This window comes from Pseudoalteromonas qingdaonensis (assembly GCF_038739665.1).
GTDB lineage: Bacteria > Pseudomonadota > Gammaproteobacteria > Enterobacterales > Alteromonadaceae > Pseudoalteromonas > Pseudoalteromonas qingdaonensis.
Genome location: NZ_JBCGCU010000018.1, coordinates 1 through 57671 on the forward strand (window position 1 = coordinate 1; position 57671 = coordinate 57671).

Here is a 57671-nt window from a genome sequence, read left to right on the forward strand (position 1 = left end):
CCGACCTTGTATCTCTCAGTATTAGATGATTAGCTATCACCTAATACATCGGAAGTGAGTGAGTTTGTGGCCGACCTTAGCAATAACAATGCTGCGATGTAGATTAGACCCTCACTTCTATCACTCAATAAACTGAATGGTATCCTAGCGCACTTATTGCAAGTTGATGCTGTATGTACAAGGGGAGTCTATCGAGATGATGCAATTTATTGGTTTAGACATTAGCAAAAATAAATGTGATGTATGCTGGTTGAAAGAGAGCGAAACAGGTAAACGAAAAACCAAAGTAATCAAAAATACACAAGCAGGCCATGAGAGTCTGAAAAACTGGTTACAGGCAACAGTCAAAGCAGCCCCTGAGCACATGGTGCTCATATTAGAGCCAACGGGGGTTTATCACGAGTCGATAATGTACTTCTTACACGACCATGGCTTTAATATTCTCCTTGCTAATCCCGGCAAGGCAAAGCAATACGCAGAGTCAATTAACCTGACTCACAAAACAGATAAGTCCGATGCGTTCATGCTCGCCAATTACGGTTGTGCGCAGCAAAGCAATCTCGCGTTATGGCAGCCAGAAGCAAAAGAAATACGTGTACTAAAAGCCTTACTGCGTCGTTTAGACACCCTTGAATCAGACCGCCAACGCGAACTTAACCGCCTGGATTCAAGTGAGTTCAGCCTGTCGTCTGAGCGTGTTGTATTGTCTCTTAAAGACATGATATGCACGCTTGAAAGTGAAATAGAAAAGCTTAAGCAGGACATTAACAACCACATTAATGGCAACCCACAGCTTAAGCGCAACCGAGCGCTTTTAGAAAGCATTCCGGGTATAGGTCCTGTATTGTCTCGGGAGTTAACCTACTTGTTTGCAGCGAAACAGTTTAGCAATGCCAGGCAAGTGGGGGCGTATGCAGGGTTAATCCCCAAATTGCATGAGTCAGGGAAACTCAAAGGCCGCACAACGTTAACTAAAACTGGCCCTGCTAAGTTACGCGCTAAGCTTTATATGGCGGCGATTGTGGCAGGGAGATACAACGTGAGTGTAAGGCTACAAAAAGAAGCACTGCTTAAGCGCGGTAAAACCTCCATGCAAGTCCTTGGCGCGAATATGAGAAAGCTTGTGCAAATATGTTATGGCGTAATCAAGAATCAGCAAGAATATCAGCCTCAAGTCATATAAAAATGCACTTGAGGCTGGTTATGAGAGATGGTATCTACAACTAACCTTCGCGAAATGCCTTCACCACATCGTTGGAATGCTCCAACAACTTACGCCCCGGGCGCGTTGCCTGAGTGAGAGCGATAAAGAGAATATCGATCACAAAGTCCTGCGCCGTGCGCGCCAGAATTGAGCTTAGACGAATCGACTCTACCTCGGCCACAGAGTAGAGGTTCACCGAGGCGCAATCCGCCACCGGGCTGGAGCCAAATTTGGTCACCGCAATCACGGGGCAATTATTCTGTTGAGCCTGATGCGCCGCTTCTGCCACTTCCCGGGTTTTACCCGACTCACTGATGGCGATAACCAGGTCGTCCTTGCCTAGGGTCGACACATAGGCCAGTTGGGCATGACCGTCCGCTTCGGCGATGGCGGCTATGCCTAACTTTTGCAGCTTATAGGCAAAGTCTTTGGCCACCAGAGCCGAACCACCTAGGCCGCAAATGGCAACGCGACGGGCATTTTTAAGCAGGGCCACCGCCTGCTCAACGGACTGGGCTTCATTAAGGTTTTTGGTTTCGGTTAACACCGCCATCTTGCTGCTTAACAGCTTTTCGGCAATCTGCTCTAGGCTATCATTAAGGGTGATCTTACCGTGCAGCTTAGGGGCTGGAGATTCTGAATTCATGGCATCAATAACCGCCAGCTTAAAGGCAGGGAAGCCCTTATACCCGAGCTTTTGGGCAAACTTAACCACGCTCGATTGGCTTACGCCGACCACCTTGGCCAACTCAATGGAGGAGAGGTCGCGAATAGCATTCGCACTGTTTAGCGTAAAATCGGCCAGTTTGGCTTCGCTACTGGAAAAAGACTTACGCAGTGCTTTAATTTTTACAAATGTCGACATAAGAAGTTACTTAGTATTGTTGGTTTCTCAGTTCCCCGGCTCTGGTGCGCTTTGGCTGGCGGGGTAACAAGGACATAATAATCACAGTGTAACCTGATATTCCAAATGAAAGGAATAAAAAATTTACGATTAGGTGCGCTCTTGAGTCGGTGTAAATAAAGGGATGCTTAAGTGGTTACTCATTTTATCTGCGCCATTTGTCTTATCCCTGCGGGGAATATGGAATAATATATAGAATATATATTCCATATATTTTAAATTGAAAGAAATAATATATTACTGTACGCTTGGTGGGTTGTTGTTGCGTTTATAAGTTCAAGACCCTGTGCTTAAGCATAGTTTTTTCGCTATAGGTTGGTATGGATAAAGAATCTTTGCAGATGCGCTGCAAGAGTCTGCTGTCGTTGCCCTTGTTATTTTTACTGAGCAGCTGCAGTTCTGGCTACGATTTCAAGCAGTCACATAATTATTCTAAGCGCATTAAATTTTTGGTGATGCACTACACTGCGATTGATTATGAAAAGTCTGAGCGCGTGCTGGTGGAAAAAGGCGGCTTAAGCGCCCACTACCTGGTGCCTGAAAGCCAGGATCCCAGCTATGGTGAGCGTGAGCTGCAAGTTCTGCAGCTGGTGAAAGAGCAGGACAGGGCCTGGCATGCGGGGAATAGCTATTGGCAGGGGCGCAGTGATCTTAATGACCACTCCATCGGCATTGAGGTGGTGAATGTACCCAGTTGCAGCGACAGGGCGCCGAGTATGGAGCCGGAGATTGCCACCATTGAATATGGTGCTGAGCCGTTTTGTGTATTCCCCGATTATGATCCCAAACAAATCGAATTATTAATCGCCCTTAGTCAGGATATTCTCGCGCGCAATCCGGATATTGGTCCGACCCAGGTTGTCGGGCATGCGGATATAGCACCGGGACGCAAACTCGACCCGGGTCCTCGTTTCCCCTGGTATCAGCTTTATAAGGCGGGCGTAGGCGCCTGGTATCAACAGCAGGATGTGGAATATTACTGGCGCCACTTTAGCGCCGCGCCGCCTTCTGTGGCCGTGATACAGCAAGCGCTGGCGGATTATGGTTATGGGATTGCGGTGACCGCTCGGCTCGATCAGCAAACACTGGATGTACTTAAGGCATTTCAAACACACTTTTTGCCCTGGCAGGTAAATGCCCAGGCGGATGCGAAAACGGCGGCGGTCTTGTTCGCTCTGCTTAAACGTTATAAGTCGAAAAAGGCGGATAAAAACTTTGCACTTTACCAGGAGTTGGCCGAGCAACCACAGGAGTTTGCCGCCTTGGGTCATGAGCAGCTTTATATCGAATATCCCCAGCGCGATGTTAGCTCACGGGTCGATGTAAACAACAAATACCAGTTTAAGTCCTATCGCCGCCGCGGCGAGATCATCATAGATAACATTAATGCCGAGCGCGCCGAGATCCTTATTAATGGCGAAACCATTAATATCGCCCGGCCCTTAAAGACCGGTCACAGCTACCGCTATTCGCTGGCAAGGCGCACCCGAGATGGCGTCAATACCTTGCATATTAAGTCGGTCTTTCCTGAGGATGCCAAGCTGAGTATTCGTATTCCTGCCCCCGAGCTAAAAACGAAGCAGGGCGCCATTGACTTCGCCGCTGTGGATGCGCTTATTCAAAGCGAGGTCGAGCAGGGCTTCCCCGGCGCCGTGCTTGGCGTGGTACACAAGGGCGAATTGGTGAAGCTCAGCGCCTATGGTTATGCCCGTGTTAATCAGGGTGAAGGCTCTCTACCCGCCCAGCCCATGACCGAGGACACCCTGTTTGATATTGCCTCTAATACCAAGATGTTTGCCACCAATTTGGCGCTGATGCATCTGGTGTCGCAAGGGCGTCTCGATATCAATAAACCTATCAGCCATTACTTGGCGGAATATACCGGCCAGGGACGCGAGGTACGGCTGGTGAAAGACCTGCTTACTCACAGCGCAGGTTACCCAGCGGTGGTGGACTTTCATCGCGCCGATAATCACCTCGGCAAGCCATTTTATTCCCTTAATAGCGAGCGCACCAAACAGCTGTTAATCCGTGGTGTGCCCTTTGAAATGATGCGGGAGCAGCGCCACCTTTACAGCGATGTCGACTATATGCTGCTCGGTGTTTTGATTGAACGTATTACCAAGATGCCCCTGGATGCCTATGTGGAAAGCCGCTTGTTTGCGCCCTTGGGGCTCAATACCCTGGTATTTAATCCGCTGCAAAAGGGCTTTATACCTTCGCAGATAGCGGCCACCGAGATTGAAGGCAACACCCGAGGTGGTCGGGTGCATTTCGAGGGCGTACGGGATCATGTGCTCCAAGGCGAGGTGCATGATGAAAAGGCTTTTTATTCCCTGGCCGGGGTGGCTGGACATGCGGGTTTGTTTGCCGATGTGCAAGGCGTGGCAAAACTCACTCAATTGTTGCTAAACCGGGGGAGTTATGGTGAAGTGCAGTTAATCAGGCCCGAGGTGGTCGATCAGTTTATTAAGCCCAGGGCTAGGGATGAAAGCTATGGCCTGGGTTGGCGCCGCGCCGGAAATGGCGCGCGTAAATGGCATTTTGGCCCCTACGCCAGCCCAAGGGCATACGGACACACGGGCTGGACCGGCACAGTAACTGTCATAGATCCGGAATATGATTTAGCTATAGTGCTGTTTACCAATGCCCGGCACAGCCAAGTGACCGGTTCGCAAAGCGACTATAGATTTAAAGGCAAAGAATTTGAAACGGGGAAATACGGTTCGGTGATCACCCGTGTCTATGAAGCCATTTTGGCTCGCTAATTTAGGCTCGAAAATGTAACGACTAACACAGGATACCCCTGCCCGGGTATCACCCAAAACGGCATCTCTTGATGCCGTTTTTTTTGCTTATCATGAGTTCGATTGTCAGCCCAGATATCACAAACACCTGTAGGCGAGGCTTTAGCCTTGTAGGTCGGTGCTTTGCGCCGACATGTCAAAGGGTGTGCATATATGTCAGCCTGCTAGGTAGCTGCTCCAGCATTGTTCTACTACCGCCATTTATGGCACCTTGCATACAGAATTGAAATAAAAAGCGCCCCGAAGGGCGCTGGTCTATCTTAGGTTGTTATCTTGGCTTAGAACGCAAATTTCAATGACAGTTGCACTCGGCGCGGACTGTAATAGTTACGGGGTTCACCAAAGGTACTGTCTACAAAATAAGGGTCGTTGTTATAACCGGTTTGACGGTCGAACAGGTTAAAGATATCGGCGCGGAATTGCAGCGCATAATCGCCATAGACGGTGAAGTCCTGACTGTAGTTTAGATCCAATTGCCAGTGGCTGGCACTGCGGCGGCTACCTGCCGGCTCCGCATAGCGGCTGGTGTGGCTGGAGCTGCTGCCATAGAGATTACCATCCCACCTCTCCCAAGGGCGACCCGACTGGAAGACAAAATAGGCGCCGATATTGGCTTCCCAAGGCGTGGTGTAATAGCCGTAGACCTTGAGCTTATGTGGCTTATCGCCAGAGAGGGTGCCATAGCGGTAATCCCAGGGATAGCGGCCTATGCCGTCACCATACCAGGAGGAGCCGACAAAGGTGTTGGCATCGTTATCGGCCGTGGTGTTGTCCTGGTCGAAGTTGCCATAGTAGTGACTCCATACATAGGAGGCATTTACATAGGTGTTATCGCCCATATACTCGGCCTCAAAGCTGGCTTCCCAGTATTTGGTCTCGCCACCATCTACCTCGGCTATGACATAGGAGGAGCCGCCGATTTCATTACGTATATCCTGCAAGTTCTCTATGTATAAACCTTGGGCGGCAATGTCTGCCGGTACACCCGGGGCATTGATACCATCATAGTTGGTGAGACGGGCATTATTGGGCATATCTTCCCAAAAGTGCAGGCCTTTACGATGACGCACATGGGCCCGCAGCACCAGATCTTCGCCCATATACTTGGTAGTTCCCAGGGTGAATTCATTAATGCGGCGCGGCTTCATACCTTCTTGGAATAGCTTACCGGAAGAAGAAGCACGGGGCTCAGCATAGATAACATTGCCGTTGGCATCAAATTCAACGTCAATGGCACTGCGATTGTTCCTGTCCCAGGAGGCGGCACGAGCCAGGGAGCTGGTTTCCGGGTTATAGATGGCAAAGTTGACAAAGACGTCATCCTCATCGGCATAATTCCATTTCACGCCCAGGCGCGGCTGTATCATATCGCTCCAGTCGGTTTCATACATCTTGTACTTATGTCCCGGGGCCAACTCATAGCCGGAGACGGTGCCGGATTTAGGGCGCAGGCCCTGACCATAATAGGTGTCGCGACTGACTAAAACGCCTATGTTGTAGGTCCAATCGCCATATTCTATGGTGTCGTTAATCTCGAAGTTCAGAGTCTCGGTTTCTGAGGTGATGGCCGGGGCTAAATCGCCGCTGCCTACCAGGCTCATTTGTTGCACCAGGGCGCGATAAATAACCGGGGTGTCATTGCCAGCTTGCTGGCTTAGATCCAAGCCACCAACATAGTCGATTCGTCCCCAGCCATTGGAGAAGCGTGTAAGTACCTCCTTACCCTCTGACCATTGCCCGCCAAAGTGCAGGGTGTGATAAGTATCGCCCCAGCTAAATTCATGATCTAGCTTGAGTTCAAATGAATCGCGGTAAAAGTCCTGGTCGTCGTACTGCAAATAGGCACCGACGCCACCGCCGCCCATTTTCATGCCGTTTTCCGTGTAACCGAACTGCTCGATCAGCGTCGCCGCACCGGCATTATAGGCGGCAATTTGCTCTGGGGTATAGTCGTTACTTGGGCCGCGCAGTTCGGGCACATTAAAGTAGCCCATTTGATCCAGGTTGTTGACATCCAGGGTGCCGCTTAGTGACGGCTGGAAATTAAGCTCGGTATCCGGGCGCGAACTACTTTGTAGATCAAAGGTGCTGTACTGAAACGATAAGGTGGTGTTTGAATCTATCAGCCAGGAGCCGTCGAGGGTGAAAATATCCTGCTCTGTGTCGCCGCCAACGGACACACTGTCGGGTTCGTATTCACCGATTGAGGCACCTTCTTCGGTTTTATCGGAAATACGCTGAGAAATGTTGAATAACAGGTCATCACTGGGCGCCCAGGTGAGCTTGCCGAAGAACTCATCGCGCTCGCTCTTATAGTTTTTCACATCGCCGTAGGCTGTATCCTTGTTGCTGCGCTTTTCTTCGGGACGGTAATAGGAGGTGTAGAAATACAGGGTATCCTCAATCAGCGGGCCGCCTAGGTTAGCGGTTATCCAACTCTTATCCGTTTCATAACTTTCCTGACCAACGGGAGAGGCAACCAGGCTTTTGGGCTGCACCTTATATTCCACCGAGCCGGTAAACTCGTCTGTGCCGGACTTGGATACTGTGTTGATGGCAAAGCCGCCGGAGCGGTTAAAGTCAACGGCCTTGGCGCCGCCTCTGTCCATGGTGACATAGGCCACATCGTGGGTGGAAGGCTCGGATGCCAGGTTACCAAACATGGGCAAGGACACATTAACGCCATCAAAACCATAGGAGTTATCCACCCCTGAGCCACCGGCCGACGGGCCGAGGACAGAGTTTTCAGACAGCTCGACGCCGGGCACCAGTTTAAGCAGGTCGCGATAGTCCTGGCCTATGGGCACTCCTTCAATAGCTTTCTCTCCCAGGGAGTTGGTGAGCGAGGAATTACCCTGGCGATATAAGCGACTGCCAGTAATGGTGATCACCTCTGTCTTGTCGCCGGTCAGGCTCAGCTCCACATCAACCTTAGAGGTCTGCTCTAACAATACCTGCACAGTCAGGGTTTGACTGGCGCCGTCTTTATTGGTGAAGGTGAGCTCGTAGGTGCCGGGCTTTAATTGGGGTAGATCGAAGCTACCATCGGCACCTGTGACCACGGTACGGGCTTTGGGCATAACGCTGGAGCGCGCGGTGACCGTTACCCCAGCCATGGACTGTTCGGTTTGCTCGGCGATAACCGTGCCCTTGATGCCGCCGGTCAAGGCCGCCAGTGCCGGAGCACTGATAAAGGCCGCAGCAATCAGGGTGGAAGTGATCGCTGTTTTTGGTGCGCGCATGGCGCGATAGCTCGCCTGCGCCAATGCACTGAGGTGGAAGTGATTTAGTTTCATTGTATCCCCATCCTTATAATAATTTATTTATCTTTTGGACTGTGAACCTGTTGTTTACCCTGTTAGTGATGGCGCGACCTATCCATTTGTTGCATATATATTAAACAAGTGTTACTGGGATTAATCAAGAATATTTATTTCTAAATGTTTTTTATTTTGAAAATAAAGTATGAAAATAGTGGTGTGAAAAAGCGCCTCAAAGGAGTCGCCGTGCTGCCTTGGAGTTTGTTATCTATATAAAAAGAAGGTAAAGATTGGCCAAAATTAATTGGCCAATTTTAATAAGCTAGGGCTTAAAGCCAGGCTGGCAGGGTGTCCATGGCAAGCAGGGTATCAAAGCTGATGCGCTCGCGAATAATACTGTATTGCTTGCCGCTCACCAGTACCTCAGGGGCATTAAGGCGGGAGTTATAGTGTGATGCCATCACCGCGCCATAGGCTCCGGCGCCCATAATGGCAACCAGATCGCCTTGTTCACATTCGCCGAGGGCACGGCTTTTGGCGAAGGTGTCGCCGGTTTCGCACACCGGGCCGACTATGTCATAAACCGCTTGGTTGGGCTTTTGCTCCACGGTAGCAATATGGTGATAGGCGTCGTACATGCTCGGGCGGATCAAGTCATTCATGGCCGCATCTAGGATCAAGAAGGTGCGCTCTTGCCCTGTTTTTACATATTCCACCTTTGATACCAGGACACCGGCATTGCCGACCATGGAGCGTCCCGGCTCGACTATGATTTTGCAGCCAAGATGACCTAAGTGTTGTTTGGCATGCTCGGCATAGGTGCGGATATCCGGCTCATCGCTGTGCTCGCCATAATTAATGCCTAAACCACCACCTATATCTATGATTTTAATGGTAATACCTTGCGCTTTTAGGCTGCTTACTAGCTCCGCAACCTTGGCAAAAGCGGCGGCAAAGGGCTCCAGGTTAATCAGCTGGGAGCCGATATGCACATCTACACCCGTCACTTCTATGCCTGGCAAAGACGCCGCCTTAATATAAAGCTGGGGCGCCAAGTCGATATTAATGCCGAACTTATTCTCCGCCAGACCCGTGGTGATCTTGGCATGGGTTTTGGCCTCAACGTCCGGATTTACGCGAATAGAGATACGTGCCGTGGTATTCATTTGCACCGCCAGGGCACTGATGCGCTCTAATTCCGGCTCGGACTCAACATTAAATTGTAAGATGCCTTGGGACAGGGCATAGCGGATTTCCTGCTCGCTTTTACCCACGCCGGCGAAGACAATTTTCTCCGCCTTAATGCCAGCGGCTAGCGCGCGGCGGATCTCGCCTTCGGAAACCGTGTCGGCACCGGCGCCCAATTGCGCCAAAGTGGCTAAAATTGCCTGATTGGAGTTGGCTTTTACGGCATAACAAATTAAGCTATCCAGTCCTGCAAACGCATCGCTGTAGCGCTGATAATTACTGGCAATAGCCGCAGCCGAGTAACAGTAAAATGGGGTGGGGATGTGTTTGGCAAGCTCGCCGATGGTGACATCTTCAACCTGCATGTGCTGATCCACATAAGGAAAGTAGGGAAGTGGCTGCATAACTAAAAAATTACAGTTAAATGAAAACTAATTGAATAATCTATGCTCATTTGCAAGACTATTCAAGCTTTATAATAACAAGGATAACACCATGTCTTGGTATTCCATTTTGCCGCCGCTGGTAGCAATTGCAATCGTCTTTTGGCGTAAAGAAGTGATCATGGCCCTGTTGTTGGCCGTGGCAACATCCGAGTTCTTACTGGCGATAAGTGGCGAGGGTAATACCTTATTCTATACCTTTATCAATACCATAGAGCGTGTGGTAGCGACGGCATCCTCGCCGGGTAACAGCCGCGTCATTCTCTTTAGTGTGCTTATTGGTGCGCTGCTTGCCTATATTCGCGAGTCCGGCGGCGTGGCCGCAACCGTGAACATGTTAATCGGCAAGGGCGTGGCCAAGTCAAAGCGCCAGGTGGGTTTTTTAACCATGTTTTCCGGCATTGCCGTGTTTATCGAGTCTAACCTCAGTGTCTTGACCGCGGGTATTCTGTCGCGCGGTCTATTCGATAAGTTTAAAATGAGCCGTGCCCGTCTGGCCTATATTATCGACAGTACCAGCGCCCCTGTATGTATCCTTATTTTGCTTAATGGTTGGGGCGCCTATGTGCTCGGGCTGTTGAGCAACTATGAGTTGGAGCAATCGGCGGTCAGTATTTTATGGGGCAGTGTTGCCTATAACTTTTATGCCATTATCGCCTTGTTGATAGTCGCCTACACCATCGCCTTTGATAAGGTTCATGGTCCTATGAAGGAAGCGGAGCAAAAGCTTGAGCGCTTGGAAGTGAATGTGCCTACCGAGGCTGACAAGGGCACCAAGGCTCGCTTTATGCTGGTGCCTTTATTGACCCTGGTGCTGTCCATGGTCGGCTTTATGTTCTGGACCGGCAATGGCGATATTGCCTCTGGCAGTGGCTCTAAGTCGGTGCTTTACGCCACCATCTTATCCTGTGTTGTGGCCTATTTCCTGCTCAGTGCCAGCAAGCTTTTCAGCCATCATCAACTGGTTGAAATGGGCTTTAAAGGCATGGGTGAGTTATTGCCTCTGGTGGCCATAGTCTTATTATCCATGACCTTGGGCGCCAGCCTTAAAGAGCTGGGAACCGGCGTTTTCGTGGCCTCCCTGGTGGGTGATTACCTGCCTATCACCTTGGTGGTGCCCATGCTGTTTTTAACCGGTGCGGTGATCTCCTTTACCACGGGCACCTCCTGGGGCACCTTCGCCATTCTTATTCCCATTGGTGTGCCGCTGATCCAAACCCTGGGTCTGCCACCATCGCTGGTGCTTGGCGCCATTTTAGGCGGCGGTGTATTTGGCGATCACTGCTCGCCAATCTCAGATACCAGTGCGGTGTCGGCCATTGCCTCCGGCTGTGACTTGCTTACCCATGTGAAAACCCAGATGCCTTATGCTCTGGTGGGTGGTGCTTTAACCTTGGTTGCCTACTTCCTGGTGAGCCTGGCAATACTTTAAGAAACAGGCTAAGTCGGCGTTAACATAGCGCTATTTATTGCCAACAGGCGGGGGTATAATGCCCCCGCTTTTTATTTTCATTAGGGTGCCCAGCATGACCTTGGAACAGATAGATAAAACCCGCTACCGCAAACATCTTAATATAGTGATAGTTGCCTGTATCGCTGCCTTAGTAGTGGGTAGTTTGGGTATCGCCCGGGTGCTGATCCTTGCCCTGCCAAGCGACAGTGGCAGTCATTTTCATTGGAATCTGCTGGGTGTTGTAGTCAGTTGTATCGCCATAGGTTTTGCTCTTAAACGTGTCGAGCATCATCCCTTTATGACCGAGGTGGTGTATGTGTGGCGATTGAAGCAGGCGCTTAATCAGATCACCCGCAAGCTGCGCAAGATTAAGGCGGCGGCGGAGCAGGGCGATGTGCAGGCCATGCATGCACTGCAATTTAATTATGCCGGCTCAAGACAGTTATGGCAGCTGGATGATAACACCATCACCATGGATGAATTGGCCATCTCCCAGGCTCAGCTCGACACCCTGGCCGAGCGTTATAATGTTGAAGCCGACGCCAGCCGTTACCAGAGCGAATACCTGAAACAGTTGTAGCCCTCTATCTTATAGTGCGCCTGTACAGACGGGCGCCTTGCCTGCGGCGCGCAATAAGGCGGTTGAAAACACTCACCATCTCCCCTAGTCTGGGACTCAATATAAAAATTATAAAGAGTGTTCCAGTGCAGTATTGGCAGTATATCAAGGCCTTAGGGCCAGGCATTTTAATGGCGACCGCAGCAATTGGCGGTTCGCATCTGGTGGCTTCAACTCAGGCCGGGGCCTTATTCGGCTGGCAAATGATAGGGCTTATCCTGGTCGTCAACCTGTTGAAGTATCCGTTTTTCCGTTTCGGTGTTGAATACACATTAGTTACCGGCAATAACCTGGTGTCCGGCTATAAAAGTCAGGGCCCTTGGTATTTTTACTGCTTTTTTGCCCTCAATATTCTCGCTGCCATAGTTAATACCGCCGGGGTGCTGCTGTTGACCGCGGCGCTGCTGCATTATGTGGTCGGCGGCGCCCTTAGTATGACGGTGCTCTGTATTGTAATTCTGCTATTTTGCCTAACCCTCTTGCTGCTTGGGCATTATCAGGCCCTCGACAGTGCCGCTAAATGGATAATGGCGGTGCTTGCCATCAGTACCATAGCCGCGCTAGTGATAGCCCTGCTGAAAAGCGGCGGTGTACCTATGAATGCAGCCGCTGACTTTACCCCGCCGGATCTGCTGTCGCTGACGGCCTTAAGCTTTATTGTGGTCTTGATGGGCTGGATGCCGGCGCCGATTGAAATATCCGTGGCCAGCTCTTTGTGGTTGCAGGCAAAGCGACAACAAACCCAGGTGCCACTCAAGGCTGGGCTATTCGATTTTAACTTCGGCTTTATCGTCACCGCTTTACTGGCACTGGTATTTTGCTCTTTGGGAGTGCTTATTCAATATGGTGGTAATACCCAAATTGCCCTGGCGGGTGTGGCCTTTGCCCAGCAGTTGATAGATATGTACACCCATACCATGGGCGAGTGGTCGCGTTGGCTTATCGCCACCGTGGCCTTTTTATGTATGTTGGGAACGACCTTAACGGTACTCGATGGCTATGCGCGAACCTTGTACACAGGCAGTAAGTTGATGCCAAACTGGCCCTTGCCTAAGCATTTAAATACCTGGCTAGTGATGCAGGCGGTGGCGGGGATGGCGGTTATTCTGTTTTTCAAAAGTAATTTAAAAGAGATGCTAACCTTCGCCATGACCCTGGCATTTTTAACCACACCGGTATTTGCCTGGTTGAATATGCGCCTGGTGCGCCAAACCAAGATTAAACAAGCGCTGTGGTTGCGACTGTTAACCTGGTTGGGATTGGCTTATTTGGTTGGCTTTAGTCTAGGCTTTATCGGCCTGCAGATTTGGCAGCGCTGGGGATAAATCTAGGTCAGCATTTTTATTGCTGCGCTGATGCCGTCCAAGGTCAGGGGAAACATACGGCTTTGTTCGCCCTTGGCCATTAACTGGTCGATCATCTCGATGGAATGATAGTAGCGCCAATGCGTCTGCGGCTGTGGATTCAGCCACACCACCTTGTCGAAATGCTGGGTGATGCGCTGCAGCCAGGCGGCGCCGGGCTCTTCATTCCAATGCTCTACACTGCCGCCGGGGGAGGCGATTTCGTAAGGCCCCATGGTGGCATCGCCGACAAAGATAATCTTGTAATCGCGGCCAAAACGCTGCATCAGACTGTGGGTGTCTATCTTCTTGTCATAGCGGCGAGCATTATCCTGCCACACCTGCTCGTAAACACAGTTATGGAAATAGAAAAACTCCAGGTGTTTAAACTCGCCATGGGCGGCGCTAAATAACTGCTCGCACAGTTGAATATGGTCGTCCATGGAGCCGCCGATATCGAACAACATAATCACATTAACGGCATTATGGCGCTCCGGTGCCATCTTCACATCCAGCATGCCCCCTTGTTTGGCAGTGGCGGCAATGGTGGCGCCTAAGTCCAAGGTATCGCTGGCTCCGGTGCGGGCAAAGCGGCGCAGCTTTTTTAGTGCCAGTTTCATGGTCCGCGAGCTGATATCGGCCTCACTGTCGAGGTTGCGGTACTGGCGTTTATCCCACACCTTAACGGCGCGGCGCTGGCGCGAGCCGGGTTGACCTATGCGTACTCCTTCAGGGTTATAGCCATAGGCGCCAAAGGGCGAGGTGCCGCCTGTGCCTATCCATTTATTGCCGCCGGCATGGCGTTTTTGTTGCTCTTCAAAACGCTTTTTCAGCTCTTCCATTAGTTTTTCAAGGCCACCCATGGCCTCAAGCTGGCGCTTCTCTTCGGCGCTTAGCTGTTTTTCAAACTCCTTGCGCAGCCAGTCCTCGGGGATCTGGTATTGCGCCTTTAAGGCCTCAAGCAGATCGATATCTTCAATGCCAGAAAAGTAATCGGCGAAGGCCTTGTCGAAGCGGTCAAAGTGGGTTTCATCCTTCACCATAATAGTGCGAGCGAGATGATAAAAGGCTTCGCTGTCGGCAAACACTACCCCGGCCTGTAATGCACCAATGAGGTCGAGTAATTCTCGCAGGCTGACCGGCAGGCGGTACTTTCTTAAGGTGAAGAAAAACTCGATAAGCATTAGCGGCGACTCATAAAGGCCAGTTTTTCAATTAAGGAGACGTCCTGCTCGTTTTTCAATAGAGCACCAAAGAGCGGCATAAGCCCACCCTTGGCGGCGCTGCCATGTAAAACCTCGGGCGCTATATCTTCGGCCATCAAAAGCTTAAGCCAGTCCAACAGCTCGCTGGTGGAAGGCTTTTTCTTCAGCCCATCCACCTGACGTAAACCAAAGAAGACCTCTAAGGCCTCACGCAACAGCTTTTGTTTGATATCCGGGTAGTGCACAGCGACTATCTTGTGCATTTCCTCGGTGTTGGGAAAATCGATGTAATGGAAAAAACAACGGCGCAAAAAGGCATCCGGCAATTCTTTTTCGTTGTTTGAGGTGATGATCACAATCGGGCGTTGCTCGGCGCGGACGCGCTCACCGGTTTCATAAACGAAGAACTCCATTTTATCGAGCTCCAACAACAGATCGTTGGGGAATTCGATATCGGCCTTGTCTATTTCGTCTATCAGCAGCACCGGACGAGGCTCATTCTCCTTGGCGCCAAAGGCCTGCCACAGTTTGCCTTTAACTATGTAATTGCCGATATCATGCACGCGCTCATCGCCCAGTTGCGAGTCGCGCAGGCGCGATACCGCATCGTACTCATACAGGCCTTGCTGGGCTTTGGTGGTGGACTTGATATGCCATTGGATCAATTCGCTACCGATACTTTTCGCCAGCTCCTCCGCTAACAGGGTTTTCCCCGTGCCCGGCTCACCTTTTATCAAAAGCGGTTTTTCTAAAGCGATAGCGGCATTGACCGCCTGTTTCAAGGCGCTGCTGGCAATATAATGGTCGGTAGAATCAAAATGCACGTGGAAATTCCTAACACTGGTCAGACATCGAATTAGCCTAGTCTGCCATAGTTGGCATTTACTACCAAGTCGGCTTGTGACAGCGCCGCCCGAGATGCGTATAATGCCCCATTAAACGAGTGCAGCAGGCATAAGCACGAATGAACTATCTTCCTTTGGATGACTACGCTAAGGCGTGGGTGTTTCGACACCAAGAACTTTTAATTCCGGCGCCACAATTGGCGCAGATCAAACCCATGACAGCCACCCGCGCGGCGGTGTTGTGGACCACCTTTATCAGCCGTGACAAAGACCACCCGGACTTTTTCACCGATGCCGATTGGGTTAAACAGGCGCAGCACTGGCCCCATAGCGATGTGTTCTGGGAGCGAGCGTTTGAAGCCGGTGACGCTATCCCTGAGGAAATTCTTGCTCACCTGGACTGGCAGGACAACACCACTGTGTATTTCTGCATTAGTCGTGATGAGGTCATTGAAACCCGCTTTGATGTGTTTAAGCAACACTGGCACAACTTTATGTTCCTGGCCGATGGCAGTTTCTTAATTGGTAAAAAGCGCCCGCAGGTGGTGCAGTTTTTAGAGTCGGGTTTTGCCCGTTTGGGCCAACAGCCAGAGTAATTACCTTTGCCTCCCATTGCGCTTCTCAAATTTTGCGCAACTATGGTATAAACTTAAGCACAACCAGTGGGAGGCAATGTGCGGCAACAACCATCGCAGCAAGCAGATTTATTTGCACTCGATCAACAGCGAGTGCTGTATGCCGAGTTGTGTAATGCCTTTTATGCCCGTGAGTTGCACCGCTTAAGCCAGCAATTAACGCATCAAGGCGATGGTACACGTCTGGCTCGTTTGCTCGATAGCCTGCCTTATTACGTGGAACGCGCCGCCTTTCATATAGTTCATGGTCATTGCCCGTTAACCTTAGATGGGCAAAATGGCAGCTGGATAGCCAAACAGGCGAGTAAACCGCCGCAAGGCGATAAATCTGCGAATTTAGCGTTTTTTAGCACTTATGCCAAAGTTGGTATTTTAGTACCATTACTGGTTACCCAGGGGCGATTGCAATTTGTGATGCTAGATACCCTAGATCAAGTTAGCAGCAACCGTTTGCATTGTAATCAGGCGGGCTGGTTTGATCTCGATGGTCAATATCGCGATACGCGATTAAGCTCGGCCCAGGATGTGCAGTTACTGGTACCTAATAAAAAACATTTTACCCCGGCTTGTTGCGGCCATCGCTGGCAACAATTTAAGGTGAGCTCACCACGGACTTTGAGCCTAAGAGAAATGCTATTAACAACACGGATTAACTGGAAAAACTTTAAGCAACCACTGCCGATGAAGGAAAGCTAATGCGATTATTCCAATTGGGTTTGTTGGCATTGTTGCTGTATCTGCAATATTTGTTGTGGTTTGGTCACAACGGCATCGAAGACTACAGCCGTTTAACCAAGGCGGTGGCCAACCATGAGCAAACCAATCAGCAATTAAATAAGCGTAACAAGTTACTCGAAGCCGATATACAAGACTTAAAACTGGACTTGGAAGGGGTGGAAGAGCGTGCCCGTCATGAGCTGGGTATGATCAAGCCTGATGAGGTGTTTTATCGGGTGTTACCGAGTAAACAATCTGAGTCAAAATAATAACGCAAAGTAGTTATATGAGTGAAAATCACGGCATTATTGCCATAGTGCCCGCCGCCGGAGTTGGCGCGCGGATGCAATCTCAACACCCTAAGCAGTATTTGCAATTACAGGGTAAAACCGTGCTGGAGCACAGCCTGAATAAGCTTGCCAAAGTGGCGGCGGTAAAGAGTATCACCGTGGCCATAGGCGCCAATGACGCGTATTTCGCCGAGCTGCCCATAGACTCTCAATTTGTGAACACCGTTATTGGCGGCAAAGAGCGCGCCGATTCCGTACTTGCCGCCCTAGATGCCCTTGAGGCAAATCCACCCCAGTGGGTGCTGGTGCATGATGCCGCCAGGCCCCTGGTGAGCCCTGCCGATATCGAACGTTTAATTCATGAGTGTCAGCACCATGGCGAGGGCGGCATACTGGCGGCCAAGGTGCGCGACACCATAAAGCGTGGTGACAGTCATGTGCAGCAAACCATAGAGCGCGAGCATCTTTATCAGGCGCTGACGCCGCAGTTTTTCCCTTATGCCCAATTACGCCAGGCATTGCGTGATGCCTTAACCTGTGGCGCCACCATTACCGATGAAGCCTCGGCGATGGAATGGGCCGGGCACCCGGTGCGTTTAATCGCCGGTCGCAGCGATAATTTTAAGTTGACCACCCCAGAAGACTTGCAACTTGCCGACTTCCTGTTAGGGCAACAAATGACGGAGATTTTATGATTCGAATAGGCCATGGTTTTGACGTACATAGTTTTGGCGGTCATGGGCCGCTTACTATCGGCGGCGTAAAGGTCGATTATGAACAAGGTTTTATCGCCCACTCAGATGGCGATGTGGCTATTCACGCCTTGTGTGATGCCTTGCTAGGCGCCATGGCACTGGGCGATATAGGCAAGCATTTTCCCGATACCAGCGAAGAATTTGCCGGCATCGACAGCCGTATTCTGCTGCGCCGTGTTATGGCCGAGGTGCATGACCGCGCCTTTGTGGTGGCGAACGTCGACCTTACCATAGTGGCGCAAGCGCCAAAGATGCGCCCGCATATTGATGCCATGCGCGCCTGCCTGGCGGCGGATCTGGCGGTCAGTTTAGATCAGGTTAATGTCAAAGCCACCACCACGGAAAAGCTCGGTTTTACCGGGCGTAAAGAGGGCATTGCCGCCCATGCGGTAGCGCTTTTGGTGCAGCAACCATGAAGCAAGAGCCTTCAACCTCCGAGCAACAAGCATCGGAGAAAAATGACCCATTAGCCTCGCTGCAGTATTTATACGGCAAGCCGACCGCCACGGCGGTGTTTAAGCGCCTGCCGGAAGACTTTATGGTTGATGAAGAGCTGGGCTTTGAGCTTGATGGCAGTGGTGAGCATGTGTGTTTGCATGTGATCAAGCGCGGTATCAATACCGTTAATGTGGCCAAGAAAATCGCCAAATTTGCCAAGGTAGCGCCGCGTGAAGTCAGCTACGCCGGACAAAAAGACCGCCAAGGTGTGTGCTCGCAATGGTTTAGCGTGCCCGTGCCAATTAAACAGGAGCTCGACTTTAGTGCCCTTAACGATGAGCAAATCTTTGTCGCCAAACAAGTGCGCCACGGTCGCAAGCTGCGTACCGGCTGCCATAAGGGCAACCGTTTTACCATAGTGCTGCGTGAGGTGAGTGAGCCACTGGCTGTGCTTAGCCGTATTAATGCGGTGCGCCAAGGGGTGCCGAATTACTTTGGCGAGCAACGCTTTGGTCACGATGGCCATAACCTGGTGATGGCCGAGCGCATGTTTGCCGGCGAGCAGATCCGCGACCGCAAACTAAGGTCTATGGTGATCTCCGCTGCCCGCTCTTATATTTTTAACCAGATAGTCAGCCTGCGCGTGGCCGAGCATGGTCTTGCCAAAACCCTGCAACATGAAGTCTTTATGCTCAGTGGCAGCAACGCATTTTTTACCGATGCCATCACCCCACAAAACATTACTCGATTGGTGGAAGGCGACATAGAGTTGTCGGCTCCCTTGGTTGGTAAGGGTGATAAGGGCCTGGTTGAACAAGAGCAAGATTGGTTGCAGCCTTATCAGAGCTGGTGTCAGGGTTTGGCGGAGATAGGTTTAAAAACCGAGCGTCGCATGCTGCGCTTATATCCCGAGAATTTACAGGTGAAAATGCCCACGAGCGACTCGATTGAGCTGAGCTTTTCTCTGAAAAAAGGGTGTTTTGCCACGGCGTTGTTACGAGAATTGGTGGATTACCGCCAGTGCGAAAACAGTATTGCAAGGAGTCAGGATGAAGATATTGCTGAGCAATGATGATGGCGTACATGCCAAGGGCATAGCGACCCTGCATCAAGCATTAAAAGAGATAGCCGACGTTGATGTGGTCGCCCCAGATCGCAATTGCAGCGGCGCCAGTAACTCGCTCACACTAATGAATCCATTGCGGGCGCAAAAATTAGAAAATGGCTTTATCAGTGTTAATGGCACGCCCACTGATTGCGTTCATGTGGCCCTTAATGCGCTCTTGCCTGAGCCGCCGGATCTGGTGGTGGCCGGTATTAATCATGGTGCCAATTTAGGGGATGATACCTTGTATTCGGGCACGGTCGCCGCCGCTACCGAAGGGCGCCATATGGGTCTGCCAGCCATTGCCGTGTCCCTGGTTGGTCATGACTGTATACACTTTGAAACCGCCGCCAAGGTGACGGTGGATATAATCAACAAGTTGCGAAGCCATCCCTTACCCAATGATCAAATCATCAATATCAATGTTCCCGATGTGCCTTACAGCGAGTTAAAGGGTGTTAAGGTGACCCGGTTAGGCGCCAGACATAAGGCCGAAACCATGACGGTACAGCGTGACCCTTGGGGTCGTGTCGTGTATTGGTATGGCTCTCTTGGGCCTGAGCTGGACGCAGGTGAGGGCACTGATTTTGAGGCAGTTCGCCAGGGCTATGCTTCGGTCACACCATTGAGTGTGGACATGACAGCTAAAGAAAGCATCGCCCCTTTACAGCATTGGTTAGCGGAGCTGGAAAATGATCACTAATTATCAGCGTAGCGCCGGCTCCTTGGTCAAGCTTTTGGCTCAAGAAGGTATTAGCGATGAGCAAGTGCTAGAGGCGATGGCGAAAACGCCGCGTCATCTGTTTATCGATGATGTATTGCAACATAAGGCTTATCAAAATACTGCTTTGCCTATTGGTCAGGGACAAACCATTTCTCAGCCTTATATTGTGGCGCTGATGACCCAGATATTACGCCAGCATGGGGTGCGCGATAAGGTGCTGGAAATTGGCACCGGCTCGGGCTATCAAAGTGCCATACTGGCGCAGCTGTTTGACAAGGTGTATTCGGTGGAGCGCATCAAGGCCCTGCAATGGCAGGCGAAGCGACGCTTACATAAGCTCGACTTGTATAATGTGACCATGAAACATGGCGATGGCTGGAAAGGCTGGACCTCGCAAGCACCGTTTCAGGGCATTATAGTGACCGCCGCAGCGACAAGCGTGCCGCAGCAGTTGCTGGAGCAGCTTGATGAAGGTGGAGTCATGATAATTCCCATTGGCGATGCAGAGCAAAAATTGATGCTGTATACTCGCTGCGAAAATGAGTTTAAACAACAAGTCATAGCCGATGTACGTTTCGTACCCTTGGTGCCTGGCGATATAATTTAAGGATATTCTTTGCGCCTTTTTACTGCTTTGTACGACGCCGCGCTGCGTTGGGCAAGACACCGCCATGCTGAGCGTTATCTTGCCGGAATGAGTTTTGCTGAATCTGTAATTTTCCCCGTCCCACCGGATGTTATGCTGGCTCCCATGTGTTTGGCCAAACCAAGCTCGGCCTGGCGCTTTGCCTTGTTGACTACCTTGGCCTCGGTGATCGGTGGCATTCTGGGATATGCCCTGGGATATTGGCTGTTTGAACCTGTGGTCGAGCCCTTGATAGCTTCCATGGGGTGGCAGGATAAGTTTGATCATGCCTTGGCCTGGTTTAAGGAATACGGTATCTGGGTGGTGTTTATCGCCGGCTTCTCGCCCATTCCCTATAAGGTCTTTACCATAGGCGCTGGCCTGTTACAGATGGCATTTCTGCCGTTTTTACTGGCCTCGGCCATAGGTCGTGGAGCGCGTTTCTTTTTGGTGGCAGCGCTGATGAAATGGGGCGGTGCGCGCATGGAAGAAAAGTTGCGCCAATATGTAGAAGTTCTAGGCTGGCTTGTCGTGGGCCTGGCAATCGTTTTATATTTAGTACTCCGCTAGCTAATGGAAGGGCGCTGCATGAGTTTCAAAAACACCAGTTTATTGCTGCTGGTTTCTTTTGTTATCAGCGCCTGCTCCTCCCGTACTGGGCCAGCACCCGTTTCCTCCCTGGAAACTGGTCAGGCCAAAGTGACACGCAAAATTCACATAACCGGTGAGCACTACCGGGTGCAAAAAGGCGATACCCTCTACGCCATTGCGTTTAGTGCAAAAAAGGACGTTCGCGAAGTTGCGCAAATAAACGGCATTAAACCTCCCTATACCATTTATCCTAATCAACTCATCTATCTAGAGTCGCAGTGGCTAAAAAAGAAAAAGCGCGAAAGATACCTTAATTCGAGTAAAAAGCCTAGAGAAATAAGACAAAAAACAGGCGGAAATTTCAAGAAAGAGGTTGCTAAGCCGGTGCAACGGGAGTATGTTCAGAATGCAACTAGTAAAAAAAATGTTAGCAAATCGTCAGGTTCTGCTAACAAACTAAAGTGGAAATGGCCCACCCAGGGGAAAGTAACGCAAGGTTTCTCCAACCGTGAGAATGGCTTCAAGGGATTGCAAATAGCGAACAAAAAAGGAACGGCTATCTCGGCAGCGGCAGACGGTGTGGTTGTTTACGCTGGAGACGCGCTCAGGGGATACGGTAATTTAATCATAGTGAAACATAATGATGATTATCTTAGCGCCTATGCGCACAACTCGCGTTTACTAGTAAAAGAAAAACAGGATGTCAAAGCTGGGCAAAAAATAGCGGAAATGGGCAGTACCGAGTCTTCTATCTCTGCACTTAGGTTTGAAATAAGGTATAGAGGTAAGGCGGTCAATCCGGCAAATTTTTTACCCTAGCTCGACGGGCAATAAGAGTAATTTAGTGTAAGGATATATCTGAATTACACGGGAGGGTATTCTGATGGGTCAAACCGTAAAACTAGAAAGTACGCATGACAATAGCAATGATTCGGACGTTCTCGATGCGCCAAAAGAGGAGCTTCTTGAGGAAGTTGAGGACGACAGTGATGATGAATTGTTTGCCAAAGACGACAGTGTCAAAAACCTCGACGCCACGCAATTATATTTAGGTGAAATTGGCTTCTCGCCGCTGCTCAGCGCCGAAGAAGAAGTTTATTTTGCCCGCAAGGCCCTGCGCGGTTGTGAAGCATCACGTAAACGCATGATTGAAAGTAACCTTAGGTTGGTGGTAAAAATTGCCCGCCGTTACAACAATCGCGGCCTGGCACTACTGGATTTGATCGAAGAGGGTAACCTGGGTCTGATCCGCGCGGTAGAAAAGTTTGATCCGGAACGGGGTTTTCGCTTTTCAACCTACGCCACCTGGTGGATCCGCCAAACCATAGAGCGGGCCATTATGAACCAAACCCGCACCATACGCTTGCCTATTCACGTAGTAAAAGAACTTAACGTTTATTTACGTACCGCCCGTGAACTGACTCAGCAATTAGATCATGAGCCCACCGCCGAAGAAATCGCCGAGCGCTTAGATAAACCCGTGGAAGACGTAACTAAGATGTTGCGTTTGAACGAGAAAATTTCTTCCGTCGACACCCCTATCGGGGGCGATAATGACAAGGCTTTGCTCGATATTATTGCCGATGAAAAGGGCCGTGGTCCGGAAGGAGAAGTGCAGAATAATGATATTAATAATCATATTGTGCACTGGCTCGATGAGCTTAATCCCAAACAAAGGGAAGTGCTGGCACGTCGCTTCGGCTTACTGGGCTATGAGCCTTCTACATTAGAAGATGTTGGCCGTGAAATTGGCCTCACCCGTGAGCGGGTACGGCAAATTCAGGTGGAAGCACTGCGTCGTCTTAAAGACATGCTGCAGCATGAAGGTCTCAGTACCGAAAGCCTGTTCGAACAAGTGTAGCAACTTGAGTGATAACAAAAAACGCCGCTAAATTAGCGGCGTTTTTGTGTTTTTAGATGGTCACTTTACAGCGACTTTAAATGATACAGGGCATCGAGCGCCTGACGAGGAGTAAGCTCATCGGGATTGATCTCACCGAGCGCCAATTCCAGAGCGCTGGGCTCGGGCTCAGGGGCTAATAGCTCAAGTTGATTTGTACCATGGCCGTTTGCTTGGCCGTTGCCATTAGCCTTTAAGGCTGGCTGTTGCTCCAACTGTTTCAGCTTGCGTTTGGCGTTGGTGATCACCGCCTTGGGCACGCCGGCCAATGCTGCTACCTGTAGGCCGAAGCTCTTACTGGCCGGCCCTTCTAATACCTTGTGCATAAAGGCTATGGTGTCGTTGTGCTCAATGGCATCCAGGTGCACATTCACCAGCCCAGACTCTTGCTCCGCCAGCTCTGTGAGCTCGAAATAATGGGTTGCAAACAAGGTCTTAGCATTAATCTTATGGGCCAGATAATCCGCCGTTGCATAAGCCAGGGATAAGCCATCATAGGTGCTGGTACCGCGGCCAATTTCATCCATTAATACCAGGGAATGCTCACTGGCATTATTTAAAATGGTGGCGGTTTCCGTCATCTCCACCATAAAGGTTGAGCGCCCGGAGGCCAGATCATCACTGGCGCCAATACGGGTAAAAATACGGTCTACTGTGCCTATCTCGGCACTTGCCGCGGGCACATAACAGCCGATATGCGCCATTAGCACGATCAACGCAGTTTGGCGCATATAGGTAGATTTACCGCCCATGTTGGGGCCAGTTATCATCAACATGCGACGCTGATTATTAAGTTCTATGGGGTTGGCGATAAAGGGGTCGCGCATCACCTGCTCAACCACTGGATGGCGGCCTTCACAAATGCTGATGGCATCGCCTTCATCGAGCGCCGGCTTGCAATAGTTCAGGGTCAGTGCCCGCTCGGCAAAGTTATTAAGTACATCGAGCTCACTCAGGGATGCCGCTAAACGCTGTAAGCGCTCCAAGTGTGGCGCTATTAGTGTGAATAACTCTTCATAAAGCTGCTTTTCCAGTGCCAGAGCCTGAGACTGGCTGCCTAATACCTTGTCCTCATGCTCTTTTAACTCGGGAATAATATAGCGCTCGTTATTTTTCAGGGTTTGGCGACGAATATAATGCGCTGGCACCAGGTGTGAGTTGGCGCGGCTAATATCGATATAAAAGCCATGTACCTTGTTGTAGCCAATTTTTAAGGTGCTGATCCCAGTGGCTTGGCGCTCACGCTCTTCCATGGCTTCGAGTACATCTGTGGCACCCTGCGAGAGGTTGCGCCAATGGTCGAGCTCTTGGTTATAGCCCTCGGCAATTACGCCGCCGTCGCGAATAAGCACCGGCGGGTTATCGATAATGGCGTGCTCCAACAAGTGCAAAAGCTCATCGTTGGGCTCACAGGCGTTGGCGATTTGTGCCAGGCGTCGTTGCGAGGCGGTGCTAAGCATACCCTGTAATTCAGGCAACTGTTGCAGCGCCGAGCGTAACCGAGATAGATCCCTGGGTCGGGCGTTGCCGAGCGCCAGACGGGCAACGATACGCTCGATATCGCCGACATTGCGCAGCAGGGGATGCAGCTCAAGGTGCCAGCCCTGATCGATCAGGGTTTCAATGGCATCAAGGCGTAGAGTCAGCTCTTCACGGCAGCGTATTGGGTTATGAATGCGGCGCTTAAGCAGGCGCGAGCCCATGGGTGTGGCGGTTTTATCTAAGATAGCCGCCAGGGTGTTTTCTATCCCGCCGCCAAGATTTTGTGTCAGCTCCAGGTTTTTACGAGTGGCACTGTCGAGCACCACGGCTAGGCTGTCTTGCTCCAGACTAATGGCATTGATATGCGGTAATGCGGTGCGCTGAGTGTCTTTTACGTATTGCAGCAAGCAGCCGGCCGCCACTAGTCCCAGTTTGGCATCATTAACACCAAAACCAATTAAGTCTTGAGTGCCGAATTGCTGGCACAGAGACGTGATGGCCGTGTCCAGGTCGAACTCCCATTCCGGGCGACGGCGCATACCCTTGATATGCTCAATAAGCCTGATATCGCTGAAACTTTCCGAATACAGCAGTTCGGCAGGGTTAAGGCGTTGCAGGGTCGATTTAAAGGCATCGGCGTCGGCACACTCGACGATATTAAAACGCCCTGAGTTGATATCCAGATAGGCCACACCAAAATAGTCGCCAGTGCCTTGGCAAACACTGACCAGCAAGTTGTCCTGACGTTCGTTAAGCAGGGCTTCGTCGGTGACCGTGCCCGGAGTGACAATACGCACTACTTTGCGCTCAACCGGACCCTTGCTGGTGGCCGGATCGCCAACCTGCTCACAAATGGCCACGGATTCGCCAAGCTGCACCAGGCGGGCTAAATAGTTTTCTACCGCATGATAGGGCACGCCCGCCATAGGGATAGGATCGCCACCGGCTTTGCCGCGATAAGTCTGCGAAATATCTAATAATTCTGCTGCGCGAATGGCATCATCGAAAAACACTTCATAGAAGTCCCCCATGCGATAAAAAAGTAAAATATCGGTATGTTCTGCCTTAATGCGCAAGTATTGCTGCATCATGGGGGTTTGTTGTTTTATATTATCTTCACTATAGAGATTTGCCGACATGCACTCACTCGAATAAGGATGGTTATGAACTTACAACAAAGGTTTACTGCCAATACACAAACCCTTGCCGCGCAACTGGGCGTTATTTTAACGGATAAGCAGATGATGATCACTACCGCTGAGTCCTGTACCGGCGGCGGCATCGCTTATGCCATTACCGACACCCCGGGAAGCTCCCATTATTTTGCCGAAGCCGCGGTGACTTACAGTAACGAAGCCAAGCAAGAGCGCCTTGGCGTATCAGCGCAAACCCTGGCCCAATTTGGCGCCGTCAGTGAACAAACCGTGGTGGAAATGGCACGCGGTGCAGCCCATACGGCGCAAGCAGATGTCGCCGTGGTGACCTCTGGCATTGCCGGTCCGGATGGCGGCAGCGATGATAAGCCGGTGGGGTTAGTATGGTTTGCCGTGTACTTTGATCAGCAGGTCTATACCGAAGAGCGCCATTTTATGGGGGATCGCGCCTATGTGCGCGAGCAGGCCATTAGTCACGCCCTAGACATGGTGGTAAAAATTTTAGAATCTGCTTGATACTGTAATTTCATACAGTATACTAAGCTTCATTAGGTCAAGCGTTAATACCAAGCATAACGAGCTTGGCGGTCAATGATTTTGGAGAAAACAATGAACGATAACAAGCAAAAAGCCTTAAGCGCTGCGCTTTCACAAATTGAGCGCCAATTTGGTAAAGGCTCAATCATGAAGCTAGGCGACAGCCAGGCTTTGGACATTGAAGCCATTTCTACTGGCTCACTGGGGATTGATATTGCCTTGGGCATTGGTGGTCTACCAACCGGTCGTGTAGTGGAAATTTATGGTCCGGAATCATCGGGTAAAACCACATTGACCTTACAGGTTGTTGCTCAAGCCCAGCGCCAGGGTAAAACCTGTGCTTTCGTTGATGCCGAGCACGCCCTTGACCCAGTTTATGCCGAGAAACTTGGTGTAAATGTTGACGAATTACTTGTTTCTCAGCCAGATACCGGTGAGCAAGCGTTAGAGATCTGTGACATGCTGGTACGCTCGGGGGCCGTTGACGTAGTTATAGTCGACTCGGTAGCCGCACTAACGCCAAAAGCGGAAATTGAAGGCGATATGGGTGACAGCCACGTTGGTTTGCAGGCCCGTTTGATGTCGCAGGCACTGCGTAAGCTAACCGGTAATATCAAGCGTTCAAACACACTATGTATTTTCATCAACCAAATCCGTATGAAAATTGGTGTAATGTTCGGCAACCCGGAAACCACCACAGGTGGTAACGCACTGAAGTTCTATTCATCGGTTCGCCTTGATATTCGCCGCATCGGCTCGGTAAAAGACGGCGATGAAGTGGTAGGTAACGAAACCCGCGTTAAGGTAGTGAAGAACAAGGTAGCACCGCCATTTAAGCAAGCCGAATTTATCATCATGTATGGTGAAGGTATCTCTAAAGAAGGCGAGCTTATCGACCTAGGCGTGAAGCACAAGCTGATTGAAAAATCAGGTGCCTGGTATAGCTACAATGGCTCGAAAGTAGGCCAGGGTAAGTCGAACTCGATTAAGTTCTTAAAAGAGAATGTCGAGATTGCCAATGAGATCGAAGGCAAGCTACGTGAGATGCTACTGCTAAAAGCCACCATTAAGCCGGAAGAGGGTGAAGTAAACTCGCTTGCCGAAGAGATGGATGCCGAATAAGGCGTAAAGAATAAGAGTAGGTAAAACCAGCCCTTGGGCTGGTTTTTTTATGCCTGTTTTTAACGTTAAAAACAAAAAAGCCGCCGCCTCAAAAAGGCGACGGCTATTCTAATACTAAGCGCAGTTAAAACGCATATTTAGCTGAGAACTGCAGACGGTCTAGGTCGCCATCCTTACCGCTTTCGGTTTCACGCTCGGCGTGCTTAAACTCGACCCCGAAGGTGAGCTTTTTCACTGGTGAGTACAGCAGGTTAGCACTGTAGCTTACGCTGCTTTCGGTGGGATCGCCGCTATACGCAAGCAAGTGAGTATTGTTATCGGCGCTAAAGAAAGAATACAAGAAGGTGGAGCGCAGTTGCTCGTTCCAGTGGTGCTGATAGCCGATAAAGCCTGAGGTAGAGTCGATGGCATCCAGGCCATCGCCATCATAAACGGCGCCATGGGCCACGTTTAAGCCAATATAACGACCCAGACCCTTACCATGGGTCAGCATAAATTTAATGCTGTCTTTACCCAGGTTATAGCGACCAGAAACACTGACACCATAAGAGGTTTCGTCTTCATCGGCGCCGCCTTGCTTATAAGTAAGCTGGCGCGCTAAACCGGTGACCACGATTTGTCCCCAGTCGGCGTTGTGGTTATAGCGGGCGGTGAAATCCGGCACGCTGGCATCGTCGGTTTCGACACGGGCACCGTTAACCGTAATGGTGCTTTCCGGGTTTTCAACGGAGAAGGCCCAGTTACCTACGCTGTAGCGTACCTGTGCTTGGCGGGCAAACACTGTACCTTCTGCCGGGCCGACGAAATCCAGGGTTTCCGGCAGGGCAGAAACGTTTTGGAAGTTTGACCAAGCCTGACCAAAGAGCCAGCCATCATAGGTGATATAGGCTTGGCGAATGCGCGGAGAGTAAGAGTTGGTCACGCGCTCGTTACCGCCAATAGAGGCGATAAAATCCAGCTCTATCTTGGTATCTATGTTCTTGCCGTTGTCTAGTTTGGTGCTGGTACCAAAGTTAAAACGAGATTGGCGCGCATGCATATCAAACACTGCATCGCTGCCATCATCATCGCCAACCGGCGTGGTGCTGGGCACATAAAAGTCGCGGCCAATGCTGTCGCCGGAAATGGTTCCCGCGGAGAAGTCACTCCACATGGCATCAAGCTTTACATAGCCGCCGTAGCTGACTTCTGTATTGCCTATGGTGGCAGCCTGAGCGCTACCGATTGCCGTACATACCGCAACTGCAGTCAGTGTTTTCATCATTAATTTTTGTCTTGTCATCATCTTATCCTGTTGCAAGCTAGCTCAGAAAAAATGGTCCTTGCTGGCTTTTTAGGCAATTATCTATTGGTCGTACGACTAAGGTATAGCGAGCGATAAGGATGAAGCTTTTTCTAAGAGAAGCGGAGGCTAAGGATGCCTCAGTAGGCTCTTATTTCGCGCCATGTTTGGTTGGTGTTGTGGCGAAAATAGTGCGGTTTATAAAGATTTTATACTAAGGTCTAATACTGCAAGACGTGGCCCTGGGTAATGCTGTGGGCAGGCCTAAAGGCAACAAAAAATATGGAGACGGTTATGTCACAGAACATTTATCCGGTTTTTGAAAACATCAAAAACAACGCATTAGTCGATAACGAAAAATACCAAGCTATGTATCAGCAATCTATCGACGACCCAGAAGCATTTTGGGCCGAGCACGGCCAGCGTCTAGATTGGTTCACCCCTTATTCAAAAGTTAAAAATACCTCATTCGATAAAGGTCATATCAGCATTAAATGGTTTGAAGACGGACAACTAAACGCTTCTTACAACTGTATTGACCGCCACCTTAAAGATAAAGCCGATAAAACCGCGCTGATTTGGGAAGGGGATGACCCGAGCCAAAGCGAGCACATCAGCTATCAGCAGGTTCATGATGAGGTTTGTAAACTGGCCAATGGCCTGCGTAAGCTCGGCGTACAAAAGGGCGACCGCGTTGCCATCTATATGCCGATGACACCACAAGCTGTCTACGCCATGCAGGCTTGTGCCCGTATTGGTGCAGTGCATTCCGTGGTGTTTGGCGGCTTCTCACCTTCGGCCATTGCCGACCGTATTAAAGACAGTGGCGCCAAGGTGGTGATCACTTCTGACGAAGGTCGCCGCGGTGGTAATTGTGTTCCGCTTAAAGCCAATGTGGATGAAGCTGTGAGCCAAGCCAGTGTCACTACTGTTGAGCACGTGATTGTGCATCAGCTGACCGGTGGCGAGGTGCAGTGGAATGATGTTGATATTTGGTGGCATGACTTGGTTGCAGACTTACCAAGCACATGCGAGCCGGAAGTGATGAATGCCGAAGACCCGCTCTTTATCCTTTATACCTCGGGCTCGACGGGCCAGCCTAAAGGTGTGGTACACAGCACAGGTGGTTACCTGGTTTACAGCTCCATGACCCACGAATATGTGTTCGACCTGCATGAAGACGATATCTACTGGTGCAGCGCCGATGTGGGTTGGATCACAGGTCACAGCTATATTGCTTACGGCCCTATGGTGAACGGCTGTACTCAGGTTATTTTTGAAGGCGTGCCTACTTATCCAAGCGCTGGGCGCATGGGTGAAATTGTTGATAAACATCAGGTTACTATTTTATATACAGCACCGACTGCCATTCGAGCACTTATGGCTAAGGGCGATGAGCCTACCGCCAGCTCAACGCGCACCAGTTTGCGTATACTGGGCTCTGTGGGTGAGCCAATCAACCCGGAAGCCTGGGCCTGGTACTATGAGCGTATTGGTAACAGCCAGTGTCCTATCGTCGATACCTGGTGGCAAACGGAAACCGGCGGCATCATGATCACGCCATTGCCGGGCGCTATTGATATGAAACCAGGCTCGGCAACCAGACCTTTCTTTGGTATCGCTCCTGCGTTATTTGACGCTGAAGGTAATACCCTTGAGGGAGCCGTGGATGGCAACCTGGTTATTCTTGATAGCTGGCCGTCGCAGGCACGTACAGTGTACGGCGACCATGAGCGCTTTGAGCAAACCTATTTCTCTGCTTATCCGGGCGTGTACTTTACCGGTGATGGCTGTCGCCGCGATGAAGATGGTTATTACTGGATCACAGGTCGTGTAGATGATGTACTGAACGTGTCTGGTCACCGCCTAGGTACGGCAGAAATTGAAAGTGCACTGGTTGCCCATGAGGCCGTGGCCGAAGCGGCTGTGGTGGGTTATCCGCACGATATCAAGGGCCAGGGTATTTATGTGTATATCACCCCTAACGAGGGTGTGGTGGTGAGCGACGAGCTGACTAAAGAGGTGCGTAACTGGGTTCGTAAAGAGCTTAGCCCTATTGCCTCGCCGGATATGATCCAATGGTCGCCGGGCCTGCCGAAAACTCGCTCGGGTAAGATTATGCGCCGTATTTTACGTAAGATCGCTGCAAATGAGCACCAACAGCTGGGAGATACCTCAACTCTGGCCGATCCAAGTGTGGTTGATGAGCTCATTGAAAACCGCTTGAATCGTTAATTAATCGTTAAGAGCTTGATTAAAGAACGATTCTAAACGTAGACTATCGGCTATTACCTTAGGTAATGGCCGATTTTTTTAGGAGCGCAGCATGAGTCAGTTTTTAATAGCGGACGATCACCCATTATTTCGAGAAGCCCTGAAAGGCGCGCTGACCAAGCAATTTGAGCCCTTGGAAGTGTTGGAGTCGGATACCTTCGATACCACCTTGGCGGTGCTTGATAAGCATGAAGACCTGGATATTTTGCTGCTGGATTTACATATGCCGGGCAATGGCGACTTGTACGGTCTTATCCGTATTCGCGAAGATTATCCGGATTTACCCATAGCCGTGGTCTCTGGCAGTGAAGACCTGCAGGTAGTATCTAAGGTTATGGGTTATGGCGCCATGGGCTTTATTCCCAAGTCGTCATCGGCGCAGGAAATCGCTGACGCCATCAATGAAATTCTTGAGGGCGAAGTTTGGTTGCCTGCGGATATCAAAGACAAGGTGGAAGGCATCAGTGGTGAAGATAAGCAGCTTGCGGCCCAGGTTGCATCATTAACGCCACAGCAGTATAAGGTTTTAAGTTATTTACACGAAGGTTTGCTCAATAAGCAAATCGCTTATGAACTGAATATTTCCGAGGCCACGGTGAAGGCGCATATTACCGCCATCTTCCGTAAACTCGGGGTGTATAACCGTACTCAAGCGGTACTTATTGCCTCCAAGTTGCAACTTGAGGCCATGGAAAGCCAACAATAATCAAAAAATAAGGCTAACAGGCAAGGCCAGGAGTGCCTTGCCAGCAAGTGCAGCTTTAATCAAAGACGACGGTGCGGTTGTCATTAACAAAGAGCTTATGCTCGGCGGCCAGCTCCAGCGCCTTACAAAACACCAGCTTTTCCACATCCCGCCCTTTTTTGGCCATGCTTTCGGCGCTGTCCGCATGGGTGACATTAGTTACCTGCTGCAAAATAATCGGTCCTTCGTCGAGCTCATTATTCACAAAGTGGGCGGTCGCGCCTATGATTTTTACGCCGCGTTCAAAGGCCTGATGATAGGGCTTGGCGCCAATAAAGGCGGGCAGGAAAGAGTGGTGAATATTAATAATGCGCCCGGCAAATCGGGCAACAAATTCCGGGCTTAAAATACGCATATACTTGGCCAGGCCAATCAAATCCGGATTGTATTCGGCAATTTTATCGGCCACCAGGCGGTCATGCTCGCTGCGACTTAGGCCTTCATGGCTAATGCAGTGAAAGGGCACATCAAAGCCCTGTGCTAGGGGTTGTAAGTCCGGGTAGTTGGCTACCACCGCCAGCACCTCGATATTCAAGGCCTGCTCAAAACACTTTAATAATACCCCGCCAAGGCAATGGGCTTCCTTGGTCGCCAACAAAACCACCTTAACTGGCTCGTCGCCATGGAGCGAGAGTATGGAGTTACTCGGTAAAATAGCTTCTAGCTGAGCCTCCAGGTCGATATTGCTAAAGTCGCCATCAAGCTCGGTACGCATAAAAAAGCGGCCATGGGCCTTGTCGACAAATTCATTATTGCGGGTGATATTGAGACCATACTCAAAGCACAGGCCGGTGATCTTGGCGATTAACCCTTCTTGGTCCGGGCACTGCGCCAGTAAAACCTTTTTCATTACTCATTCCTGTTGGTGTTAGACGAATTGCCATTATGCTCAGGCTCCTGGCGTAATGGCAATGGTACTTTTTCATAAGGAATGATTTAGCAGCGCCTTTAATTTCGCGGGCTTAACCGGCTTGGAAAGATAATGCACACCGGCATTTTTTGCCGCCAGCTTTAACTGGTCATCGCGCACTGCAGTGATCAAAATAGCCGGTATCTCTTTGCCTCTTAGGGCGCGGAACTTTGCTATCAGGGCCAGGCCATCATCACCTTCACCAAGCTGGTAATCCATAAAGATAATATCGATATTGGTGTCGCTCTCGATAACAGCCTGCGCTTGTTCAGCGCCTTGACAACCATGGCAGCGGGCGCCCCATTTGCTGAGCAGATGACGCATGGCTTCGATATTGGCGGCCTCATCATCGACCACCAGCACATCATAATGAGATTGAGCTGCAGCGCTGGTTGCCGGAAGGCTGGAACCTTGAATTCGAGCCAGTGAGCCGTAGGGCACTTCAACCTTAAAGCAACTGCCCTTGCCGAATTGTGAGCGCATGGTCAGGGGATGAGACAGCAGCTCGGCCATACGCTTAACCACCCCAAGTCCAAGGCCGACACCCTTGTTGTCGCCGGACTCAACGCGGTAGAAATCATCGAATATTTTTTGCTGCTCGTGATCTGTAATGCCCAGACCCGTATCCCACACTTCTATGCTGAGATGGTGTTTACGGCGGCGACAGGCAACCAGCACCTTGCCGCTTGGAGTGTATTTCACCGCATTGGAAACCAGATTCTGAATGATGCGGCGCAGATAGGTGGTATCGCTGTGAACAACTTCATTGCTTGAACGCAGGGTCAGTTTCAGGCCCTTGTCAGCGCATAAAATAGCGTATTCATTGACCAGGGGCGTAAGAATATCGTCGATATGAAAGTGGCGCGGCGTGGGCGACATGGCACCTTGGTCGAGCTTGGCAATATCGAGCAGGGCAGACATCAGGTGCACAGTGCTGTCTAGGCTATCACCGAGCTTGGCCAGGCTATTGGAGTTGTGGGTGCTTAGCTCCTGCTCGTCCATGGACGCCAGATACAGACGTGCAGCATTGAGGGGCTGGAGAATATCGTGGCTGGCTAGGGCGAGAAAGCGGGTTTTACTGTCGTTAGCATGCTCTGCTTCTAGTTTTGCCGCATTTAGCGCCTGCTCAATTTGCTCTCGGCTGGCGATTTGCGCCTTAAGATCCTGGTTCATGGCGCGCACTTCCTGGGTCCGCGCTTCGATGCGGTTTTCCAAGTCCATATTGATCTCTTCCAGGGCGTTTTGTGTTTCCATGTGCGCGGTAATATCAGAAAAACTGGTCACAAAGCCGCCGTCCGGCAGCGGGTTACCAATCATTTCAAACACCTGGCCATTGCGTCGATGACGAATAAAGTGATGGGGGGTGCCGTTACGCAGGTGTCGCACCCGTTTTTCCACATGCTGTTCTATTTCGCCGGGGCCGCATTCACCGCGCATGGCGTTATAGCGGATCACCTCTTCTATGGGTTGGCCTTGCTGTAGAAAGCCGTCGGGGTAGCCAAACATCTGCGCGTAGCGCTTGTTCCAGGCCACCAGATTAAGGTCCTTATCGACCACGGAAATACCATGACTGAGATTTTCTAACGAGGTAAACAAGAGGTTTTGGTTAAAGCGCAGCGCCTGCGTGGTTTCATCGAAAAAGTTGACCACTTCCTCAAAGGCCAGGCGTTTGCCGCTGGCCACGGTTTGGATCAGCGCTTGTGCCGAGGAGGCGCCAAGCACCCCGGTCAGGGCACGCTCGCAATAGGCGATAAATTCATTGGTTGGTCTGGCGTTGTTATCGTCTATATCTTCGCTCAGGCTGTAATGAGCCAGCACCTGGGTACTGCGCTGGGCGCCGAGGAAGGTTTGCAGCAGCACTTTAAAGTCATACACAGTGGCATCAACATTCTTATTCAGGCGCTTGGCAAAGTTCAGCTGCTCCATGGGATTAACAAAAGCAGCGGCCTGAATGCGGTCGATAAGGCGCTCCTGAGCCCCTAAAGAGAAGCTGATATAGCAGCAGATATTGGCGAACAGGGCAATTAAGGTGCCCTGGGTGATCAGGTTTTGCTGGGCACCGCTGTCGAGCGCCGTGGTGGCGCTCATAATGGGGATGAGCAGGAACAGGGTCCAACATACTACGCCAGCGGTCAGGCCCGCATACACGCCATAGGCATGGCCCTTACGCCAATACAGGCCTCCAACTATGGCCGGCAGTAACTGGGTAACCAAAGAAAAGGCCACCAAGCCCATGGAGGCCAAGGTTTCACCATGACCAAAAACCTGCTGATAGAGATAAGACAGCAGCAATATGGCGCCTATGGTAAAGCGTCGCACCAGTAAGATACGCGAACGGTAGCCGGTGTTGATATGGCTGCGGCGGAACTTACGCTTAAGTAACAGCGGCAGCACCACATCATTGGAGATCATGGTGCTCAGGGTCAGGGTCGCCACTACTATCATGGCGGTGGCCGCCGACAAGCCGCCGATAAAAACAAAGGTAGTCAAAATACTGTGACCGCTGCTTAGCGGCAGTGCCAATACAAAACTGTCGGCGCTATGGCCATGGCCAATTTCCGGCATTATGGCGGCGCTGGCGATGGGAATAATCATCAGCGCAATAAGTAGTAAATACAGGGGGAAAGCCCAGCGCGCCGTGCGCAGATGGCGGATATCCTGGTTATCAACCACGGTAACATGAAACTGGCGTGGCAGGCAGATGATGGCCGCCGCCGCCATCAGGGTCTGGCCGATAAAGCCAAAGCTCAGCACCTGGGAGTCTTGCCAGTGCTGCCATACGGTATCAAGAGAAACGCTCTGGGGAAGGCTGTAAAAGGTATATAAAGCGAGACCGGCAACAAAGACCAGGGCAATCAACTTAACCAGGGATTCAAAGGCCACAGCCAGCATTAAACCGGAGCGGTACTCGGTCACATCCACCTTGCGAGTGCCGAAGAAGATGGCAAACACCGCCATGATCAGCGCCCCGCCCAAAGCCAGCACAGGGCCTGATATCTTGGAGTCTCCCGACAATAAGATAAAGCTGCTGGAGAGCGCCTTAAGCTGCAGAGCGATATAGGGAATGGTGGCCATCAGGGCGATAAAGGTAACTAGAATTGCCGTTCGCTGCCGTTTGCCGTAGCGCGCCGAGATAAAGTCGGCAATGGTGGTGATATTTTGCTTTTTACTGACCAGCACCAGTTTGCGCAGGAAGCCCTGAAAGAAAACAAATAATAAAATAGGCCCGAGCAAAATAGGCAAGTAGTTCCAACCATCGTTGGCGGCTGTGCCCACCGAGCCATAGTAGGTCCAGGAGGTACAGTAGATCCCCAGCGCCGATGCGTACACAAAGGGGTGATGGCTGATGTACTTGGCCCAGGGCGTGGTTTTATCGCCCCAGTTGGCTAACCAAAACAACACGGATATATAGGCCAGAGATACAAGAATTAAAGCTAAGGTCATGGTGCAAGGGTTATTTTTATAAGTATCCCTACCATAGCAAAAGCCCATGGCGAATAGCAGTGCTTTTGTCGCGCACTCGCATGCGACTAAGGGTTATTAGACTAATGTATAAACCTCAAAAAATGCCGTGACAGCCATTTTTACAATCGATCGAATCTTTGTTATCTATATGTTTTTATTGGTTATTTTTGATTTTGCCTAATTCCCCTTTTAAAGGTTAACTTTTTGTTACGACTAAGGTCTGAATTTCCTCTTGGCTAAGCATTGCTAGATTCAAAAGTGATGATAACAACCGTTCATGCCCTTGGGTATGATGTAAAGGGGATACAAAATGGCTTTTAAAGATGATGAACACGCTAAGGCCTATTGGAATGAAAACCTCAGCCTGGTATTTAAATTACTGGTGGTGTGGTTTGTGGTTTCTTTTGGTTTTGGCATTTTGCTAGTCGATGTACTCAACGAAGTACGATTCTTTGGGTTTAAACTGGGCTTTTGGTTCTCGCAACAAGGCGCAATTTATACCTTTGTAGCTCTTATTTTTGTCTACGCATACAAAATGAATGCGTTAGATAAGAAATACGGCGTAGACGAATAAGGAGCACAATGATGGATGTTCAAACGCTTACTTTTTTAATTGTTGGTTTGAGCTTTGCGCTCTATATCGGCATTGCTATCTGGGCCCGTGCCGGCTCAACCAATGAATTCTATGTTGCCGGTGGTGGTGTACCGCCTTTGGCTAATGGTATGGCCACGGCCGCAGACTGGATGAGTGCAGCCTCGTTTATTTCTATGGCGGGGATCATCTCCTTTGCCGGTTATGACGGTGGCGTATATCTTATGGGTTGGACCGGTGGTTATGTACTACTGGCTCTGTGCCTGGCGCCTTATTTGCGTAAATTCGGCAAGTTTACTGTGCCGGACTTTATCGGTGACCGTTACTACTCTCAAGCGGCCCGTGTGGTAGCTATCTTCTGTGCCATCTTTATCTGCTTTACCTATATTGCCGGGCAGATGCGTGGTGTGGGCGTGGTATTCTCGCGTTTCTTGGAAGTAGATATTGAAACCGGTGTATATATCGGCATGGTGATCGTATTCTTCTACGCCGTACTTGGTGGCATGAAAGGCATTACCTATACTCAGGTTGCTCAGTACTGCGTACTGGTATTCGCTTACCTGGTTCCGGCTATCTTTATTTCCTTGATGATGACAGGTCACCTGCTACCACAAACCGGTTTTGGTGCCACCTTGTCTGACGGCTCAGGCGTCTACCTGCTTGATAAGCTAGATGGTCTCAGTGGGGAGCTCGGGTTTTCCCAGTACACCGAAGGCTCCAAGAGCATGATCGACGTATTCGCTATTACCGGCGCCCTGATGGTCGGTACCGCGGGTCTGCCTCATGTAATCGTGCGTTTCTTCACTGTACCTCGCGTTCGTGATACCCGTATCTCGGCGGCCTGGACCCTGATCTTTATTGCCATCGTTTATACCACGGCTCCGGCGGTTGCATCATTCGCTCGCGTGAACATGATTGACACCATTAATGGTAAAGACGGCAGCGGTACCTTGTATGAAGATGCGCCGCAATGGATTAAAAACTGGGAAAGAACCGGTCTTATCACCTTCAACGACAAGAATGAAGATGGTCGTATGCAGTATTCAGCGGGTAAGATTGATGATCCAGCCAGCGCCAATGAAGTGAATGTAGACCGCGATATCATGGTACTTGCGAACCCTGAAATTGCCGACTTGCCAGCCTGGGTAATTGCTTTGGTAGCCGCCGGTGGTATTGCCGCTGCACTATCGACAACCGCGGGTCTGCTATTGGTTATTTCAACCTCGGTTTCTCACGACTTGTTGAAGCGTACCCTTAAGCCGGATATCAGCGATAAACAAGAGCTATTGGCGGCGCGTTTAGCGGCCATGATAGCCATAGGTATCTCTGCTTACTTCGGTATTAATCCGCCAGGATTTGTGGCCTCTGTGGTTGCCTTTGCCTTCGGTTTAGCGGCGGCGAGTTTCTTCCCGGCCATTATTATGGGGATTTTCTCAAAACGCATGAACAAAGAAGGTGCCATTGCCGGTATGGTAACGGGCATAGGTTTTACCGCCGCTTACATCATCTTCTTCAAGTTTGTAAGCCCAGAGCTAAACAGCGCCGAGCATTGGTTATTCGGCATCTCACCTGAAGGTATTGGCCTTGTGGGTATGCTGGTTAACTTCGTGGTAGCTGCTGTGGTACAACGCATGACAGCGGAAACCCCGGATGAGATCAAAGAAATGGTTGAGGGCATTCGTAATCCTAAAGGTTCAGCTGCGGCCCATGCACACTAAGGTGCACTAACTAAATTTGCAGTTCACAAGCCCGACCTTAGACCAAGGTCGGGCTTTTTTTGTTGTTAAATAGGTCCTAGATTTAGTCTTGTTACCACATGTGTTTAGGACGTGGACTATGAGTGCTCAGCATCAGGATATTATTGACTTTGTCACCCAGCAGGCGCCATTTAATGCCTTGCCAGACTCTGCCTGCGATTATTTTACCCATCATTTAGAGGTAATTTATGTCACCCGGGAAAATCAGCATCAATGGCTGGACTCCGCTTATCCCAAGTTATTTTTACTACGCAGCGGTGTGATTGAGTTGGTGGCTGCCGACGGCGAGCCTATTGCGCGCCTCACCGGGGGCGACTATTTTGGTTATCCCTCCTTGCTTAGCGGCGAGAGTATAAAAAACCGCATCGAGGTGAAGCGTGAAGCCCTGGTCTATATGCTCTCGCAAGCGGACTTCGATTATCTGCGCCACGAATATAAGGCCTTTGAGCAATATTTTGTCCGAGCTCATTCAAACCGCCTTTTGTCGTCCAAGTATCAGCACCATGGCGATAGTTGGTCGGAGCGCAAAATTGCCCAGTTAATGACGCGCCAGGCCATTACCCTGACCCCGGATGCCAGTATTCGCCAATGCGCACAAACCATGAGCGAGCATAGAGTGTCTTCCATTATGGTGACTCAGGGGGAGGGCCAGGAAGCGCGCTTAATTGGCGTGGTCACCGACCGGGATTTACGCTCGCGGGTGCTGGCCAAAGGTGTGGACCCACAGTGCAGTATTGCCGAAATCATGAGTGTTGATCCCAAGTTTATTTTTGAAAACAATCGAGTGTTTTCGGCCATGCACCTGATGCTCAAACACAATATTCACCATTTGCCGGTGCTTAATGAGCTGCATCAGCCGCTCGGCATGGTCACCTCTACCGATTTGCTGCGCCAGCAAAAAAGCGACCCGGTGCAATTGATTGGCCGTATTTATAAGGCCAGCGGGGTTGCGGATTTAAAACGCTACGCTCAGGAAGTCCCCGAGCTACTTGAGGGCTTTGCCTATCATATTGATGACATCAGTTTGATTGGCAAGTTACTCAGTGGCATCAGTGATGCCCTGACCACGCGTTTAATTCAATTGTTTCAGCAGCGCCACGGCGATGCCCCAGCCCGCTTTAGCTGGATTTGCTTTGGCTCTCAGGCCCGCGAAGAGCAAACCCTGCACTCGGATCAGGATAATGGCCTGCTCTTGCCCAATGGCTTGGATGAAGAGCAGCTCGAGTATTTTAAGGACATGGGGGAGTTTGTTTGTCAGCATTTGGATGTGTGCGGTATCAGGCGTTGCCCCGGCAATATTATGGCCAGCAATGCCGCCTGCCGCCTGAGTCTGGGTGGCTGGCTTGATAAGTTTGACCGCTGGCTGTCCAGTCCGACGCCGGAGGCCATGCTTAATTGCAAGATTTTCTTCGATATACGTTTTATCAGTGGCTCGAGTGATTTGTTCGCTACCTTTAGCGAGGCCTTATCGGCGCTTAAACCCGATCAGTTCTTCTACCGCGCCCTGGCCAGTGAGTTAAATCTAAACTCTGTGCCCATAGGCCTGTTTAATCAACTTAAAACCGAGGCCGATGCCGAACGCCATAAATACATAGACTTAAAACACCGTGGCATAGTGATCATCAATGATATTGTTCGCCTCTATGCACTGCAGGCCAATATTCGCCATGCCAGTACCTTGGAGCGCCTTGATGCGCTTAGTAAAACTCAGTGGTTGTCGAAAAAAGATATTTTTGATCTTAAGGATTGCTGGCGCTATCTCACCCAGTTGCGCCTGCGTGCCCAGCTTGATAACGAGCCGCTGCCCAGCAACTGTATCAATCCCGATGGCTTGACCTCTCTGGAACGGCATCAATTAAAAGAGGCCTTTTATCTGGTGCGTCAGGCACAGCAGGCGGCGACCTTTAAATTTGCCCGCGGGAGTCTGTAACCATGACCTATTCCTGGTGGCAGCAAGTGAAGTCGCAGCTGGGGTTCGATCCCCATGGCCTGTCACAGCCTTGGACCAGCCACAGGTATGTGGTGGTGGATTTGGAGTTAACTGGTTTAAACCCCAGGGAGCATGAGGTGGTGTCGCTGGCCTGGGTGGTGATAGAGCAGCAAAGCATTAAGCTCAGTCAAAGTGGTCATCTGCTTCATCAAGGGGTGTCGGAGTTGGCGCAATCGCCTATTTACCACGGTATTACCGCCGAGCGTTTGCAGCTTGAGGGGTTACCCATGGCACAAATACTGGAGCGCTTTGGCGGTGTATGCGCCGACAGTATTTTGGTGTTTCACAACAGTTTGCTTGATACCCGTTTTTTGCAGCGGGTCTGCAAAGAGCACAAGGTGCAGTTACCTCGCATCGCCTTGGATACCTTGAAAATTGAGCAAAGGCGCTTGGCACGTCAGGGCTCGGATATTGCCTTTGATGCCTTGTCCTTGGAAGCCTGTCGATCGCGTTATGGCTTAATGTCGCATACGTCCCATGATGCGCTCAGCGATGCCTTGGCCACCGCCGAGCTGTTTTTGGCTCAGGCCAACCAGATCAGTAAGCGTGAACCCGTGCCTTTAAGCGCCTTGATCACGGCTGGGTGATCTCTGGTAGTTTGTTTTCCTGCCAGCCTAACCAGTCGCCTTCAAGATGATATACCTGTTTAAAACCAAGCTCTTGCAAGGTGCTTATCGCCATGGCTGCGCGGCGGCCGCTGCGGCAATAAACCACTATGGGGTGCTCTTTATCTAGCTCGGCGGCATGATCCGCCAGCACATTATGGCTGATGTTAACGGCCCCCTTGATATGCCCTTGCTGATATTCTTCACTGGTGCGCACGTCCAATAACTGCATTGGCTCGGCATTAAAGCGGTCAACCAAGAGTTGCTGCGCAGCTATATCTGTTGCTTCGCCTTGTGCCATACTTAAAGGCGAGCAAAAAAGTGCGATTGCGGCGATAAGCGCCGCGCCGGTGTTTTTCATCATATATCTTCCCCTTGTAACTAAAGCGCCTGAGCGCCGTTTATTCCAACCTACTGCTATTGCAACCAGCTTAATGTTTTAAAATTGCGGCTGCTGATAACCATAGCATAACTTTTTGTCGGTCTGAATTGTGTTTTTGCACGTCGCGAGGCCCACTTATTTCGTGCTATCATTGCCGCCATTTACTAAGTAATGCAGGCTGATCTTTGAGGTTGGCTTTGTTATATTATTACAATTATTTATTGTGTAGAGTGAGTCGTCGTGGCCGAAGTCAGAGCTAGGGTCCATTTAAATGTGGGCAAAAAAAGTGATATTCCTGCGGAAATCGCATCTTTTAGTGGGTTAAAAGATGGTCAGGAACATGTTGCCTTAATTTTTAACCAAGCGGATGAGCAACAAACGCCTCTAATCCGTATGCACTCAGAGTGCCTGACCGGCGATGTATTTCACTCCAGCCGCTGCGATTGCGGCGAGCAGCTTAATGAAAGCATAGAGCTGATGCACGAGCAGGGCGGGGTGCTGCTGTATCTACGCCAAGAAGGGCGCGGCATTGGTTTATACAATAAGCTCGATGCCTATGTGTTGCAGTCTCAAGGCATGAACACCTATGAGGCCAATAATCATCTTGGCTTTGCCGATGACCTGCGGGATTTCTCCGATGCTGTGTTAATGCTTAAGGCGCTTGGCATTAGCCAGGTTAAGCTGATGACCAATAACCCCAAAAAGCTCGATGCCTTGCGTAACAATGGCATAGAAGTTAAAGCCGTGGTTGGCACCCATGCACATATTAAGGTGGGGCAAACCGGCAATCAGGCGTACCTGGAAACTAAAATAGCCCATGGTGCGCATATGCTGGATATTAAAAAAATTAAGAAATCATAAGCGCAATACGCAAAAGGAAGATTAGTCATCATGTCGATAGAAATACGCGTGCACAAAGCCGGCGCGGGAGCCAGCTGGTATAAAGCTGGTTTGGATATTTTCCAACGCCAGCCGTTTATTTTTATGTTTATGTATTTGTTTATGGCCGCCGTGGGCATGATGAGCTTTGTTTTGCCGCTGCTAAAAATTCCGGCGGCCTTGGCTACACCGTTTTTATTGGCCGGCTTTTATCAGGCTGCCTTGCGCCGTCAACAGGGGCATAAGGTTGCCTTTGCCGATATTCTTAATGTGTTTTCCCAAAAGGGCAGACGTATGCTGCTGTTTCGTGTGGGTCTCTACCAAATGGGCGCGGCTCTGCTGTTAGGCATGGTGAGCAGCTTGCTATTTGCCGATGCAATCGCTGTGCTTAGTCAGCCGGATATCGACCCGCAAGTGGCGCTGCAAGAGTTAGCGCAAAGTTTCTCCTTCCCCGCGGTAGCCCTGATCTTAGTGCTATTTAGTATCTATTTGTGTGCTTTTGCCTTTGCCGTGCCCCTGGTTTATTTTGGCGGCCATACGTCAATGTGGGAGGTAATGAAGGCCAGTCTGTTGGCGTTTTACTGTAATATGGCAGCAATGACGGTTTATGGTCTGATCGGCGCCGCTCTGATGCTGGTCTGTGCGATTTTGTCTCTTATTCCTCTTCTTGTTGTTATGCCGATTTGCTACATTAGCTTATTCATCGCCTTTCAAGCGATATTTATGCCGCAATTACAGCACCATGAAGGTGAAACAGCCACAGTGGATAGGGCTCAAAATGAGCAGGCAAAGACGCAGGAATCACATTCTTCCGATGGCCGGTTTGACGCTTAATGGATGAGCGCGAACAGCAAAAACAAAAGAATTATGTGCTCTGGTTACTGGGGCGCCAGGAATACAGCCGCAGGGATTTGCAGCGTAAATTGCAGCAACGTCAGGTACCAGAGGAGTTTGCCACTAAGCTGTTAGACTGGTGCGAGCAACAGGGATTTTTGGACGACAACCGCTATTGCACCAGCTTTATTCGCCGGGCAATAGATAAGCGTCACGGACCGCGCCGTATTTGCGCCGATGCTCAGCAAAAGGGTCTGGATAAAGACCAGGTCGCTGGGGCCTTGGCAGAAATGGACATCGATTGGTTCGAACTGGCTCTCGAGGCCTACCAGCGCAAATTTAAGGCGCTGGGAAAACAACTAGATTATAAGGAAAAAGCCAAACGTATTCGTTACTTAACGGCGCGTGGCTTTGACTACCAACAAATAGAATTTGCACTTGCAAGTGAAGCGACAGACGAGTGAGAAAAACGCAATGCAGCATTTGACGACCGCACAGCTAAGACAGAAGTTCTTAGATTATTTCGCCAAACACCAACATCAGGTGGTGCCTTCGGCTTCTTTGGTGCCGGGCAATGACCCCACCTTGTTATTTAACAACGCTGGTATGGTGCCTTTTAAAGACGTGTTCCTGGGTGCTGAAAAGCGTCCTTATACTCGTGCCGCCAGTGCTCAGCGTTGTGTTCGTGCCGGTGGTAAGCACAATGACCTGGAAAACGTAGGTTATACCGCCCGTCACCATACCTTCTTTGAAATGCTGGGTAACTTCAGCTTTGGCGATTACTTTAAAGAGCAGGCCATTGCCTTTGCCTGGAAGTTTTTGACCGAAGATCTGCAACTGCCAAAAGAAAAGCTGTGGGTGACGGTTTTCACCGAAGACGACGAAGCCGCAGATATTTGGATTAACCAAATTGGTGTGCCTAAAGAGCGCGTGTCACGCATAGGTGCAAAAGATAACTTCTGGTCTATGGGCGATACCGGTCCTTGTGGTCCTTGTTCAGAAATCTTCTATGATCACGGTGAGGAAGTCTGGGGTGGTCCTCCGGGCACGCCAGAAGAAGATGGCGACCGTTATATCGAGATCTGGAACCTGGTATTTATGCAATTTAACCGTCACGCCGACGGTACCATGGAACCATTACCTAACCCATCTATCGACACAGGCATGGGTCTTGAGCGTATTGCCGCTATCTTGCAAGGCGTACACTCAAACTATGAAATCGATCTTTTCCAGGCCCTGATCAACGCCGCCGCTAAGGTGACTAACGCTCAGGATATGGAAGACAAGTCGCTGCGCGTAATTGCCGACCATATTCGCTCATGTGCCTTCTTGGTACTTGATGGTGTTATGCCTTCAAACGAAGGTCGTGGTTATGTATTGCGTCGTATTATTCGTCGCGCTGTGCGCCACGGTAATAAGCTGGGCGCCAAGGGCACCTTCTTCCATAAAATCGTGGCCGAGCTGGTGGCGCAAATGGGTGACGCTTACCCAGATCTTGCCAAGAAACAAGCCATTATCGAGAAAGTATTACGCATCGAAGAAGAGCAGTTTGGTAAAACGCTTGAGCGTGGTCTGGCGATTCTTGAAGAGCACCTAAGCACCTTGGAAGGGGACGTGATCCCGGGGGATGTGGTGTTTAAGCTTTACGATACCTATGGTTTCCCAGCGGATTTAACCGCGGACGTAGCGCGCGAGCGCTTTATGACCATAGACGAGAAGGGTTTCCAGGAGTGTATGGATGTGCAGCGCAAAAAAGCCCAGCAAGCGGGCAAGTTTGGCGCCGATTACAACACTCAATTACGCTCTGATAAGTCGACTGAATTTAAAGGCTATGATGCTGAGCAATACAGCGCCACGGTAGTGGAAATGTTTGCCGCCGGTGAGAAGGTCAGCCTGCTTAACGATGGCGAAGAAGGAATAGTGATCCTGAACCGCACTCCGTTTTATGCCGAGTCTGGTGGCCAGGTGGGTGACACAGGTGTGCTGGCAACGGCAAACGGTCAGTTTATCGTTACCGATACGCAAAAACTGGGTAATGCCTTCGCTCACCACGGTAAGGTGGTAGGTCAGATTGGTGTGAACGACAAGGTGGATGCGCGCATCGACGGTGAGCGTCGCGACCGCATTAAGAAAAACCACACCGCGACTCACCTTATCCATGAAGCTTTGCGTCAGGAGCTAGGTGAGCACGTGAACCAGAAAGGTTCATTGGTACAAGCGGATCGCCTGCGCTTTGACTTCTCACACTTTGAAGGTGTGACGCCAGAGCAATTGCAGCGCATTGAAAAGCAAGTGAATGATGAAATTCGTCATAACTTCGCACTGAAAACCGAATTGATGGCCATAGATGCCGCCAAAGAAAAAGGCGCCATGGCACTGTTTGGTGAAAAGTATGATGATGAAGTTCGCGTTGTTAGTATCGGCGACTACTCAATTGAGCTCTGTGGTGGTACTCACGTGGCGCGTACCGGTGATATCGGCTTATTCAAGATAGTTTCTGAAGCGGGTATCGCTGCGGGCGTACGTCGTATTGAAGCTGTGACCGGTGCCGATGCTATAAATCATGTTGCGGCGCAAGAAGAGAAGCTAACGCAAATCGCGGCGCTATTAAAAGCGGACAGTAGCAATGTGCTGGACAAGGTTCAAGGCCTGCTAGAGCGCTCTAAGGGCTTGGAAAAGCAAGTTAGTCAGCTTAACGATAAGCTTGCCAGTGCCGCTGGTGCCTCGCTGCTAGACGGCGCTAAAGACATCAATGGCGTTAAGGTATTGATTGCTAATGTGGCCGGTACACAAAGCAAAGCCCTGCGTGGCATGGTTGATGACCTGAAAAACAAAATGGGTTCGGGCATTATCGCTCTGGGTGTTGCCGATGGTGACAAGGTGAGTTTGATCGCCGGTGTGACCAAGGATCTAACCGGTCAGTTTAAGGCCGGTGAACTGGTTAACCATATGGCTGCTCAGGTTGGTGGTAAAGGTGGTGGTCGTCCCGATATGGCTCAGGCCGGCGGTACACAACCAGAACACCTTGACACTGCCCTAGCCAGTGTTGAGGCCTGGGTGAGCGAACGCGGTTAATAGCGGGCTGTATTAAACACAGTGGCGCTTTTAGTCCAAAAATTCGGCGGCACCTCGGTTGGCTCTATTGAGCGGATTGAGGCGGTCGCCGATATTATTATTCGTCAACGGCAACTCGGGCATCAGGTGGTGGCTGTGGTTTCGGCCATGTCCGGGGAAACCAATCGCTTGTTGGCCTTAGCCGGTCAAGTGGATGACAGACCCAGTACCCGAGAACTCGATGTGCTGGTCAGCACCGGCGAGCAGGTCACAGCCTCGCTCTTGTCCATGGCGCTGATCCGCCGCGGTTATCCGGCGGTAAGCCTGCTCGGCGATCAGCTGGGTATGAATACCGACAACCTCTTTACCAAGGCTCGCATACTGGATATCGACACACGTCGTCTGCGCCAGGAGCTGCAGCATGGTCGTATCGTTATTGCCGCCGGTTTTCAAGGTCGTGATAGCGAAGGCAATATAACTACCCTAGGCCGTGGTGGCAGCGATACCTCGGCGGTGGCCATTGCTGGGGCGCTTAACGCTGAAGAATGCCAAATCTACACCGATGTTAATGGTGTCTACAGTACCGACCCCCGCGTTGAACCCAAAGCGCGACGCCTTACCAGCATTGGCGTACCAGCCATGTTGGAGATGGCCAGCTTAGGGGCCAAGGTGCTGCATATACGTGCCGTTGAGGCGGCAGCCCAATACCGAGTACCTCTGCGAGTATTATCCAGTTTTGACCCCGACCAGGGCACTTTAGTTTTAAGCGATGAGGACGAGCCAATGCCACAGCAAAATGTCTCGGGTATTGCCTTTAAAAGGGAACAAGCGCTCATTTTTCTAAATAATTGTGACGCAAATCCTGCGACTTTGGCGAATATACTAGAGTTGTTGGCCCATAAAGGCATAGAAGTCGATGTTATTAATCAAGTTAATCAAAAAGTTGGCAAAGTAGACTATGCTATAAGTATACCCAGCTTAGAGTTGCGAGAAGCGCTTGCTGCGTTATCAAATACCGACCAATTTGCGGGCGTAAATATCACCATTCGGGACGATTTGGCCATGCTTTCTTTGGTGGGTGTGGGTATAAAAACAAATGCATCGATAAGTAGTCAGTTCTTTCGCGTTTTTGCTGACGAGAATATTGAGGTATTTATTGCTAGCTCTGGAGAGATAAAGCTTTCGGTGCTGATCGAACGGCCATATTTAGAGCTTGCAGTGAGGGCACTACATGCGACATTTGGCATGGCAGATGAATAATTAAGCAAAGTTTTTCTTACTTTTATACTAATTATTCATTAAAATGCTTTTGACGGAATTTTTGATTAATTTGGAATAATGGGAGCAAGAGAATGCTAATTCTTACTCGTCGCGTTGGCGAAACCCTGATGATAGGTGATGAAGTCACGGTTACAGTATTAGGTGTGAAGGGTAACCAGGTACGCATTGGTGTGAATGCACCTAAAGATGTATCTGTACACCGTGAAGAAATTTATATGCGAATACAAGCGGAAAAATCGGGTTCATCGAATCCGGGTAATGAGTAATACCGTAGATCACTGAGCCACTTTTAAAGTGGCTTTTATTTTTTCTGGGCCAGTATAAATTCCCTTACTTGGTCATTTAATATGGCGTTACTCAGATAATGGCGATAGCCCTTATTGGTCACCAAAACCACGCCTTTATCTGTGCTCACAGTCTTGCTGATATTTGTCCAAGCTAAAGCGCGGGTTTTACCGTTTGCCGCGGTGCTGATCCCTTGCTCATCGATTTTTAGTTCAACCTCGTGACCGGCGGCGCGAGAAATGCGTTGACGGGCTACCCACCAGGCCTTTTGATAGCGATACGCCACCATTTCTAACAAGGCCAAGGCAAATAAAAAATAGCCTACATAGTTGTTTTGTAGCTTTAGTATGCTAAATAGGGCGAGGGCAACTAAAAGCAGGATTAAAGCATATTTGGGCTGTTTGCGATTGCTCAATGGTAACGATTGCTCGTAGCTTTCGAGGAAGTAGTCTTTGTCTAAGATGTAAGTGGTGCTGTAGTTCATATTCGCTCGCTTAAGCCACTGCAAAGTAAGGGATGTTATGCGTATTTTATTCTTTATGGCGGCGCTGTTTATAAGCTCGGCCAGCTCGGTCCACGCCGCAGCGCAGCAATTTTTAGTACTGGGTGATATGCCTTATACACCCATTGACGAGGCCTTGCTCAGTGCCCCCGATGGGCAATTATACCAAGCGGTGCAGCAAACCCCACATCTATTTATGGCCCATGTGGGGGATTTAAAATCTGGCTCCCTGCCTTGCACCGATGACTTGCTGCAAAAAAATTATAATCTGGTGGCGCAATTAACCCGTGCGCCCTTTGTGTATACGCCCGGTGACAATGATTGGACAGATTGTGACAGGCCTGCTCTGGAGCCTGGTTTCGATGAACTAGAGCGTCTTGCCTATATTCGAAAACACTTTGCGCAATCCCAACTCTCCCTGCCTGATTATCAAAGGCAGCAAGAGCAGTTGGAAAATCAGGCTTGGCGTATCGATGGCGTACAGTACCTGACCCTGCATGTGGTGGGTACCAATAATGGTCGCTCGCAAATACTTAAAAGTTTGCCACAAAGCGCTATTGCCGCCGCCGAGCGCCGCGATAAATACAATATGCAGTGGCTTGCATCCGAGCTCGAAGGCGATGTTAACGCTGCAGTGATCTTTATGCAGGCGGATATCTATGCCACCAATAATTATGGTGCACCTTGCACACAGAAGTTACAGCAAGATTGTGATGCACTAGCACCGTATCGTCAGCACCTGGATACCCTGGCCGAGCAAGTGGCGTTTCCCATTTTACTGGTGCATGGTGATACTTCAGAATTTTGTTTCTCGCAGCGCGAGTCCGGGTTATGGCACCTCAATGCGCCGGGTGATTTTCGGGTATTGGATATTGCCAAGGTGAAAGTGCAGGATGTGTTGGCGGAACCTTTTGTGGTCAGTACACTGACTCACTCTGGTGCTATCCCTAAGTGTAAGTAATAAAAAGCCGCGCTTAAGCGCGGCCTTGGGATGCAAAGCCGAGAGTTTAGAATTGGAAGCGAACGCCCAATTTAAACTTACGACCCAGTACGTCATAGCTACTTGGGAAGGTGTTACCTGAGTTAAAGCTGGTACCACCTGCCTCGCCACCTACAACAGGTGGATCTTTCTCGAACAGGTTATCCACGCCCAGGCTGGCGGTAATATTATCGGTGATATGATAGTTGGCATAGAGATCGAAGTAGCTGTAAGAGCCGATACTACGGAATTCCTCATAGTAGTCATCGATAACCACTGGCTCAACATCTATACCATCCATATAGCGCCATTGTAGCGACAGGGTAAAATCATCCATGGCCCAGGTAGTACGCTGTACCGCACGTAGTTCGGCTAAAGGATCACAGCTGGTGCTGTAGTAACCCTTACAGTCGATCACTCGGGCCGTATCCGAGCTTTGCGACTCCTGAGTCAGATACTTATTAACTGTACCTGAGAATTGTAACTCACCCCAATCTTCCATCGGCCAGGCAAAGTTAAAGCCAAGCTCTATACCTTCAGCGCGGAGGTTTTTAAGGTTAGTAGTAAATTGCTCAATACCAGCCCCGGCAACGGTTAAATCACCGCCGACACGTTGGATCTTGGCACATTGTTCGGCATCGCCTTGTTGATAACAGGCATCAAGGATTTCCTGCGCTGAGAACTCGCCGATAATATCGTCGATATCTATGTCGTAGTAATCCAGACTGATGGTGAAGTTTTCCAAGGTATCAAACTCAGGAGTCCAGACAACACCCGCGGTGAAGGTACTTGCATCTTCCGCTCCCGGTGGGTTAGCTGGATCACTTCCGGCAATCACCTGTACCTGACCTGAGATAACATCCTGCACGTTACCTACTTGAGCTGCTGTCATGCCGGTAGACTCACATAACGCCTGTAAAGTTGCGTCTATATTACCTGCATTGGCTACAGAGCAAGGATCGCTCCCCGCGTTATCCAAACCTGTTACTACAGGAGCGGCGATTTCACCCACGTTAGGAGCCCGCGTTGCTTGTTGTTGCATCACCCTCAGCAGCACAGAGCTGACCGGACGCCAGTTAACGCCTAGCTTCCAAGTTTCGTTTGAGCCCACGGTATCGTAATCGGCCCAGCGGAAACCAAACTCAACATCCAATGTTTCAGCAAAGGCCATACCATCGATGACGGGTAGATAACCTTCAAGGAAGAACTCATCAACGCTAAATCCGCCCTCTATGGGTAATTGGTTACCACCGGCACCGCCTTGGCAGCTGGCTGGAGCAAGCTTCAAACACTCATCTGGCTCAAAAAGGCCTTTTTCCTTACGGTACTCGTAGCCGAAACTCATGGCTAAAGGCGCACCGGCACCTGGGATTTCGATAAACTCCACCGGACCATTGATGGTTGCGGTAGCGATGCGCTGGCTGTATTTCTGTTGCTGTAGGGCAATAGCGGTCGCATAGCCGGCCATTTCATCGGTAATGGTACCGAAACCACCAAAGAGGTTGATGGGCACACAGGTGGCATCGCCATTCAAACAGGTCACACCATCGGCGGTATCTAAGGCGTTTTGGATGTTAGTCAGGTTGGTATAACCGCCACGTACCGTGGTACGGTTTGACTCGCCGTATTGGAAACTTACATCATATTGCCAATCGTCAAAAACGTAGCCATTCACACCGGTAACGAATTGGAACAAGGAGGTATCGTAACGCTCGGTACGCGCACCTAACTCCAAGGTACGGCGACGCAGCTGCACGGTGAGATAATCTTCTTCATCCACTACACCATTGCCGTTAACGTCATCCCAATTGCTCTCATCAAGTAGTCCGCCGGACAAGGCGCCATTACCCGCATCTATCATAAATTGGCGTGCTTGATCGCCAATCAATGGGTTAAACAGGGGGAGGTTAAATGCCGAACCAAAGGTGCCCGAGGGCGCTACCTGGGTATCAACCGAGATAGAGCTGTAGGTGAGTGATGAATAGACTTCATGCTCTTCGGTCAGGTTATAGCGTGCAAGCGCGGTACCCGAGTAACGCTCAGAAGGAGTTTGGTAGAAGTTATAAGGGTTGAAGTTAAATACACTACAGGTATCCGCTGCAAGCGTGCCATCGTTTCTAAATTGTCCCGATGCACTGGCACCACCACCCACAATGGCAAAGCGTGTTGGAATTGCCGTTGTTGAACCGCCGCTTTCTACCGAGTTAGGTGCTTCACACCCAGCTGGTGCCGGGATAGGGGGCTCGCCATTTAAGAATTGCGCATAGTTGGCACCGTCGTCTGTGTTTATGCCTAGTAAACCAAGAGGGCGGTCGCCCAGGCGGATTTCCTTACGTTTGGTCCAGTCTAATGACAGCACCACGTTACCGCGATCATCTGCCAGGTTTGAACCTATGGTTAGTGAGATATTGTCTTTATCTCCGTCATTGTCACCGGTTTCCTGATGCGAAGTATTTAAGGCGATACCCTCAAAATTCTCTTTAAGGATAAAGTTTACCGCACCGGCGATAGCGTCCGAGCCATATACAGCAGAAGCACCACCTGTTACCACATCGATGCGTTCGACCAGAGCCGCAGGTATTACCGATGTATCTACCTCACCATTGTAGTTGTAGGGAAGCATACGGCGGCCATTGACCAGGATAAGCGAGCGCTCTGAACCTAGGCCCCGCAAATCAACGGTTGCAGCACCGGCAGAACCATTGTTCACGTTACTGCCATCACCTGGAATGGTGGATGGCAAGGTACGCAATACCTGCTCTACTTCGGGCTCTTGTTGAAAAGCAAGTTCTTGCTCACCGATGGAGGTTATGGGGCTGGCCGATACGGCACCAGGTTGACGGATACGACTGCCGGTTACGGCAATTACTTCGATATCTTTGTCGGCCTCTTCTTCACCCGCGGCTTGCGCCTGAGGGGCAATAAAGGCCATAGAGGAAATGCTAACGCCGAGCGCGAGTTGAAGCGCCAGCGCAAGTCTGGATTTTAACATTGTATTTCTCCCTAGTTATTAGATAGTTCTAATACTTCAGGGACAATCAAACTTCGGTTGTTCCTACTAGCGCAATAAAGCTTAGACGCTGAAAGTCAATAGTGCCAAGGGCTTTAGTCATATTGGTGTAAAATACTTGTTTCAAATTATCTTGGTCTTACCAATTAATCTAATGCTTGATGCGTTTAGTCCAGTCAAATCAGGTCATATCCAGTAAGTATTATTAATCATGGTTATATTCGATATTTTAATCGCATATATTCGTGTTTAACTTGAATTATCTCTTTAAGTAACTAGTTTTAAAGCCTATTAATAGCTTTAGAATGAATTTTAACATTGGTAATACCAATTTACACTGTGTGGACATTTCACTTTTATTTGATATGGTGTTGATTATGTGTTTACCAAAATTAACAAAAGTGCACTGGAGTGAGGATGAATATTACAGCACTGATGCTTGAAGCAGCGGGATTAATGGTCACCGGAATGCTGGTAGTTTTTATGTTTTTGCTGCTGCTTATTGGCGCTTTAAAGCTGATGTCGCATTTTCTGCAAGAAGATCAGTCGACAGGGGCGCAGTTATCGACAAGCAAAGGGCCAATCGCACAGGGCATACCTAAAGCCCATATCGCAGCCATTGCCGCAGCGGTTCACCAGTATAGAAAGCAATAATAATAGGGGGCACAGAATGTCAAAATTACATTTAACAGAGCTGGTATTACGAGATGCGCACCAGTCTTTACTGGCAACGCGTATGCGTTTGGACGATATGTTGCCCATAGCCGCCAAGCTGGATCAGGTGGGATATTGGTCCGTTGAATCCTGGGGGGGCGCCACCTTTGATGCCTGTATTCGTTATCTGGGTGAAGATCCTTGGCTGCGCATTCGCGAGCTTAAAAAGGCGATGCCAAATACCAAGCAGCAAATGCTGCTGCGCGGACAAAACTTGCTGGGTTATCGCCACTATGGCGATGATGTAGTGACCAAGTTTGTGGAGCGTGCGCACGCCAATGGCGTTGATGTGTTCCGTATTTTTGATGCCATGAATGATGTGCGCAACCTGGAAACGGCCATTAAGGCCGCGGTTAATGTGGGCGCTCATGCCCAGGGCACGATTTCCTATACGGTATCCCCTGTGCATACCTTGGATATGTGGTTAACCCAGGCCAAACAACTTGAAGATATGGGCTGTCATTCCATCTGTATTAAGGATATGGCGGGATTATTAAAGCCCTATGATGCCCATGAGTTGATCACCGGATTAAAACAAACCGTGTCCTTGCCCATCGCCATGCAATGTCATGCTACTACGGGCTTAAGCACTGCCACCTATCAAAAGGCCATAGATGCGGGAATTGATATGCTCGATACCGCAGTTTCCAGTATGAGCCAAACCTATGGCCACAGTGCCACCGAAACCATGGTTGCCATAGTTGAAGATACGCCAAGAGATACGGGCTTAGACTTGGGGCTGTTAGAAGAAATTGCTGCCTATTTTCGCGATGTACGTAAAAAATACGCTCAGTTTGAGGGCAGCCTTAAGGGCGTGGATGGCCGCATTCTTTTGGCTCAGGTACCTGGTGGCATGTTGACCAATATGGAAAACCAGCTCAAAGAGCAGGGCGCTGCGGATCGCCTCGATGAGGTACTCAAAGAGATCCCTCAGGTACGTAAAGACCTTGGCTACTTACCCCTTGTTACGCCAACTTCGCAAATTGTCGGTACCCAGGCGGTGTTAAATGTACTTACAGGTGAGCGTTATAAGTCCATCACCAAGGAAACCGCCGGGGTGCTGAAAGGTGAATATGGCGCTACGCCGGCACCTGTGGATAGTCTGCTACAACAGCAGGTGCTTAACGGTGCTGAGGCTATTAGCTGTCGCCCCGCCGATTTAATCGAGGCGGAGCTGGATAAACTGACCGCTGAGCTGGACGAACATGCGCAAACACAGCAGCTGCAGCTTGCCGATGAAGTTATAGACGATGTGCTGACCTATGCCTTATTCCCGCAAATTGGTTTGAAGTTCTTGGCCAACCGTAATAATCCGGATGCATTTGAGCCAGTACCAACTGCTGAGGTAAACCAAGGCACTGTCGCGCCTGCGGCTTCTTCGGTTGTGAAAGCGCCGGCTCAGGGCGGGCCTGAGCGCTACAGCATTAGTGTTGATGGCAAGGCTTATGATGTAGTTGTTGCCCCAGGCGGTGAGCTGGAAAGTGTTCGCGCCATCGCAGGTGAGGGTGAAAATCCGCCACAAAGTGCGGTAATAAGCAGTGGCGAAACCCTGAATGCACCACTGACAGGTAATATCTTCAAGGTGCTGGTTAAGCCGGGACAGCAGGTTAATGAAGGTGATGTGGTTATCATCATGGAAGCGATGAAGATGGAAACCGAAGTGCGCGTTTTACATGGCGGTAAAGTGGCCGAAGTGCTGGTGCGCGAAGGCGACTCGGTAAGCACAGGTGATGCGCTTATCGCGCTGGCCTAGGAGGAGCTATGGAAGCAGTCGTTAATCTTTGGCAGGCCACAGGCATAGCCAACTTTTCCGCCGGCCATTTGATCATGATAGCTGTGGGCTGTTTACTATTGTATTTGGCGATAGCCCGAAACTTTGAGCCCTTGCTTTTGGTGCCCATAGGCTTTGGTGCGTTACTGACTAACATCCCTGTGGCCGGTATGGCCGACCCCAACGGTCTTCTCTATTACGTTTACCATGTAGGGATAGATACCGGGATATTTCCCTTGTTGATCTTTATGGGTGTTGGGGCACTGACCGATTTTAGTGCCCTGATAGCCAATCCGCGCATGTTGCTATTAGGTGCGGCGGCACAATTTGGTATCTTCGCCACCTTGTTTGGCGCCATAGCCCTGAACTATGTGCCCGGCTTTGAATTTACCCTTAAAGATGCCTCGGCTATCGCCATTATAGGTGGCGCCGATGGCCCTACGGCAATATTCCTGGCTTCAAAATTGGCCCCAGATTTACTCGGTGCTATAGCCGTTGCTGCCTATTCCTATATGGCCCTGGTGCCCATTATTCAGCCGCCTATTATGCGGGCGCTAACATCGGAGCAGGAGCGCAAAATAGAAATGCCGCAACTGCGGGCGGTATCGAAGAAGGAAAAAATCATCTTCCCGCTTATGGTGCTGGCGCTTACCGCCATGTTCCTGCCGGCAGCGGCGCCTTTGGTAGGTATGTTCTGTCTGGGCAACCTGATGCGTGAAAGTGGGGTGGTGGATCGTCTCAGCGGCACGGCGCAAAACGAGCTGATCAATATCACTACCATCTTTTTAGGTCTGGGCGTGGGCTCTAAACTGGCGGCGGATAAGTTTTTAACCGTGGAAACCCTGGGCATATTGGCGCTCGGAGCTCTGGCATTTTCCATCGGCACCGCCTCTGGGGTGTATATGGCCAAGGTTTTAAACCGCTTTTCGAAGACACCCATCAATCCCTTGGTTGGCGCTGCGGGCGTGTCTGCCGTGCCCATGGCGGCGCGGGTGGTTAACAAGGTGGGGCTTGAAAATAACCCACATAACTTCTTATTGATGCACGCCATGGGCCCCAATGTTGCCGGTGTGCTTGGTAGTGCGGTGGCCGCGGGTATCTTGCTTGCCCTGGTAGGCTAAAATCGGTTAATTGGCTCTTCCTAGCCATTGCGCACCTTAGTTGTGAACTCACTAAGGTGCGCTTTTTTATGCCAAAGGTCGGGCACAAACTCACTCACTTCCGATGTATTAGGTGATAGCTAATCATTTAATACTGAGATATACAAGGTCGGGCTTTCAGCCCAACAAAGATGCGTATCATCACCCCATTGTCGACGCAAAGCCTCGTCCACAACACAAACCTCAGACAATCAAGGCGTTAACATGCTTGGTATGTTATAAAAGAAGTATTCAATTAAGGAGAAGATAAGCATGAATGCGATTTTGATTATCCTCGCTTTGTTTGTAGCCTTGGCCATCGCCGTGCCTTTATTAGAGCGCTATCAAGAGCAAATGGGGCTCAATAAAATGGTGCGCTTTCGTAAATACATTATCCCCCTGGTAGCTCTGAGCCTGATCTTACAGCTACTCTATTTGGCGTTTAAGCGCTAGCTAGTTTGCAGGCATAAAAAAAGCACCCTAAGGTGCTTTTTCTACATGTATATTTTCTCGGCGTATTACTTGTTATTCATGGCCAGCTGAATTTCGCGATCGCGCTCTAACTGCGCCAACAGGGTATCGGCAATAGGTTTGAACTTGGCTAGCTCACTAGCCGGCAGTGGCTCTGACTTAGGCAGCTTAACAGTTTTCGGGTTACGGTGAACACCGTTAACCAGGAACTCATAGTGCAGGTGAGCGCCGGTAACGCGACCTGTAGCCCCAACCGTACCAATTAATTGACCCTGTTTAACCTTCTCACCTTGCTTAACCTTGCGCTTATGCAGGTGCAGGTACTTGGTGACATAGGTATTGCCGTGCTGGATAAAGACATAGTTACCATTAAAGCGGTTATAGCCAGCCTTAAGTACGCGACCATTGCCTGCGGCAACTACAGGTGTGCCAGTTTTCGCAGCATAATCTATGCCGCGGTGTGGTTTAACTGTTTTCGTTACCGGGTGTAGACGGCGAGGGTTAAAGTTTGAGCTGATATATTTAAAGTTAACCGGGGCGCGTAAGAAGGCTTTTCTCATGCTGCGGCCTTGCGGCGTATAGAAGTTACCATCGCTGTGCCGCACAGCGGCGTAACGCTCGCCTTGGTTAATAAATTCGGCAGCAAGGATCTTGCCTGTACCAATATATTCACCATCCACATGGTGGGTTTCATATATCAAACTGAATTGATCGTCTTTGCGCAGGTCGTTGGCAAAGTCCACATCCCAACCAAAGATGGTGGCAAAATTCATAATTTGTTTTTCGCTCAGACCAGCACTGATCCCCGCGGTCCAAAAGCTACCGTTAATTGAGCCGGAAGCCGACTTGGTTAAGGTTTCAATTTCTTTGGAGTCGATGGCGGTGTCATAACTGCCTTCGTTGTTCAGAGTTACAAACAGGGTATCTGTTTTGCTGAGCACGTATTTTAACTGCTGCAATTCGCCTTGCTCATTTTTTGCAAAGCTAAGCACTTCACCGGGATGAATCTTGGTTAGTTTTTTGGTTTCTTCGTTGGTATTAACGAGTTTGTGCAGAGTTTGTGCGGAAAAGCCGGCGCGCTTAAAGATAACTGCCAGGCTGTCGCCATTTTTTACTTCAAAGTCTTGGTGTTCGTAGCTAGGCAGGGAAAGGGCTTCTTCGGCGGAATTAAGCTCGGCAATTTTTTCTTCATCTTCGAGTTTAACTTGCAGCTCGTAGCGTTTACCTACCTCTAGTGGTTTAGCATCGTTATCCTTTGAAGCCGTAGCTCGTTCCGTAGGTATAAGCATCAGGGTAACTATAGTCACCAAGAAGCCCATAATGAGCATTTTGTGTTTATTGGGGAGCTTGTGTACCACGCTTACCATAACCTACCTTTTTTGCCATAAAGGAAATAAAACTAAC

The 57671-nt window shown here is 50.1% G+C and carries 48 protein-coding genes; 35 read left to right on the top strand and 13 right to left on the bottom strand.

All coding sequences use genetic code 11. The features are described from left to right. Nucleotides 1-199 precede the first annotated feature (199 nt). Entirely contained in the window at nucleotides 200-1183 is a 984-nt protein-coding gene (locus WCN91_RS13380; RefSeq protein ID WP_425416017.1) for an IS110 family RNA-guided transposase, read from the top strand. Between the two features lie 40 nt (nucleotides 1184-1223). Here WCN91_RS13380 and WCN91_RS13385 read toward each other — a convergent pair whose 3' ends face one another. Continuing rightward, nucleotides 1224-2069, bottom strand: coding sequence for a MurR/RpiR family transcriptional regulator (locus WCN91_RS13385; RefSeq protein WP_342679850.1), 846 nt, complete (start codon nucleotides 2067-2069; stop codon nucleotides 1224-1226). 359 nt (nucleotides 2070-2428) lie between these two features. On the opposite strand from WCN91_RS13385, the gene pbp4b reads away from it, so the two are divergent. Further along, nucleotides 2429-4876, top strand: a complete 2448-nt coding sequence (pbp4b, locus tag WCN91_RS13390; RefSeq protein WP_342679851.1) for a penicillin binding protein PBP4B — start codon at nucleotides 2429-2431, stop codon at nucleotides 4874-4876. A gap of 317 nt (nucleotides 4877-5193) precedes the next feature. Here the strand turns inward: pbp4b and WCN91_RS13395 are convergent, their stop codons facing one another. Continuing rightward, nucleotides 5194-8211: a carboxypeptidase regulatory-like domain-containing protein gene (locus WCN91_RS13395; RefSeq protein ID WP_342679852.1), complete on the bottom strand. Its 3018-nt coding sequence runs from the start codon at nucleotides 8209-8211 to the stop codon at nucleotides 5194-5196. 293 nt (nucleotides 8212-8504) lie between these two features. Beyond that, on the bottom strand, nucleotides 8505-9728 hold the full coding sequence (gene lysA / locus WCN91_RS13400) for a diaminopimelate decarboxylase (protein WP_342679854.1): 1224 nt from the start codon (nucleotides 9726-9728) through the stop codon (nucleotides 8505-8507). Between the two features lie 130 nt (nucleotides 9729-9858). Between lysA and WCN91_RS13405 the strand changes: the two genes are divergently transcribed. The 3 genes from WCN91_RS13405 to WCN91_RS13415 all read left to right on the top strand — a co-directional run bounded on the left by WCN91_RS13405 (nucleotide 9859) and on the right by WCN91_RS13415 (nucleotide 13203). After that, nucleotides 9859-11238, top strand: coding sequence for a Na+/H+ antiporter NhaC family protein (locus WCN91_RS13405; protein ID WP_342679856.1), 1380 nt, complete (start codon nucleotides 9859-9861; stop codon nucleotides 11236-11238). Nucleotides 11239-11332: 94 nt separating this feature from the next. Continuing rightward, nucleotides 11333-11839, top strand: coding sequence for a DUF3087 domain-containing protein (locus WCN91_RS13410; protein ID WP_342679858.1), 507 nt, complete (start codon nucleotides 11333-11335; stop codon nucleotides 11837-11839). Between the two features lie 170 nt (nucleotides 11840-12009). Further along, nucleotides 12010-13203 (top strand): NRAMP family divalent metal transporter, encoded by a 1194-nt coding sequence (locus tag WCN91_RS13415; protein ID WP_342679932.1) that lies wholly within the window; start codon nucleotides 12010-12012, stop codon nucleotides 13201-13203. Between the two features lie 2 nt (nucleotides 13204-13205). Here the strand turns inward: WCN91_RS13415 and WCN91_RS13420 are convergent, their stop codons facing one another. Then, entirely contained in the window at nucleotides 13206-14405 is a 1200-nt protein-coding gene (locus tag WCN91_RS13420) for a vWA domain-containing protein (protein ID WP_342679860.1), read from the bottom strand. Next, nucleotides 14405-15250 carry an AAA family ATPase gene (locus WCN91_RS13425; RefSeq protein ID WP_342679862.1) on the bottom strand — a complete coding sequence of 282 codons (846 nt, stop codon included), beginning with the start codon at nucleotides 15248-15250 and terminating at the stop codon, nucleotides 14405-14407. The genes WCN91_RS13420 and WCN91_RS13425 overlap by 1 nt, the downstream gene beginning before the upstream one ends. A gap of 140 nt (nucleotides 15251-15390) precedes the next feature. Here WCN91_RS13425 and WCN91_RS13430 point away from each other — a divergent pair, with 140 nt between their 5' ends. The 11 genes from WCN91_RS13430 to rpoS all read left to right on the top strand — a co-directional run bounded on the left by WCN91_RS13430 (nucleotide 15391) and on the right by rpoS (nucleotide 23012). Beyond that, nucleotides 15391-15867, top strand: a complete 477-nt coding sequence (locus WCN91_RS13430; protein ID WP_342679864.1) for a DUF2947 family protein — start codon at nucleotides 15391-15393, stop codon at nucleotides 15865-15867. Nucleotides 15868-15945: 78 nt separating this feature from the next. Beyond that, nucleotides 15946-16602 carry a hypothetical protein gene (locus WCN91_RS13435; protein ID WP_342679866.1) on the top strand — a complete coding sequence of 219 codons (657 nt, stop codon included), beginning with the start codon at nucleotides 15946-15948 and terminating at the stop codon, nucleotides 16600-16602. Next, the gene (gene ftsB / locus WCN91_RS13440; RefSeq protein ID WP_342679868.1) at nucleotides 16602-16892 is read left to right on the top strand and encodes a cell division protein FtsB; all 291 of its coding nucleotides are present in this window, start codon (nucleotides 16602-16604) and stop codon (nucleotides 16890-16892) included. The genes WCN91_RS13435 and ftsB overlap by 1 nt, the downstream gene beginning before the upstream one ends. A gap of 17 nt (nucleotides 16893-16909) precedes the next feature. Then, entirely contained in the window at nucleotides 16910-17608 is a 699-nt protein-coding gene (ispD, locus tag WCN91_RS13445; protein ID WP_342679870.1) for a 2-C-methyl-D-erythritol 4-phosphate cytidylyltransferase, read from the top strand. Further along, complete coding sequence (gene ispF / locus WCN91_RS13450; RefSeq protein WP_342679871.1) at nucleotides 17605-18084, top strand: 2-C-methyl-D-erythritol 2,4-cyclodiphosphate synthase; 480 nt, start codon at nucleotides 17605-17607, stop codon at nucleotides 18082-18084. The genes ispD and ispF overlap by 4 nt, the downstream gene beginning before the upstream one ends. Continuing rightward, nucleotides 18081-19178 carry a tRNA pseudouridine(13) synthase TruD gene (gene truD, locus WCN91_RS13455; RefSeq protein ID WP_342679874.1) on the top strand — a complete coding sequence of 366 codons (1098 nt, stop codon included), beginning with the start codon at nucleotides 18081-18083 and terminating at the stop codon, nucleotides 19176-19178. The genes ispF and truD overlap by 4 nt, the downstream gene beginning before the upstream one ends. Next, nucleotides 19156-19914, top strand: a complete 759-nt coding sequence (surE, locus tag WCN91_RS13460; protein WP_342679876.1) for a 5'/3'-nucleotidase SurE — start codon at nucleotides 19156-19158, stop codon at nucleotides 19912-19914. Before truD ends, surE begins: the two co-directional genes overlap by 23 nt. Further along, entirely contained in the window at nucleotides 19904-20542 is a 639-nt protein-coding gene (locus tag WCN91_RS13465; protein ID WP_342679878.1) for a protein-L-isoaspartate(D-aspartate) O-methyltransferase, read from the top strand. The genes surE and WCN91_RS13465 overlap by 11 nt, the downstream gene beginning before the upstream one ends. 9 nt (nucleotides 20543-20551) lie before the next feature. Next, nucleotides 20552-21130 carry a YqaA family protein gene (locus WCN91_RS13470; RefSeq protein ID WP_342679880.1) on the top strand — a complete coding sequence of 193 codons (579 nt, stop codon included), beginning with the start codon at nucleotides 20552-20554 and terminating at the stop codon, nucleotides 21128-21130. Nucleotides 21131-21148: 18 nt separating this feature from the next. Continuing rightward, a complete protein-coding gene (locus WCN91_RS13475) occupies nucleotides 21149-21970 on the top strand; it encodes a peptidoglycan DD-metalloendopeptidase family protein (protein ID WP_342679882.1) in 822 nt (273 codons plus the stop codon). Between the two features lie 64 nt (nucleotides 21971-22034). Then, nucleotides 22035-23012, top strand: a complete 978-nt coding sequence (gene rpoS, locus WCN91_RS13480) for an RNA polymerase sigma factor RpoS (RefSeq protein WP_342679884.1) — start codon at nucleotides 22035-22037, stop codon at nucleotides 23010-23012. Between the two features lie 65 nt (nucleotides 23013-23077). Here rpoS and mutS read toward each other — a convergent pair whose 3' ends face one another. Beyond that, nucleotides 23078-25672, bottom strand: coding sequence for a DNA mismatch repair protein MutS (mutS, locus tag WCN91_RS13485; protein WP_342679886.1), 2595 nt, complete (start codon nucleotides 25670-25672; stop codon nucleotides 23078-23080). A 24-nt stretch (nucleotides 25673-25696) separates the two neighbouring features. On the opposite strand from mutS, the gene WCN91_RS13490 reads away from it, so the two are divergent. Together WCN91_RS13490 and recA are read left to right on the top strand one after the other, a co-directional pair. Further along, a complete protein-coding gene (locus WCN91_RS13490; RefSeq protein WP_342679888.1) occupies nucleotides 25697-26203 on the top strand; it encodes a CinA family protein in 507 nt (168 codons plus the stop codon). Between the two features lie 93 nt (nucleotides 26204-26296). Next, nucleotides 26297-27346 carry a recombinase RecA gene (recA, locus tag WCN91_RS13495; RefSeq protein ID WP_342679890.1) on the top strand — a complete coding sequence of 350 codons (1050 nt, stop codon included), beginning with the start codon at nucleotides 26297-26299 and terminating at the stop codon, nucleotides 27344-27346. A gap of 124 nt (nucleotides 27347-27470) precedes the next feature. On the opposite strand, the gene WCN91_RS13500 is transcribed toward recA, so the two are convergent. Further along, entirely contained in the window at nucleotides 27471-28610 is a 1140-nt protein-coding gene (locus WCN91_RS13500) for a DcaP family trimeric outer membrane transporter (protein WP_342679892.1), read from the bottom strand. Between the two features lie 312 nt (nucleotides 28611-28922). Between WCN91_RS13500 and acs the strand changes: the two genes are divergently transcribed. After that, nucleotides 28923-30863, top strand: a complete 1941-nt coding sequence (gene acs / locus WCN91_RS13505; protein ID WP_342679895.1) for an acetate--CoA ligase — start codon at nucleotides 28923-28925, stop codon at nucleotides 30861-30863. Nucleotides 30864-30954: 91 nt separating this feature from the next. Then, complete coding sequence (locus WCN91_RS13510) at nucleotides 30955-31608, top strand: response regulator transcription factor (RefSeq protein ID WP_342679897.1); 654 nt, start codon at nucleotides 30955-30957, stop codon at nucleotides 31606-31608. A 55-nt stretch (nucleotides 31609-31663) separates the two neighbouring features. Here the strand turns inward: WCN91_RS13510 and purU are convergent, their stop codons facing one another. Continuing rightward, nucleotides 31664-32497 carry a formyltetrahydrofolate deformylase gene (purU, locus tag WCN91_RS13515; RefSeq protein WP_342679899.1) on the bottom strand — a complete coding sequence of 278 codons (834 nt, stop codon included), beginning with the start codon at nucleotides 32495-32497 and terminating at the stop codon, nucleotides 31664-31666. A 72-nt stretch (nucleotides 32498-32569) separates the two neighbouring features. After that, a complete protein-coding gene (locus WCN91_RS13520) occupies nucleotides 32570-36001 on the bottom strand; it encodes a PAS domain-containing hybrid sensor histidine kinase/response regulator (protein WP_342679901.1) in 3432 nt (1143 codons plus the stop codon). A gap of 331 nt (nucleotides 36002-36332) precedes the next feature. Between WCN91_RS13520 and WCN91_RS13525 the strand changes: the two genes are divergently transcribed. The 4 genes from WCN91_RS13525 to WCN91_RS13540 all read left to right on the top strand — a co-directional run bounded on the left by WCN91_RS13525 (nucleotide 36333) and on the right by WCN91_RS13540 (nucleotide 40948). Beyond that, nucleotides 36333-36596, top strand: coding sequence for a DUF4212 domain-containing protein (locus WCN91_RS13525; RefSeq protein ID WP_342679903.1), 264 nt, complete (start codon nucleotides 36333-36335; stop codon nucleotides 36594-36596). 11 nt (nucleotides 36597-36607) lie between these two features. Further along, nucleotides 36608-38332 (top strand): sodium:solute symporter family protein, encoded by a 1725-nt coding sequence (locus WCN91_RS13530; protein ID WP_342679933.1) that lies wholly within the window; start codon nucleotides 36608-36610, stop codon nucleotides 38330-38332. Nucleotides 38333-38450: 118 nt separating this feature from the next. Continuing rightward, the gene (locus tag WCN91_RS13535; RefSeq protein ID WP_342679905.1) at nucleotides 38451-40301 is read left to right on the top strand and encodes a DUF294 nucleotidyltransferase-like domain-containing protein; all 1851 of its coding nucleotides are present in this window, start codon (nucleotides 38451-38453) and stop codon (nucleotides 40299-40301) included. Between the two features lie 2 nt (nucleotides 40302-40303). Further along, a complete protein-coding gene (locus WCN91_RS13540; RefSeq protein WP_342679907.1) occupies nucleotides 40304-40948 on the top strand; it encodes a 3'-5' exonuclease in 645 nt (214 codons plus the stop codon). Here the strand turns inward: WCN91_RS13540 and WCN91_RS13545 are convergent. Continuing rightward, on the bottom strand, nucleotides 40935-41330 hold the full coding sequence (locus tag WCN91_RS13545) for a rhodanese-like domain-containing protein (RefSeq protein ID WP_342679909.1): 396 nt from the start codon (nucleotides 41328-41330) through the stop codon (nucleotides 40935-40937). The genes WCN91_RS13540 and WCN91_RS13545 overlap by 14 nt on opposite strands. A gap of 258 nt (nucleotides 41331-41588) precedes the next feature. Here WCN91_RS13545 and WCN91_RS13550 point away from each other — a divergent pair, with 258 nt between their 5' ends. The 6 genes from WCN91_RS13550 to csrA all read left to right on the top strand — a co-directional run bounded on the left by WCN91_RS13550 (nucleotide 41589) and on the right by csrA (nucleotide 47662). Next, entirely contained in the window at nucleotides 41589-42209 is a 621-nt protein-coding gene (locus tag WCN91_RS13550; protein ID WP_342679911.1) for a GTP cyclohydrolase II, read from the top strand. A 30-nt stretch (nucleotides 42210-42239) separates the two neighbouring features. Next, nucleotides 42240-43061, top strand: coding sequence for a BPSS1780 family membrane protein (locus WCN91_RS13555; protein ID WP_342679913.1), 822 nt, complete (start codon nucleotides 42240-42242; stop codon nucleotides 43059-43061). Then, nucleotides 43061-43525 carry a regulatory protein RecX gene (locus tag WCN91_RS13560; RefSeq protein WP_342679915.1) on the top strand — a complete coding sequence of 155 codons (465 nt, stop codon included), beginning with the start codon at nucleotides 43061-43063 and terminating at the stop codon, nucleotides 43523-43525. The genes WCN91_RS13555 and WCN91_RS13560 overlap by 1 nt, the downstream gene beginning before the upstream one ends. A 10-nt stretch (nucleotides 43526-43535) precedes the next feature. After that, on the top strand, nucleotides 43536-46136 hold the full coding sequence (gene alaS / locus WCN91_RS13565) for an alanine--tRNA ligase (protein WP_342679917.1): 2601 nt from the start codon (nucleotides 43536-43538) through the stop codon (nucleotides 46134-46136). A 21-nt stretch (nucleotides 46137-46157) separates the two neighbouring features. Beyond that, entirely contained in the window at nucleotides 46158-47375 is a 1218-nt protein-coding gene (locus WCN91_RS13570; RefSeq protein WP_342679918.1) for an aspartate kinase, read from the top strand. Between the two features lie 92 nt (nucleotides 47376-47467). After that, entirely contained in the window at nucleotides 47468-47662 is a 195-nt protein-coding gene (csrA, locus tag WCN91_RS13575) for a carbon storage regulator CsrA (protein ID WP_105190613.1), read from the top strand. A 35-nt stretch (nucleotides 47663-47697) separates the two neighbouring features. On the opposite strand, the gene WCN91_RS13580 is transcribed toward csrA, so the two are convergent. After that, on the bottom strand, nucleotides 47698-48165 hold the full coding sequence (locus WCN91_RS13580) for a YcxB family protein (RefSeq protein ID WP_342679919.1): 468 nt from the start codon (nucleotides 48163-48165) through the stop codon (nucleotides 47698-47700). Nucleotides 48166-48202: 37 nt separating this feature from the next. On the opposite strand from WCN91_RS13580, the gene WCN91_RS13585 reads away from it, so the two are divergent. Continuing rightward, nucleotides 48203-49144, top strand: a complete 942-nt coding sequence (locus tag WCN91_RS13585; RefSeq protein WP_342679920.1) for a hypothetical protein — start codon at nucleotides 48203-48205, stop codon at nucleotides 49142-49144. Between the two features lie 46 nt (nucleotides 49145-49190). On the opposite strand, the gene WCN91_RS13590 is transcribed toward WCN91_RS13585, so the two are convergent. Next, complete coding sequence (locus WCN91_RS13590) at nucleotides 49191-52154, bottom strand: TonB-dependent receptor domain-containing protein (protein WP_342679921.1); 2964 nt, start codon at nucleotides 52152-52154, stop codon at nucleotides 49191-49193. 435 nt (nucleotides 52155-52589) lie between these two features. On the opposite strand from WCN91_RS13590, the gene WCN91_RS13595 reads away from it, so the two are divergent. The 4 genes from WCN91_RS13595 (at nucleotide 52590) to WCN91_RS13610 (ending at nucleotide 56249) form a co-directional block, all read left to right on the top strand. Further along, a complete protein-coding gene (locus WCN91_RS13595) occupies nucleotides 52590-52826 on the top strand; it encodes an OadG family transporter subunit (RefSeq protein ID WP_342679922.1) in 237 nt (78 codons plus the stop codon). Nucleotides 52827-52842: 16 nt separating this feature from the next. Beyond that, on the top strand, nucleotides 52843-54639 hold the full coding sequence (gene oadA, locus WCN91_RS13600; protein WP_342679923.1) for a sodium-extruding oxaloacetate decarboxylase subunit alpha: 1797 nt from the start codon (nucleotides 52843-52845) through the stop codon (nucleotides 54637-54639). 8 nt (nucleotides 54640-54647) lie between these two features. Further along, nucleotides 54648-55778 carry a sodium ion-translocating decarboxylase subunit beta gene (locus WCN91_RS13605; RefSeq protein ID WP_342679924.1) on the top strand — a complete coding sequence of 377 codons (1131 nt, stop codon included), beginning with the start codon at nucleotides 54648-54650 and terminating at the stop codon, nucleotides 55776-55778. Between the two features lie 291 nt (nucleotides 55779-56069). Continuing rightward, nucleotides 56070-56249: a hypothetical protein gene (locus tag WCN91_RS13610; protein ID WP_342679925.1), complete on the top strand. Its 180-nt coding sequence runs from the start codon at nucleotides 56070-56072 to the stop codon at nucleotides 56247-56249. Between the two features lie 65 nt (nucleotides 56250-56314). Here WCN91_RS13610 and WCN91_RS13615 read toward each other — a convergent pair whose 3' ends face one another. After that, the gene (locus WCN91_RS13615; RefSeq protein ID WP_342679926.1) at nucleotides 56315-57634 is read right to left on the bottom strand and encodes a peptidoglycan DD-metalloendopeptidase family protein; all 1320 of its coding nucleotides are present in this window, start codon (nucleotides 57632-57634) and stop codon (nucleotides 56315-56317) included. Nucleotides 57635-57671 lie beyond the last annotated feature (37 nt).

What these genes read in the sequence shown, in the direction of transcription:
- recA (WP_342679890.1), top strand. Translation starts at nt 26,297, where the DNA reads ATGAACGATAACAAGCAAAAAGCCTTAAGCGCTGCGCTTTCACAAATT.
- pbp4b (WP_342679851.1), top strand. Translation starts at nt 2,429, where the DNA reads ATGGATAAAGAATCTTTGCAGATGCGCTGCAAGAGTCTGCTGTCGTTG.
- WCN91_RS13545 (WP_342679909.1), bottom strand. Translation starts at nt 41,330, where the DNA reads ATGATGAAAAACACCGGCGCGGCGCTTATCGCCGCAATCGCACTTTTT.
- lysA (WP_342679854.1), bottom strand. Translation starts at nt 9,728, where the DNA reads ATGCAGGTTGAAGATGTCACCATCGGCGAGCTTGCCAAACACATCCCC.
- WCN91_RS13555 (WP_342679913.1), top strand. Translation starts at nt 42,240, where the DNA reads ATGTCGATAGAAATACGCGTGCACAAAGCCGGCGCGGGAGCCAGCTGG.
- WCN91_RS13415 (WP_342679932.1), top strand. Translation starts at nt 12,010, where the DNA reads ATGGCGACCGCAGCAATTGGCGGTTCGCATCTGGTGGCTTCAACTCAG.
- WCN91_RS13380 (WP_425416017.1), top strand. Translation starts at nt 200, where the DNA reads ATGCAATTTATTGGTTTAGACATTAGCAAAAATAAATGTGATGTATGC.
- truD (WP_342679874.1), top strand. Translation starts at nt 18,081, where the DNA reads ATGAAGCAAGAGCCTTCAACCTCCGAGCAACAAGCATCGGAGAAAAAT.
- surE (WP_342679876.1), top strand. Translation starts at nt 19,156, where the DNA reads ATGAAGATATTGCTGAGCAATGATGATGGCGTACATGCCAAGGGCATA.
- oadA (WP_342679923.1), top strand. Translation starts at nt 52,843, where the DNA reads ATGTCAAAATTACATTTAACAGAGCTGGTATTACGAGATGCGCACCAG.
- WCN91_RS13585 (WP_342679920.1), top strand. Translation starts at nt 48,203, where the DNA reads ATGCGTATTTTATTCTTTATGGCGGCGCTGTTTATAAGCTCGGCCAGC.
- WCN91_RS13500 (WP_342679892.1), bottom strand. Translation starts at nt 28,610, where the DNA reads ATGATGAAAACACTGACTGCAGTTGCGGTATGTACGGCAATCGGTAGC.
- ftsB (WP_342679868.1), top strand. Translation starts at nt 16,602, where the DNA reads ATGCGATTATTCCAATTGGGTTTGTTGGCATTGTTGCTGTATCTGCAA.
- WCN91_RS13410 (WP_342679858.1), top strand. Translation starts at nt 11,333, where the DNA reads ATGACCTTGGAACAGATAGATAAAACCCGCTACCGCAAACATCTTAAT.
- WCN91_RS13535 (WP_342679905.1), top strand. Translation starts at nt 38,451, where the DNA reads ATGAGTGCTCAGCATCAGGATATTATTGACTTTGTCACCCAGCAGGCG.
- WCN91_RS13385 (WP_342679850.1), bottom strand. Translation starts at nt 2,069, where the DNA reads ATGTCGACATTTGTAAAAATTAAAGCACTGCGTAAGTCTTTTTCCAGT.
- WCN91_RS13430 (WP_342679864.1), top strand. Translation starts at nt 15,391, where the DNA reads ATGAACTATCTTCCTTTGGATGACTACGCTAAGGCGTGGGTGTTTCGA.
- WCN91_RS13475 (WP_342679882.1), top strand. Translation starts at nt 21,149, where the DNA reads ATGAGTTTCAAAAACACCAGTTTATTGCTGCTGGTTTCTTTTGTTATC.
- WCN91_RS13395 (WP_342679852.1), bottom strand. Translation starts at nt 8,211, where the DNA reads ATGAAACTAAATCACTTCCACCTCAGTGCATTGGCGCAGGCGAGCTAT.
- WCN91_RS13540 (WP_342679907.1), top strand. Translation starts at nt 40,304, where the DNA reads ATGACCTATTCCTGGTGGCAGCAAGTGAAGTCGCAGCTGGGGTTCGAT.
- WCN91_RS13420 (WP_342679860.1), bottom strand. Translation starts at nt 14,405, where the DNA reads ATGCTTATCGAGTTTTTCTTCACCTTAAGAAAGTACCGCCTGCCGGTC.
- WCN91_RS13465 (WP_342679878.1), top strand. Translation starts at nt 19,904, where the DNA reads ATGATCACTAATTATCAGCGTAGCGCCGGCTCCTTGGTCAAGCTTTTG.
- WCN91_RS13605 (WP_342679924.1), top strand. Translation starts at nt 54,648, where the DNA reads ATGGAAGCAGTCGTTAATCTTTGGCAGGCCACAGGCATAGCCAACTTT.
- purU (WP_342679899.1), bottom strand. Translation starts at nt 32,497, where the DNA reads ATGAAAAAGGTTTTACTGGCGCAGTGCCCGGACCAAGAAGGGTTAATC.
- WCN91_RS13560 (WP_342679915.1), top strand. Translation starts at nt 43,061, where the DNA reads ATGGATGAGCGCGAACAGCAAAAACAAAAGAATTATGTGCTCTGGTTA.
- rpoS (WP_342679884.1), top strand. Translation starts at nt 22,035, where the DNA reads ATGGGTCAAACCGTAAAACTAGAAAGTACGCATGACAATAGCAATGAT.
- acs (WP_342679895.1), top strand. Translation starts at nt 28,923, where the DNA reads ATGTCACAGAACATTTATCCGGTTTTTGAAAACATCAAAAACAACGCA.
- WCN91_RS13510 (WP_342679897.1), top strand. Translation starts at nt 30,955, where the DNA reads ATGAGTCAGTTTTTAATAGCGGACGATCACCCATTATTTCGAGAAGCC.
- ispF (WP_342679871.1), top strand. Translation starts at nt 17,605, where the DNA reads ATGATTCGAATAGGCCATGGTTTTGACGTACATAGTTTTGGCGGTCAT.
- alaS (WP_342679917.1), top strand. Translation starts at nt 43,536, where the DNA reads ATGCAGCATTTGACGACCGCACAGCTAAGACAGAAGTTCTTAGATTAT.
- csrA (WP_105190613.1), top strand. Translation starts at nt 47,468, where the DNA reads ATGCTAATTCTTACTCGTCGCGTTGGCGAAACCCTGATGATAGGTGAT.
- WCN91_RS13530 (WP_342679933.1), top strand. Translation starts at nt 36,608, where the DNA reads ATGGATGTTCAAACGCTTACTTTTTTAATTGTTGGTTTGAGCTTTGCG.
- WCN91_RS13405 (WP_342679856.1), top strand. Translation starts at nt 9,859, where the DNA reads ATGTCTTGGTATTCCATTTTGCCGCCGCTGGTAGCAATTGCAATCGTC.
- ispD (WP_342679870.1), top strand. Translation starts at nt 16,910, where the DNA reads ATGAGTGAAAATCACGGCATTATTGCCATAGTGCCCGCCGCCGGAGTT.
- WCN91_RS13520 (WP_342679901.1), bottom strand. Translation starts at nt 36,001, where the DNA reads ATGACCTTAGCTTTAATTCTTGTATCTCTGGCCTATATATCCGTGTTG.
- WCN91_RS13580 (WP_342679919.1), bottom strand. Translation starts at nt 48,165, where the DNA reads ATGAACTACAGCACCACTTACATCTTAGACAAAGACTACTTCCTCGAA.
- mutS (WP_342679886.1), bottom strand. Translation starts at nt 25,672, where the DNA reads ATGTCGGCAAATCTCTATAGTGAAGATAATATAAAACAACAAACCCCC.
- WCN91_RS13615 (WP_342679926.1), bottom strand. Translation starts at nt 57,634, where the DNA reads ATGGTAAGCGTGGTACACAAGCTCCCCAATAAACACAAAATGCTCATT.
- WCN91_RS13490 (WP_342679888.1), top strand. Translation starts at nt 25,697, where the DNA reads ATGAACTTACAACAAAGGTTTACTGCCAATACACAAACCCTTGCCGCG.
- WCN91_RS13525 (WP_342679903.1), top strand. Translation starts at nt 36,333, where the DNA reads ATGGCTTTTAAAGATGATGAACACGCTAAGGCCTATTGGAATGAAAAC.
- WCN91_RS13590 (WP_342679921.1), bottom strand. Translation starts at nt 52,154, where the DNA reads ATGTTAAAATCCAGACTTGCGCTGGCGCTTCAACTCGCGCTCGGCGTT.
- WCN91_RS13595 (WP_342679922.1), top strand. Translation starts at nt 52,590, where the DNA reads ATGAATATTACAGCACTGATGCTTGAAGCAGCGGGATTAATGGTCACC.
- WCN91_RS13610 (WP_342679925.1), top strand. Translation starts at nt 56,070, where the DNA reads ATGAATGCGATTTTGATTATCCTCGCTTTGTTTGTAGCCTTGGCCATC.